This window comes from Pseudomonas sp. NY15181 (assembly GCF_048068055.1).
In the GTDB taxonomy this organism is placed as follows: domain Bacteria; phylum Pseudomonadota; class Gammaproteobacteria; order Pseudomonadales; family Pseudomonadaceae; genus Pseudomonas.
On sequence record NZ_JBLUPT010000012.1, the window covers coordinates 115077 to 165606 of the forward strand.

Here is a 50530-nt window from a genome sequence, read left to right on the forward strand (position 1 = left end):
CGCGCAATCGCCGCACAGGCTGCAGCCGGAATGGCTGAAATCCAGCTGCGGATAGCCGCCGTCGCCCACCCGCAGCACCTGCTCCGGGCAGGCGTCGACGCAGGCGTTGCAGCGGGTGCAGCCTTCAAGGAAATCGCTGGCAGTCCAGGGCGGGCGACGAACATCGGACGCACCACTCAGGCGCCGCAGCAGGGCTCGGCGGGCAAGCACGACGGCGCTCCTACGACGGAGGGCCGGGCGGCCCCGCCACCAGTTGGAACATCCACACGATGAAGCCGTAGCCGCCGACGATGGCCACGGAGAGCAAGGGGAACAGGCAGATCACGAGGAACAGGAACAGCCGGGTTTCCTTGCCTTTTTCCGCATCGGCTCCGGTCTTTTCGATCATGAGGGTCAGCCTCCCGCCAACAATTGGGAGTGAGACTAGTCCCTGGTTTGTGTGTGGGCAAAGTCGTACAGGCGCTGTTCTTTTTTCCTATAGCGCTTTTCGTTCAGCAAAGGTTCAGCAGTTGGACAGGTTGCGTTCAGTGGCCCGCCCTTAACCTGCTCCCCGTCAACCAACTACTGAAGTCCTGACGGGAGAATCCCCATGAAAACCATGAAGAAAATCGCCCTCGCCAGCGCCATCCTCGGTGCCGCTTTCGCCGCCACCGCGGCCAACGCAGCCGACACCTTCGTCGGCATGACCTGGGGCGAAACCAGCAACAACATCCAGAAATCCGATGCGCTGAACCGCAACCTCGGCAACCCGAAGTTCGACAGCGTGATCAACAACAGTGGCACCTGGGGCGTACGCGCCGGCCAACAGATGGAGCAGGGTCGCTACTACATCACCTATGAAAACGTCTCCGACACCGACAGCGGCCTGAAGCTGCGCCAGCAGAACCTGCTCGGCAGTTACGACGCCTTCCTGCCGATCAATGACAGCGGCACCAAGCTGTTCGGCGGTGGCACCCTCGGCCTGGTCAAGCTGGAGCAGGACTCCAAGGGCTACAGCCGCGACAGCGACGTCGGTTACGCCATCGGCGCCCAAGCCGGTATCCTCCAGGAGATCGGCAGGAATGCCTCCGTCGAAGGCGGCTACCGTTACCTGCGTACCAACGCCAGTACCGAGATGAGCCCGCATGGCGGTGGCAAGGTCGGATCGCTGGACCTGCACAGCAGCTCGCAGGTTTACCTGGGGGCCAACTACAAGTTCTGACCGATACTGCAACCGGGCCATGCTGGCCCGGTTGCCTGATTCAGGGAGCACGTGCATGAAATTGCTGGTGGTGGAAGACGAGGCGCTGCTGCGCCATCACCTGTATACCCGGCTCGGCGAACAGGGCCATGTGGTCGACGCCGTCGCCGATGCCGAAGAGGCGCTGTACCGCGCCAACGAATACCACCATGACCTGGCGATGATCGATCTCGGGCTGCCGGGCATGAGTGGCCTGGACCTGATCCGCGAGTTCCGCAGCCAGGGCAAGACCTTCCCCATCCTCATCCTTACCGCGCGCGGCAACTGGCAGGACAAGGTCGAAGGCCTGGCCGCCGGCGCCGACGACTACGTGGTCAAACCCTTCCAGTTCGAGGAGCTGGAAGCGCGCCTGAATGCACTGCTGCGCCGCTCCAGCGGCTTCTCCCAGTCGACCATCGAAGCCGGGCCGCTGGTGCTCGACACCAACCGCAAGCAGGCACTGGTCAGTGGCGAATCGCTGCAACTGACCGCCTTCGAGTACCGCATCCTCGAATACCTCATGCGTCATCACCAGCAGGTGGTGGCCAAGGAGCGGCTGATCGAACAGCTCTACCCGGATGACGAGGAGCGCGACCCGAACGTGATCGAAGTGCTGGTCGGCCGCCTGCGCCGCAAGTTGGAGGGCGCCGCCGGCTTCAAGCCCATCGATACGGTGCGCGGCCAGGGCTACATCTTCAACGAGTTGTGCAAATGATCCGCTCGCTGCGCCTGCGTCTGATGATCGGCGCGGCGACCCTGGCCATCCTGTTCATGGCGGCCTTGCTGCCGGCGTTGCAGCGGGCGTTCAGCATCGCCCTGGAAGACGCCATCCAGCAGCGCCTGGCGGCCGATGTGGCGACGCTGGTGTCGGCCGCGCGCATCGAGGGTGGACGCTTGAGCATGCCGGACCACCTGCCGGTGGAGGACTTCAACCTCCCCGAGTCCAAGCTCCTGGGCTACATCTTCGACCAGAAGGGCCAACTGGTCTGGCGCTCCACCTCGGCGCAGGACGAGAGCATTGATTATTCGCCCAAGTACGACGGCCTGGTCGACGAGTTCACGCGTATCCATGATCGCGTCGGCCAGGCATTCTTCGTCTACGACGTGGAGATCGACCTGCTCGGCGGCAAGCAGGCGGCCTACAGCATCGTCACCATGCAGCCGGAGAGCGACTTCCGCGAGCTGGTGCGGGGCTTCCGCGAACAGCTCTATGTGTGGCTGGGCGGGGCGCTGCTGATATTGCTGGGGATGCTCTGGCTCGGTCTGGGCTGGGGGTTTCGCTCCATGCGCGGGCTGCGCGCCGAACTCGACCAGATCGAGGCGGGCGAGCGCGAGCGGCTGAGCGACGAGCACCCGGACGAAATGCTGCGTCTGACCGGCTCGCTGAACCGTCTGCTCGACAGCGAACGCGCCCAGCGCGAGCGCTACCGCAATTCCCTGGGCGACCTCGCCCACAGCCTGAAGACTCCGCTGGCGGTGCTGCAGGGCGTCAGCGAAAACCTCGCCGCGCAGCCGCAGAACCGCGAACAGGTGCAGGTGCTGCAGACCCAGATCGAACGCATGAGCCAGCAGATCGGCTACCAGTTGCAGCGCGCCAGCCTGCGCAAGAGCGGCCTGATCCGCCACCGCACGGCGCTCGACCCGCTGCTGGACACCCTCGGCGGCGCGCTGGACAAGGTCTACCGCGACAAGCGCGTGCTGCTGGAGCGCGACCTGCCGCCGGGATTCGCCTTGCCGCTGGAGCGGGGCGCTCTGCTGGAAATGCTCGGCAACCTGCTGGAGAACGCCTACCGCCTGTGCCTGACGAAAGTGCGGGTCAGCGCCCGCAAGCAGGGGCGTTTCGTCGAACTCGTCGTCGAGGACGACGGCCCCGGGGTTCCGGCCAGCCAGCGCGAGCGCATCCTCAAGCGCGGCGAACGCCTGGACGCCCAGCATCCCGGCCAGGGCATCGGCACGGCGGTGGTGAAGGACATCATCGACAGCTACGACGGCGAGCTGGCGCTGGAGGATTCCGAGCTGGGCGGGGCGTGTTTCCGGATTCGGCTGCCGGGTTAATCCCTGCCTGCGCTTCCCCCTCACCCCAGCCCTCTCCCTCAGGGAGAGGGAGCCGTCCGTGCCGGCTGACACTACGGTTTCACCCTGCACCGAACAGTCCCCTCTCCCGCTTGCGGGAGAGGGTTAGGGTGAGGGGCCTTCGATCCTATCGAAGTTGGCAGGCACCAGCGGATTTTGTCCGCGATAAGTTTGCTGCGTGCCGGATGCCATCGCGGACTGAGTTCGCTCCTACAGGTTTGCACCGTGCGGCTCCCGTAGGAGCGGACCTTGTCCGCGAAGCTCTTGTGCGGAGGCGGAGGATTTCGCGGATAAGATCCGCTCCTATGAGAGCGTCGTTTGCTGTCCGGCATTGGCGGCGGCGTCTGCAATCGGAGCATCGGCGTATAACCGCGAACGGTTATACGCCCTACGTCATTCTCCCTGCTGCGCCCGGTATGCGCCGGGCGTCAGCCCCGTCCACTTCTTGAACGCCCGATGGAAGGCCGAGGGCTCGGAGAAGCCGAGTTGGTCGGCGATGTCCTGGATCGACAGCTCGGCGCGGCCCAGGTAGTAGATCGCCAGGTCGCGGCGCAGCTGGTCCTTCAATTCCTGGAAGTTCGGCCCTTCCTCGCGCAGATGACGGCGCAGGGTCTGCGGGCTCATGTGCAGTTGCGCGGCGACCTGCTCCAGGTCCGGCCAGTTGCGGCAGTCGCGGCCGAGCAGGCGGCGGATCTGGCTGGTCAGGCTGTCGCCGCCGTCGGGGCGGGCGAGCAGGTCGGCGGGGGAGTCCTTGAGGAAGTGCTTGAGGGTGCGTTCGTCCTGCAGCAGCGGCATGTCCAGGTAGCGCGCCGGCAGCAGCAGGCTGGTGCTGCCGGCGGCGAAGCGGCGCGGGCAGGGGAACAGCAGGTCGTACTCGGCCTGGTGCTCCGGCGCGGGGTAGCTGAAGGTGGCTTCTTCCAGGCGGATGCGCTGGCCGATCAGCCAGCTGGCCAGGCGGTGCCAGATCAGCAGCAGGCTCTCGGCGAGGAAGTGATCGGGGTCGCGCAGGTGGCTCTCGTCCAGGGTCAGGCGTGCCCGGTCGCCCTCGCGCAGCAGATGGATCGCCGGTGCCTCGGGAAACAAGCCGTAGAACAGCGTGCCCCGGCTCAGCGCCTTTTCCAGCGTGCGGCAATGGATGATGGCGTTGCACATCATGGCGAAGGTGCCGCGCTTGCTGGGGCTGCTGCCGAAGCCCATGTACTCGTCGTCCAGCGCCTCCCACAGGCGCTGCATCAGGTGCGTGAACTGGCCGGGGTCGATGCGCGCGCGAGGTTCGTCGAGCACCGCCGGGGCGATGCCGGCGTCGCGCAGCAGGGCGGTAACGTCCAACCCCTGACGCTGCGCGCCCTGCACGGCGGCGCGGACGAAATGGCTGGCGATGGTGCGTTCTCGCATGGGAAGTCCTTGTTGTTCCGTCCGCGCGTCGTTCGTGCGCGCGGTGTGTCCGGCGGCGTTGGGACGCCGGTGCCGGGGTCTACAATTTACGGTACGAAGGTCCTGGCGGATACCCGCCAGAGGGCGGGAAATCCGCCAGTCAGGAGGCGGGTTTCCGCCATTTTTGGCTGCCCATGTGCCTTTCCTTGTCGTGCAAGTTATTGAAATTAAAGGATTAAATTGATTTATAAAGGTCTGGCACAGCACTTGCCATAAGCGTTCAAGGCCTGCCTGTGGGCGAGCCCTGAAAACAAATTCTCCCAGTGCAGGGAGATAACGCGTTCGGTCTTGCGTCCCCTTGCGGATGCATGCCCGTGAGGACAGAGCTGCCATGACCAAGCAACCCTTCTACAAGAGCCTGTACGTGCAGGTACTGATCGCCATCGCCATCGGTATCGCGCTCGGCCACTTCTACCCCGATACCGCCAAACTGATGAAGCCGCTGGGCGATGGCTTCGTCAAACTGATCAAGATGGCCATTGCGCCGATCATCTTCTGCACCGTGGTCACCGGTATCGCCGGCATGCAGAACATGAAGGCCGTGGGCAAGACGGGCGGCATGGCGCTGCTGTACTTCGAAATCGTTTCCACCATTGCACTGATCATCGGCCTGGTCGTGGTCAACGTCGTGCAGCCGGGCGCCGGCATGCACGCCGATGTCGCCACCCTGACCGCCGAAATGAACAAGAACGCGGCGCTGACCGGGTTCATCGCGTCCGGCGAGAAGCAGAGCACCATCGACTTCTTCATGAACGTGATCCCAAGCACCGTGGTCGGCGCCTTCGCCAACGGCGACATCCTGCAGGTGCTGTTCTTCTCGGTGCTGTTCGGCTACGCGCTGCACCGCATGGGTGACTACGGCCGCCCGCTGTTCGAGTTCATCGAGCGCTTCACCCAGGTGATGTTCAACATCATCAACGTGATCATGAAGGTCGCCCCGATCGGTGCCTTCGGTGCCATGGCCTTCACCATCGGCGCCTACGGCCTGGGTTCGCTGGTGCAGCTCGGCCAGTTGATGCTGTGCTTCTACATCACCTGCATCCTCTTCGTGCTGGTGGTGCTCGGCAGCATTGCCCGCTTCCATGGCTTCAGCATCCTGCGCTTCATCTCCTACATCCGCGAGGAGCTGCTGATCGTGCTGGGCACCTCGTCGTCCGAGTCCGCCCTGCCGCGCATGATCGCCAAGATGGAGAAGCTGGGCGCCGAGAAGTCCGTGGTTGGCCTGGTGATTCCAACCGGTTACTCCTTCAACCTGGACGGCACCTCGATCTACCTGACCATGGCCGCCGTGTTCATCGCCCAGGCCACCGATACCCCGATGGACATCAGCCACCAGTTGACCCTGCTGGTGGTGCTGCTGATCGCCTCCAAGGGCGCCGCCGGCGTCACCGGCTCGGGCTTCATCGTGCTGGCCGCGACCCTGTCCGCCGTCGGCCACCTGCCGATCGCAGGCCTGGCGCTGATCCTGGGTATCGACCGCTTCATGTCCGAAGCCCGCGCCCTGACCAACCTGGTGGGTAACGGCGTGGCCACTATCGTGGTTGCCAAGTGGTGCAAGCAGCTCAACGAGAAGACCCTGCACGACGAGCTGGCCGCTGGCCCGAGTGGCTCGGCGGAAGTGCAGCCTTCCCACTGAGTTTGCCCGTGAAAGATTCGGCCCGGTGAACGTGAAGCATCGGAGCCTTTCCAGCCCGCTCTCTTGAGCGGGCTTTTTTATGGGCGGGTGGTTGGGGGCCTTGTAGGAGCGAGCTTGCTCGCGAACGGATTTCCCGGCCGCATTAATGTTGGGCGGTTCGCTACAGGTTCTGGCGTCATGCCGAGGTGTTTTTCCGGTGGGGACGTATTACGCCGCGATGGATTTCGCGGACAAGGTCCGCTCCTACGGGGGCCTCCCCATGCTCTGGCGTTAGTTCTTGAGGATTTCCAGAGAAACATCCGCGCGCGCCGGAGCGCCCCTTCAGGAGGCCGAGCGGAATCGTTGTGGAAGGGGGTGAGCGACATGGATGTTGCGAGAGCCGCGATGGGCCAGGGATGGCCCTTCGCGGCGGGCCCCTGGAGCAATGATGCAGGGAGGGAACCCCGGCGAAGCCGGGGCCGGATGCAGGGGCAAGACCTTTGGTTACTTTCTGTCGTTTGAGAAAGTAACTCGCCCGGGAGGGCGAAACAAAAAGTCCCGGCACACACCGGAGCGGCGCAGAAACGCCCAAACCTAGAAACGGCGGATAACGCCTTAGGCGTTATACGCCCTACGAAAAGAAAGAGCATCGCGGACGGAGTCCGCTCCTACGGGGAGAACGGCGCGGGACCACAAGGCTCAGAGAATGATCTTGTCCTTGAGCTTCTCGGCGGCCTGCTGCAGCGCCTCGATGACCCGCTCCTTGTCGTAGTTCTGCACGTTGTTGGTGTCCAGGTACATGGAGAAGCCCGGCACTTCGTGCTCGATGAAGCTGGGGTTGGAGCCCAGGTCGCGGCGGAAGTCGACCACCTGGTAGATCTGCACCGGTTTGCTGAAGCCCTTCACCGCGATCTGGCCCTTGTCGCGGCACATCAGGATGTCCTTCACCAGCGAGTAGGTCTCGTGGCTGATGAGGATTTCGCCGGCTTCGGCGGCGTTTTCCAGGCGGCTGGCGAGGTTCACTTCGCGGCCGATGATGGTGTAGTCCATGCGCGTGTCGGCGCCGAAGTTGCCCACGGTGCAGTAGCCGGTGTTCAGGCCCATGCGCACTTCCAGCGGCTTGGTGATGCCTTGGGCGCGCCACTGCTGGCGCATGACCTTCATGTGTTTGCGCATGGCGACCGCCATGGATACCGCGGCCGCGGCGTCCTTCCGCGCGCCCTGGGTGGAGGGGTCGCCGAAGAACACCATCACGCAGTCGCCGACGAACTTGTCGATGGTGCCGCCGTACTTGAGGGCGATCTTCGACATTTCGTTGAGGTAGTTGTTGAGCATGTCGGTGAGGGCTTCGGCTTCCAGCTCCTCGGACAGCTCGGTGAAGCCCTTGATGTCGGAGAAGAACACGGTGAGTTTCTTGCGCTGGGTTTCCAGGCGCACGCTCTTCTTGCCGCTGAAGATCGACTCCCACACCTGCGGCGACAGGTATTTGGCCAGGTTGCTGGCCAGCCGCGCGGCTTTCTCCTGTTCCCGGGTGATTTCCGCGCGGGCCACCGCCAGGCGCAGGCCCTGCTGGTGGACGAAGAAGGCGGTGATGCAGATGTACAGGGTGGAGAACAGCACGCTGACCAGCGCCACGAGGGTCGGGGTGGCGCCCTTGTAGGCCGGGGAGAGCAGCGCCGCGGTGAACACCGAGGCACTGAGCATGACCAGCAGGCCCAGGCCGAGGGAGCGCAGGCCGCCGATGATCAGCGAGGAGAAGGCCAGCACCAGCACCAGCATCAGGCTCGGCACTTCCGAGAAGCCCATCAGTGCCGTGGCGGCCCCGGCGTGCAGGGCATCGACGAACATCAGGACCAGGCGTGTGCGCTGCGGGTGGTCGTGCTTGAAGCGACGGTTCAGCTGCTGGGCGAGGTGCGGGTAGAGCAGGGCGTAGGGGACCATCCAGAGGATGTCGTAGCCGAAATACTGGCTGAAGGTGCCGGCGGTGATGGTCGCCGCCGTCGCGACATAGGCCAGCACGCGGGAATGGTATTCGCGCAGGGGGGCGGAGGAGAGCGGTCCGGCGGGGCGCTCGGTAACGATAGGCTTCATGCGCAGGAAAAGTCCCTGGTTAGTGTCGGCGCAATCCAGATTGGCGCCTCCCGCGCGATTGCGGGTGTAGGAATCTTATTCCATGCGCTGCCCGCTGGGCCAGCGGCGGCACGCGACGGCTCGTCGCGCAGCGCCGCTGCCGTATCAGGCCATGCTGCCGTCGGGCCTCTGGTAGATCGAGCGGCGCGGCTGGGCGAAAACCCGGCGCAGCATGGGCTCGAAGAACTCCAGGGGCAGCACTTCGCCGTCCGGATCGAAGGCGGCGGCGTCGTAGCGGGCGCAGAATTCGATGGTCCGGGCGTACTGCGGGTGGTCCTTGAACTGCTCGCGCAGGTGCCGGTCCAGGCCCAGGTGATGGAAGAAGTAGTAACCCTGGAAGATCGCGTGTTTCTCGACCATCCACAGGTTCTCCTCGCTGACGAAGGGCTTGAGGATGGCGGCGGCGATGTCGGCGTGGTTGAACGAGCCCAGGGTATCGCCGATGTCGTGGAGCAGGGCGCAGACCACGTACTCCTCGTCGCGACCGTCGCGGTGGGCCAGGGTGGCGGTCTGCAGCGAGTGGGTCAGGCGGTCCACCGGGAAGCCGCCGAAGTCGCCGTCGAGCAGGCGCAGATGGGCGATGATGCGGTCGGGCAGCAGGGCGGCGTAGTGGGCGAAGTCCTTGGCGATGATCGCCCAGTCTTCAGTGCTGCCGTCTTCCATGTGGGTGAAGCGGGCGCGTGCGTTCATCGGGCTGTGCTCGTGTGATGGTCGGGGAGTGGCACGGCCTTGAGTCTAGAGCCTGCGGGTGGTGGCGCTAGTGGCCGGACGCGCCAGCCGGGTGTCCCGGCAGCCCGCGAATGGCGCGCCATCAGCCGCGCCGATGGTGCCTCAGGGGTTCTCCGGATCGTGCCCCAGGGACTGCAGGAACAGCGAGAACAGCTCCGGCTGCGAGGAGATATCGAGCTTGTTGTACAGGTGGCGGCGGTGGACCTTGATGGTCTCCGGGGATATCGCCAGGCGCTCCGCCATGGCCTTGGAGGAGTAACCCCGCAGGATCAGCCGGGCAATCTCCAGTTCGCGTTCGGAGAGCACCCCGGCACCGAAGTGGCTCAGTGCGTCGCGCACCTGGGTCGCCACACCGTCGCTGGCAGCCGGCAGCAGGCGCTGGCTGCGCTGTTGCCAGTGCTGCTGCATCAGCGCCAGTACCCAGGGGCAGAGCATCGCCAGCAGGCCGGTCTGCTCGGCGTCGAACAGCCGGCGCATGCCCAGTGACAGCGACAGCGCGCCCTGGCCGGGCAACTGCAGGATGAGCTGCACCTCGTCTTCCAGCACGTTGTCGTGGAAGTAGCTGAGGAAGTATTCGCTCTGACGGAACTGGTCCGGGGCGATTTCCTCCAGCCGGTACAGCCCGCTGGGCACGCCCTCGCGGCAGGCCTGGTAGAACGGGTCGAGCTGGAACAGGCCGTCGAGGTAGATGGCCATGGCCGCCGGGCCGGCGTTGGGTTCGGCGTCGTATTCCTCCAGCGCCACCGGGATGCCGCTGGCCGGGTAGAACATCGCCAGGGCGTTATCGAACGGCAGCCACTGGTGCAGCAGCAGGATCAGCTGCTTCCAGAAGCGTGGCTGGCCGATCTGCTCGATGGCGCGGCCGAGGTTGGCGTGCATGCCGACCTCGCGGAACAGGGTGTACATCGGCGGGTTGTCTCCGGAAGGGCGGCGTGGATTCGGCCCACGGTTTCCTCCTTTTACCGGTTCGCCGTCAAGGGGCGTAACCCCAAATGGTGATTGGCCGCCGCTGCCGCCATGCCCAGACTGCACCCCATGCAGCGCCTCGGAGAGAGGGCGCGACAAGGTCTTCGTTCCTGCCTCAACCACCAATAACAACACGAGGAAACAACGATATGAGCGCTTCCCCTGCGCCAGAGAGCGCGCTCAAGCCCAGCCTGGGCGTGCTCGATGTGGTCGCCATCACCGTCTCGTCGGTCACCCCCGCCAGCTCCGTGTTCGTCATCGCGCCCTTCGCCATCCAGCAGGCCGGCAGTGGCGCCTTCATGGCCTTCATCATCGCCGGGTTCCTGGCCCTGATGTTCGCCTGGTGCTATGCCGAACTGGGCCGCGCCCACAGTTCCGCGGGCGGCGAGTACGTCTACGCCAAGCGCGTGTTCGGCGGCCTTGCCGGCTATGCGACCTTCCTCACCGTACTGGTCTCGCTGCTGTTCATTCCGCCGGTGCTGGCCACTGGCGCTGCGACCTACCTCAACAGCGCGCTGGGCACGAACCTCGATACCCAGACCGTGGCCCTGGTCATAGTCGCCGCCAGCTATGTATTGGGCATTCTCAATATCCGCATGAACGCCTGGATCACCGGTGTCTTCCTGCTCTGCGAAGTGGTGGCACTGCTGGTGATAGTCGTGCTCGGCTTCGGCCATGTCAGCCAGCCGATCAGCGTGCTGCTGCAGCCGCAGCACATCGATGGCGGCGTGTTGGCTGCCGCGCCCTGGGCGCTGGTGATCGGCTCCGTCGGCACGGCGCTGTTCTCCTACAACGGCTTCGGCGGCGCGGTGCTGCTGGCCGAGGACATGAAGTGCGGCGGACGCAACGTGCACCGTGCGGTGATCTGGTCGCTGGTGCTGGTGGTGGGTATCGAGATCGTGCCGCTGACCGCACTGCTGCTCGGCGCTCCCTCGTTGAAAGACATGATCGCCAGCCCCGACCCGGTCGGTTACCTGCTCACCGCCCACGGCAACGAGACGCTGTCGCGACTGGTCAGTGCCGGCATCTTCCTCTCGGTGTTCAACGCCATCGTCGCCATCGTCATCCAGGTCGGCCGGGTGATCTTCAGCAGCGGCCGCGACGAACTCTGGACGCCGCTGATGAACCGCGCCTTCACCCGCATCCACCCGCGCTGGGAGTCGCCCTGGATCGCCACGCTGTTCCTCGGGGTTCCTTCGGCGGCGCTGAGCTTCAGCTCGGGCCTGGAGGAGTTGACCTCCTTCACCGTCCTGCTGCTGGTCATGGTCTACCTGGTGGTGGCGCTCTGCGCGCTGTTCAGCCGCGTGTTGCGCCGCGACCGCGAGCACCCGTACCGCATGCCGCTGTGGCCGCTGCCGGCGATGCTGGCGGTGATCGGAGCCGGCTATCTGTTGCTCAACCTGTTACTGGACGCTTCCTCGCGGGACGTCATGATCATTGCCGGGATACTGGCCGTGTCGGTGATTCTCTACAGCACCTACGGCAAGTTGAGCCCGGCCTTCCAGAAACTTTGATTGCAAGGAGACAGCATGCGCGCTCGTCAACTCGGCATCACCCTTGGCCTGGGCACGCCCGGCCCGTTCAACGCCATCACCGATGTTCCCGGCATCCGGGTCGGCCACAGCACCCTTATCGAACAGCGCGACGGCCGTGCGGTGCGTACCGGGGTCACGGTGGTCCAGCCTCGCGAAGGCGCGGCACGGCGGCAACCCTGTTTCGCCGGCTGCCATGTGCTCAACGGCAACGGCGACGCCACGGGCCTGGAATGGATTCGCGAGTCGGGCTTGCTGACCACGCCGATTGCCATCACCAACACCCACAGCGTCGGCGTGGTGCGCGATGCGCTGATCGCCGCCGAACACGCCGAGCTGGCGGACCCTGCCATCTACTGGTGCATGCCGGTGGTGATGGAGACCTTCGACGGCTTGCTGAACGATATCTGGGGGCAGCACGTCGGCCCGGACCAGGTGCGCGAGGCCCTGGCCGCCGCCGAATCCGGCCCGGTGCGGGAAGGTCCGGTGGGCGGCGGTACGGGAATGATCTGCCATGAGTTCAAGGGCGGCATCGGTACCGCCTCACGTCGCTTGCCGGCGGAGCAGGGTGGCTGGACCGTGGGCGCCCTGGTGCAGGCCAACCACGGCCAGCGCCGCGAGCTGCGGGTGGACGGCTACCCGGTGGGCCGTCGCCTGGGTGATATCCCATCGCCGTTCGCCGACCAGGGCGAGCCGGGCATGGGCTCCATCGTGGTGATCCTCGCTACCGATGCGCCGCTGCTGCCACACCAGTGCCAGCGCCTGGCCCAGCGTGCCTCCGTCGGCATCGCCCGTACCGGCGGCGGCACCGAGGATTCCAGTGGCGACATCTTCCTCGCCTTCGCCACCGGCAACCGCGACCTGCCGGCGGCGGATTACGCGCGCAAGGACCTGCCGTTCGCCACGCCGCTGGCGATGGTCAACAACGACCACATTTCGCCGCTGTTCGCCGCCGCCGCCGAAGCGGTGGAGGAGGCCATCGTCAATGTGCTGCTGGCCGGCTGCGACATGCGCACCGACGATGGTGTGCTGGTGCCGGCACTCAGTGGTGAGCGTCTGCTGGATACCCTGAGGGAGATGGGCTGGCGGCCGCGCTGAGGCGCGTCAGCGCCAGCCGCGGCTGCGGCCGATGGCTTCGCTGAAACGCGATTGCCATTGGGCTGCGGTCGCGGCATCGATGCGCGGACGGAACTCGGTGCAGGTGTTGCGCGGCGGCCTGAGCTCGATGCCCAGGCCGCGTGCCGCCAAGGCCGCACAGCCGAAGGCGGTGAGCTCGTCGAAGCGTTGCGTGACGATATGGCGCTGCAGGATATCGGCGAGGAACTGCGCGAAATAGGGGCTCCGGGCCAGCCCGCCGTCGATGGAAAGCCTGTCGGTTACCGTGAGGAAGCCGTCCATGGCCCTGATCACTTCCGCGCTGCGCAGGGCGACCCCTTCGAGCAGCGCCTGGCACATGTCCTGCCGCGTCGTGGCAGCGTTCATCCCCAGCCACAAGGCGCCGGCGCTGCGGTCCCAGTGTGGGCAGGCGAGCCCGGACAGTGCAGGAACGAACGCCAGTCCGCGGCCGATGGCGGCCGCCTGGTCGAATCCCGCCAGTTCCGAGAAATCGCTGAACAGCCCCAGCCGGCCGGCCCATTCCACGGCGGCGCTGGCGTCGTATACGCCGCCGTCCATCGCATAGACGGGCTTGCCGTCGATCTGCCAGGCGATGGTGGCGAGCAGGCCATTCTCCGGCGAGCGGATGATGCGCTCGCCGCTGAGGGTCAGGGCAAAGGCGCCGGTACCGAAGGTGATCTTGGCATCGCCGGGCTGACGGCAGCCGTGCCCATAGAGCGAGGCTTGCTGATCGACTACCGAGGAGGTGACCGGGGTAACGCCGATCTCGCCAAAATGCCCGACGGTGTCACGGATCTCCGGCAGCGCCTCGATCGGGACACCGAACAGCGCGCAGAGCTGCGGGTCCCACTGGCCGGTGGAAAGGTTCATGAGTGAGGTGCGCGAGGCGGTGGTGACATCCGTGGAGTACACCCCGGTCAAGCGATCGAGGAACCAGGCATCGCTGGTTCCCAGGCGGAGCCGGCCGGCGCTCATTGCCTGGCGCGCTGCGGGCAGGTTGTCGATGATCCAGGCCAGTTTGCTGGCCGAGAAATAGGCATCCAGGGGCAAGCCCGCGCGCTCCAGGGTCAGGGCTTCGCCGCCCTGGGCGCGCAACTGCTCGATACGCTCGGCGGTGCGATTGTCCTGCCAGACGATCAGGGGGGACAGCGGCTCGCCGCTCCGGGCGTCCCAGGCCATGCAGCTTTCGCCCTGGTTGGCCAGGCCGATGGCGTCGACCGGCCCGGCGGCCTCCAGGCAGCTTTGCAGGTTGGCCAACAGCTCCAGTGGATCGTGCTCGACCCAGCCCGGATGCGGATGGTGCTGTCGATGGCGGAGGGAAAGATGGATGTCGGCGGAACCGTCCTGGCTGGTGACCAGGACGCGGGTGCTGGTGGTTCCCTGGTCGAGGGCTGCAATGTGCATGGGGCGCTCTCTTCGGCGGTGATCAGCGAGGGATGAAGGCAATGTCGAGACGCTGGGCGCCCGGGGTCAGCTGCAGCTCGCGCAGCGGTATCAGCAGGCGCCGCTCCGGCAGGCAGGAGAGCTGGCGGCTCCAGATCTCGCGGCCATCCAGGCTTACCCGCAATTGACCGCGGACGGCTTGTGCCACGCGCAATTGCAACTGCTCCATGCCGGCTGTGTCACTGCGCAGCAGCCGCTGAGGCACGCAGAGTTGCAGCGGTGCGGAGCACTTCACGACGATGGGGGCCTGGGGCGAAGGAAGCGAATGATCGAGGTCACTGGCGATCAGTTGGGCGATTCGCCTGCCTTCGCGATACGACCAGCCCGCCGTTTCGATCGGCCGCAGCAGGTTGCCCGCGGCAAAGTAGCTGGAGTCCGAGCAGCGACCGAACTGATCGATGCTCGGGCCGCCGCTGGCGGGGTCCAGGTGCAGGTGGCTGAGACGCACGAGGCTGGACTCCGGAGTGAAGCGTCCGGTCAGCAATACGCCGTCGCAGTCAATCCGTTCGATGCTCCCATCGGCCAGGCGTACGCGCGCGGCCTCGACGCGCCCGGTGCCATGGATGTCCAGCAATTCACAGCCAAAGTGCATTGGCACCCCGCACAACCGGGGGAAGAGGTTGAGTGGCCAGCGGGCGGTGGCGCGTTCGCGGGCCTCGATCATTGCCACCGGCCGGATGCCGGCACGCCGGCAACTCGCTACCGCCGACAGGCTGACCAGTTCGGTGCCGACGATCAGGGGCCGCTCGAAGGGCTTGAGGCCGTGCAGGTAAAGGTAGGATTGCAGCGCGCCGGTATTGATCACGCCCAGTGGACGGTCACCGCCGAGCAATCGCGCCGAGCGCGGGGTTTCCCGTGCGCCGGTGGCCAGCAGTACGCGCCTGGCATGGACCGTCAGTATGCCGTCCGGGGTCGCCATTTCGAGGTGCCCGAGCAGGCCCAATCTGACCACACTGTGGCGCAGCCGAATGTCCACGCCGGCACGCCTGGCGGTTTCCACGTTGAAGCGGGCGTAGGCGGGGCCGGTAAGCAGGCGGCCATGTTCGCGCAGGCCGAACGGTGGATGCCCGCAATGCCGGGGAACTCCGCCCGCTTCGCTGTCGCGCTCGAATACGCTGACCTGGGCGACACCCAGGCGCTTGAGTTCGATGGCGGCCGCCAGGCCCGCGGGGCCAGAGCCGATGATGGCGACGTCTGTAGTCTCAATGCGGCTCATGGCAGGCCCCGGTGGCGAGTGGAATGGCGAGGTGGCCGGCGCTCAGTTCGGCCACTCGGGCGCCGCAGTAGAAGCCTTGGCAGCGCCCCATGCAGGCCCGCGTGCGCCGCCTCAGGCCGCCGAAATCACCGGGTGGCAGCGGGCTGTTCAGTGCCTCGCGAATTTCCCGCTCGGTGACCATTTCGCAGTGGCAGATGATTTCCCCGTAGCCGGGCCGCTGCCAGTCTCGCGGAAGGTGTTCGGCGAGGTTGGGCATCTGCGGCCATTGGAGGTTTTCCAGCGGCGCATGCGCCTGTTGCGTGGCATACAGGCGGTGGACATGCCGGGCGATGCCCAGCGCGGCGGTCAGTCCGGTGGAGCGGATGCCGCCGACGGTGATCCAGTGACGCTCGGCCAGGTGGCGGATGCGGTACTCCTTCTTGTCGCCGGCCGGCCGCAGACCCGCGTAGGTTGCCGTGACCGGCATGTCGGCCAGCCCGGGGATGCGCGCTTGCGCGGCTTCCATCAGCTGCCGCAGCGTTTGTGTGTCGACCTCGGCGTGCACGCGATCGTCCTGCTCCTCGGCGGTAGGGCCGACCAGCAGGTTGCCGAAGATGGTGCGGGTGAAGACGATGCCTTTGGTGCGCTCGTTGGGAACCGGCAGGATGATGTGGCTGATCAGCTGCGAGGCGGCCTTGTCGTACACCACGAACTGGCCCTTGCGCGGGTGGATGCTGAAGCTGGCCTCGCCCAGCAGGCGTTCGTCGAGGATGTCACCGAAGAGGCCGGCGCAGTTGATTACGGTTCGTGCGCGCAGCGTGTTCGCGGGGGCGCGTAGCGTCCAATATTCGCCGTCGAACTCGCCCGCGACGATTTCCATGCCCAGCCGCACCTGGGCGCCGTGGGCGACAGCCTGGCGCAGGTAGGCCAGCGGTGCGGACCAGGGGTCGATGAGAAATTCGCCGGGGACACGGACGGCACCCAGCGCCGTGCGTGCCAGGGCTGGTTCGAGAGCCCCCAGCTCCGCGCGGTTTATCCGCGTGGTATCGAGTACGCCATTGGCGTGAGCCTGGGCGATTATCGCATCGAGCCGAGCGAGGTCCTCCTCGCTCCAGGCCACCACCAGCGCACCGGTTTCCAGCAGGGGCAGGTTCATCTGCCGGTGAATATCGAGGTATTCCCGATAGCCCTCCTGCATGCAGGACAGTTCCACACTGCCGGGTGGCGCATCGAACCCGGTGTGGAGTATCGCGCTATTGCCCTTGCTGGCGCCGGAAAGAATGTCGGCGCCGCGCTCCACCAGCACGACCCGGGCGCCTTCGAGCGTAAAGCGGCGTGCCATGGCGCATCCCACCACACCGCCGCCGATCACGGCGATGTCGAAGGGAGCGTCGCTCCTAGTCGCGGACTCGGTCATTTTCTTACTGTTTCCTGGGGTAACACTCCTGTATCGGAGTGTGAAGTTACCGTATGGTCAAAATTAGTGTTGAATTTTTGTTGTTTTAATGTGGCTTTTAATTTTGACTCAGTCAACAGCTGCTCGCGCGGCACTCGACGACAGGAAGGCTCAGACGATCGGATTGCGTGTCGGGGGGACGTGGATCTCCACCCCGGCTTCCTGCAGGGCCTCCAGCAGGGCGCCGGTGGGCGCGCGATCCACGACCAGGCGGTCGATCCGGCTGAGGGGGAACACCTTGAACAGTGCTCGGCGGCCCATTTTCGAGGAGTCGGCAATCACGGTCAGGCTGCGCACCTGGCCAATCATGGCGCGGGCGACTTCCGCTTCCTCGATGGAGAAGTCCATGGCGCCATCGCAATCCAGGGCGCCAATGGTGATCACCGCATGCTCGGCGTTGAACCGGCTGATCTGCTCCAGGGCCAGCGCGCCGACGTTCTGCTGCGACTCGGGGCGAAATTCGCCACCGATCATGAACACCCGATTGCCCGAGGCGCCGGCCTCGTTGGCGATCAACAGCGAGTTGGTGATCAGCGTCATGCGGTTGAGCCGCGCGAGTTCGCGTCCGAACAGCAGGGTGGTGGTGCCCGTATCGATGAAGATGCTGTCGCCCGGGGCGAACAGTCCGGCGGCGTAGCGTGCGATGGCACGTTTTTCCTGGGCGTGTTCGTTCAATCGGGTCTGGAACGCATTTTCGTGCTCGCCGCTGGGCGGCAGGGACGCTCCGCCATGGAACTTGGTGACGTGGCCACTGGCGGAAAGCTCGGAGAGGTCGCGGCGGATGGTTTCCTGGGAGGTAGCCAGCACCCGGGCCAATTCATCGACCGAGATGCGCTCACGTTGGCGGAGCAATTCGAGGATCTGTTGCCGTCTTTCATTGGGGCGCATGCGCCAATCTCCGGATCGTTGCCGTGCTACCTGCCTGGGCGGCGATTGTTACCAAGGCACACCTTCGGGGCGCATGGACAATCGCAATGCCTACAGAGCGAGGGAGTAGGGGGCTGTGTTCTGAACGAATGAAAAATCGATCCCACAACCGGGTAAGGCTTTTCCTGCTCATTCAAGGAATTGGCTGGCTGTGGTTTTCTTGCCAATTTAGGCAGTTTAAAACTGCAAATCAACATTAAAACCAAAAATTGGCACGCCCCGTGCGAGAGGGAACGCGCTGACGCAATGGCTGGAACGCTCAAGCGGGCCGTCGATCGATAAGCAGCGGCACTGCGCCGCCTACAAGACTGAATGAGGGGGACACGGCAAATGGCCGAGTTCGGAAACTTTGTGATTTACCTGATCATGCTCGGTGCGGTGATCGGGGCGCTTGCCTCGATTGTGCGGCCCGACAGCGGGCTGGGGCGCGAATTCGTCAACGGCATTCATTCCATCGGACCGGTATTCCTGGCGCAGGCCGGGATCATGGTGGCCATCCCGTATCTTTCGAAGGTGATTTCCCATGTGCTGGGGCCGTTCTTCCAGGCCATGGGGTCGGATGTCTCGATTGCAGCGTTATCGATCATCGCGGTGGACATGGGGGGCTACCAACTGGCCGACGCCCTGACGGCCAATCGTGATATGTGGATTACCGCAATGCTGGTGGGCTACACCTCGGGGGCCACCATCGTCTACCTCATTCCGGTGGGCCTGACGATGCTCGAGCGCAAGGACCACAAGTACCTGGCGCTGGGCGCGATGGCGGGACTGATCAGTATCCCGTTCGCAGTGCTGGCGGCGCTGTTGCTGATCACCGTGGGCCACCTGCCGGTGCGGGAGCTGGTCTCAACCTCGTCGCCTGCCACGCACTATCTCGCGCTGGACTTCGTCGACATGCTCAAGTTGCTGGCGCCACTGTTCATCTTCTGCTTCCTGCTGGCGGCCGGGCTGAAGTACCGGGCGACCATGATGGTCACGGGCTTCCTGGTGTTTGGAAAGGTCATGGATGCCTTCATCAAGATCATGCTGGCACTGTCCATCGTCGAACACTTCACCGGCCTGTTCAGCAAGGTCTTCGGAGGCTGGGGCTTCGACCCGATGTTCGCCGATCAGAAGGAATTGATCCGTGCCATCGAGATTGCCGGGTACATCGGCATCATGCTCGCCGGCACCTTCCCCATCTGCTACCTGTTCCAGCGCTATTGCCGGCGGCCGATGGAGCTGCTCGGCCGGCAACTGAACCTGACCCGCATCGGTGCTACCGGCTTCGTCATGGTGCTGGCCAACATCATCGCGACCTACCACCTGTTCAAGTACATGAATGCGCGCGACAAGGTGCTGTGCGTGGCGATGGGGGGCTGCGCCCAGGCCACCATCGGCGACCATCTGGCCTTCACCGCCAACTTCCAGCCCACGCTGATCCTGCCGATCCTGCTGGGCAAGCTGTTCGGTGGCCTGCTCGCGGTATTCATCGCCATCAAGATTTCCGTTCCCGCTGCCGAGCGCTTTGCCCTGCAGGAGCCGGAGCGAGAAGAACCGGCCGATAGCAGGCTGCCGGCCGTCTGAAACCCTTCTCCCCCGAGGCCCGTGCCGCACCGAGCGGTGCGGGCCCTTTTCATTGCACGAGGTTATTCATGCGCAAGATCTTTCTAGCCTGCCCTTACAGCCACGCGGATGCACAGGTCGTCGAGCAGCGCTTCTCCGCCTGCAACCAGGTGGCGGCGGATATCGTCAAGGCGGGCCACGCGGTCTACAGCCAGGTGTCCATGTCCCATCCGATCAATCGCTGCCTGCCGGAGCTCGATCGGGCGGCCATCGGGAAAATGTGGGGGCCGGTCGATGCCTTCTTCATGGAGGCGCTCGAAGAACTGGTGGTGCTGGACCTTGAGGGATGGGATCAGAGTGCGGGAATCCGTCGGGAGATCGAGTTCTTCGAGGCCCGTGGTCGGCGAGTGAGTCTGTGGAGCGAGGTGGTGAGCGAGTTCCGCTGATGCTGTACCGGGAGCGGCGTGCCGCTCCCGGTTTCGGTGCTTCAGTTCGGGGTATAGATCTGGTCGAACACGCCACCGTCGGCGAAGTGGGTCTTCTGCACGGTGCGCCAGTCGCCGAAGGTCTTCTCCACCGAGAAGAAGTCCACTTTCGGGAAGCGGTCGGAGAACTTGGCGAGGATGTCCGGGTTGCGCGGGCGCAGGTAGTTGTTCGCCGCAATGGTCTGGCCCTCGTCGGACCACAGGTACTTCAGGTAGGCCTCGGCCTCGGCTCGGGTGCCTTTCTTGTCGACCACCTTGTCGACCACGGTCACCGGCGGCTCGGCTTCGGCGGAGACGCTCGGGTAGACCACTTCGAAGCCGCCACGGCCGAACTCGCGGGCGATCATCTCGGCTTCGTTCTCGAAGGTCACCAGCACGTCGCCGATCTGGTTCTGCATGAAAGTGGTGGTCGCCGCGCGGCCACCGGTATCCAGCACCGGCACGTGCTTGAACAGCTGGCCGACGAATTCCTTGGCCTTGGCTTCATCGCCGCCATTCTTCAGGGTGTAGCCCCAGGCCGAGAGGTAGGTGTAGCGGCCGTTGCCCGAGGTTTTCGGGTTCGGCACCACCACCTGCACGCCATCCTTGAGTAGGTCCGGCCAGTCCTTCAGGCCCTTGGGGTTGCCCTTGCGCACGATGAACACCGTGGCGGAGGTGAAGGGTGCGCTGTTGTTGGGCAGGCGCGCGGCCCAATCCTTGGGCACCAGGCCGCCGTTGTCGGCCAGGGCGTCGATGTCGGTGGCCTGGTTCATGGTGATGACGTCGGCCGGCAGGCCGTCGATTACGGCGCGGGCCTGCTTGCTGGACCCGCCATGAGACATCTGGATGACGATGTTCTGGCCTTTCTCGGCCTGCCAGTGCTTCTGGAACGCGGCGTTGTAGTCCTTGTAGAAGTCGCGCATCACGTCGTACGAGACGTTGAGCAGGGGCTGGGCGGCCTGGGCTGCGGAGGCCAGGGCGAGGCCGGCGGCGAGCAGCGAGGCGCTGAACAGTCGTTTCACAATCCGATCCTTTTGGCAGTGTTGTTGGGGGTGGATTATGCCGTCGGGTTATATGGCCTTTAAATACTTAAAGGCTATTTGCTTATTCATCCGTGCACGCGGGCAGTCGGAAGTTGCAGCGTGATCGGCCTGCCGGATGGATTCGGATGTGGAGTGTTGGCGGGGAGGTCGCGGGACGGCGGGGTGGACCGCCGTCCCGGAGGAGGTCAGGCGCGTTCGCCGGCCTCGGCGCTGTCGACGCCGTCTTCGGCCAGGCAGGCCGCGGCGGTGAACAGCACGTCGGTGGAGGAGTTCAGTGCGGTTTCCGCCGAATCCTGGAGGATGCCGATGATGAAGCCGACCGCCACCACCTGCATCGCCACCTCGCTGGAGATGCCGAACAGGCCGCAGGCCAGCGGGATCAGCAGCAGCGAGCCGCCAGCCACACCGGAAGCGCCGCAGGCGCAGATCGAGGCGACCACGCTGAGCAGGATGGCGGTGGGCAGGTCCACGGCGATGCCCAGGGTGTGCACCGCCGCCAGGGTCAGCACGCTGATGGTGATGGCGGCGCCGGCCATGTTGATGGTCGCGCCCAGCGGGATGGACACGGAGTAGGTGTCCTCGTGCAGGCCCAGGCGTTCGCACAGCTGCAGGTTGACCGGGATGTTGGCCGCCGAGCTGCGGGTGAAGAAGGCGGTGATGCCGCTTTCGCGCAGGCAGGTGAACACCAGCGGGTAGGGGTTGCGGCGAATCTTGCTGAAGACGATCAGCGGGTTGACCACCAGCGCCACGAACAGCATGCAGCCCAGCAGCACGGCCAGCAGGTGCAGGTAGCCGACCAGGGCGTCGAAGCCGGATTCGGCGATGGTGCTGGCCACCAGGCCGAAGATGCCCAGCGGGGCGAAGGCGATCACTACGCGGACGATCAGGGTCACGCCATTGGCCATGTCATCCAGCAGGTCGCGGGTGGTCTGCCGCGCGTGGCGCAGGGCGATGCCCAAGCCGATGGCCCAGGCCAGGATGGCGATGAAATCGGCTTCCAGCAGTGCCTTCACCGGGTTGGTGGTGACGCTGAACAGCAGCGAACGCAGCACTTCGCCGATGCCGCCGGGCGGCGCGAGTTCGCTGGTGGGCGCGTGCAGCACCAGGGTGGAGGGGAAGACGAAGCTGGCCATCACCGCGACCACTGCCGCCGAGAAGGTGCCGATCAGGTACAGCAGCAGGATCGGGCGGATGTGGGTGCGCTGGCCCTGCTTGTGGTTGGCGATGGAGGACATCACCAGCACCAGTACCAGTACCGGGGCGACGGCCTTCAGGGCCGAGATGAACAGTTTGCCGAGCAGGCCGACCGCCAGCGCGCCCTGGGGCCAGAGCAGGGCGAGGGCGATGCCGCAGAGCATGCCGATGAAGATCCGCAGGACCAGGCTGGTGCGCTGGAGCCGCTGCAGGAGGGTGGGAGTTGGAAGCGTCATGACATCGTTCGCTGCATGGGAATGGGATCGCACCGGCGGGCCGGATGCGCAAGGGCGCGGATTATGCCGTCTGATTCCGGGAAATGCGCGGTTACCCGTCGATTGAGCGGTCAGGTTCCGCTTCGGCGGGTGTCAGGTCGCAGTCTGGACGGGCGCACGTTGACCGGCATTGATCCATGACGGTCACGGCGGGAATAAAGGCAGGGTTCAGCCGAGGTCGCTGAAGGATTCCGGGTCCAGATCGATGCCGGCGACCCGCTGCACCGCGCCACGCATGGTGACCTGGAAGTCGTGCGCGACGTGGATCTTCAATTGGCCGCCGGCCAGGTTCAGGTCGATGTGCTCCTCGCACACCCCCAGGCGACGTGCCACGGCGGCCGCCGCGCAGCTGCTGGTGCCAGAGGAGAGGGTGTAGCCGGCGCCGCGCTCCCAGATTTCCACGCGTAGGGCGTTGCAGCCCTGCCACTCCACGAACTGCACGTTGGTGCGCCGCGGGAACAGCGGATGGCGCTCCAGCAACGGGCCGAGGCGGCAGGCCAGTTCACGGCTGGTCCGTTCGACGAACACCACGCAATGCGGGTTGCCCATGGACACCGCATTGATCTTCAACGATTCGCCATCGATTTCCAGTGGGTAGCCCAGGGCCTCCGGCGCATCGATGAGCACCGGTATGGCTGCACAGGCGAACTCGGCGCGGCCCATGGAGACCTCCACGGTGCGGCCTTCGTCGAACACCTGGCTGGTGACGGTGCCGCCGGCGGTGAGGATGTCGAACGGCTGCTCGGCGACCAATCCACAGTCCCACAGGTAGCGGGAGAAGATGCGCAGACCGTTGCCGCTCTTTTCCGCCTCGGAACCGTCCGGGTTGATAATGCGCAGGCCGAAGGCGCTGTCCGTGTGCTGTGCCAGCAGGATGCCGTCGGAGCCGATGCCGTAGTGACGGTCGCAGACGCGGCCGATCTGCGCTGGCGTCAGCGCGAACGGCTCGGGGCCGGCATGGACCAGATAGTCGTTACCCAGAGCCTGGTATTTCACGAAGTGCATGGTGCGATCCGTCGCTGAAGGAAGTGCCCGACTGACTATAGACGCGGTCAGGCCTTTTCCGTGTGGAGGTTACGTAGCAGTACCGACAGCAAGCGCTGGCCCAGGATCACCAGCCAGCAGGCGAAGATGAACGGCGCGGTGAAGGCCGGCAGGCCGATCAACGCGAAGCAGGGTTGCAGCAACACGGCGAGCAGGATGCCGCACAGAGGCGCCAGCGCAGTACGGTAGCGCAGCGACAGGGCGATACCGGCCAGCGCGCCGTTCAGACCGAGCAGACCGGCTTGCGCCGAGGCTGCCGGCAGGCCGAACAGCTGCGCGATCAACAAGGCGCCGGCGGCACCGACCAGGGCCCAGAAGGCGGCGCGGCGATCGGCCAGCAGCAGGCCGAGGGCGATGGTCAGGCCAGCCAGCGGTTCGCCGAGGAAGATCACTTCGCCGAATCCCAGCGCTGTCGAGTCGAGAGAGTGGTTGATCAGGTTGCAGGACAGGCAGCCCAGGCCAGCCGCAGGCGCCAGCCCGACGGCCTTGCCCAGCTTCGCGCAGACCCAGCCCATCAGTACGAAGGCCAGCGTATAGGCCGGCAGGCCGAAGCGCAGGCGCGACTGGCGCAGCAGCCCGACCTGCAGTACCACGGAACTGAGAATGGCCGCGATGCAGAGCACCAGCATGGTCGGCGACCACTGAAACAGGAACGGTACCATCAGGCCGACGAGGACCGGGTTGTAGTCGTACAGGCCGGCGTCGACGTCCGCCTGCGGTACGCGCAGGAAGCGCGCGGCGAGGGCGCCGAGCAGGCTGCCGAGCAGCGCGCCGGGCAACAGCCGCGGTGCCGACCAGGCGATGCTGAGCAGCAGGATCAGGCCGAAGCGTGCGTCGGCCTGCAGGTAGATCTGGCCGAATCCGATCAGCCGGGTACGAACGAACTGAATGAGGGGCATGGTGCTACAGGGCAGTGGGAAACGTGGGCGGCGTCTCGGTGGGCGTGGCGCATCGAGGTGGCGCAGCGTAGTGCATCTTGTGACGCCGGCATACGGGGGCGCGCCACCTGATTGAAAAGAAAAGAGGCTGCCGACGGGATCGCCGCTGACAGCCTCGAAATTCCATGGCCAGCATGGGAGTTGCTCGTGGGGGGGCCATGGACCGACAAGCATTCGGTTAAGGTCAAACCCGGACGGACGGGGACGCGGCCCCGTATTCCCGGCCCCGTCCGTCCGGGAGTGACTCGGTGCGGAGGCACGCGCTTTGGCGCGGCTCCTGAACTCGGTGTTTCTCCTGACAGCCTGCTTCCCTCACCCCAGCCCTCTCCCGGAGGGAGAGGGGGCAGATCGGAGTGGCTGTCAGTTCATCGCTGTCCGGAATCATCCGTGCAACGAAAGCATTTCAATGAGCGCCTTACTGGCCATCGCTACGTACGGCCCCTCTCCCGAGGGAGAGGGCTGGGGTGAGGGCGCTCCTTTACCGCTTAGCCTTCCAACGCCGGCGCGACAGTCTCGATGCGCAGCATGTTGGTGCTGCCCGGCTGACCGAAGGGCACGCCGGCGGTGACCACCACCGTGTCGCCACGACGCGCCATGCGCTGGGCGAGGGCGATGTCCAGGGCGGTCGAGCAGATCTCGTCGACATGGGCGAGCTGCGCGTTGACCACCGAGTGCACGCCCCAGGCCACGGTCAGGCGGCGGGCGGACTTCAGTTGCGGCGTCAGGCTGAGGATCGGTGCCTTGGGACGCTCGCGGGAGGCGCGCAGGGTCGAGGCGCCGGACTCGGTGTAGTTCACCAGCACCGCCACTGGCAGGATGCGGCTGATCCGGCGGATGGCGCAGCTGATGGCGTCGGAGACAGTGGCGTCCGGTTCCGGGCGGTTGAGTTCGAGCTGGGCCTGGTAGTCCGGTTCGGCTTCGACCTGGCGGATGATCTTCGCCATCATTTCCACCGCTTCACGCGGGTATTGGCCCGAGGCGCTCTCGGCGCTGAGCATCACGCAGTCGGCGCCTTCGCTCACGGCGGTGGCCACGTCGGTCACCTCGGCGCGGGTCGGCGCCGGGGAGAAACGCATGGACTCCAGCATCTGGGTCGCCACCACCACCGGGCGGCCGAGCTGGCGGCAGACCTGGATGATGCGCTTCTGGATGCCCGGCACGCTTTCCGCCGGCATTTCCACGCCGAGGTCGCCACGGGCGACCATGATCGCGTCGGACAGGCGGGCGATGGCTTCGATGGACTGCACCGCCGAAGGCTTCTCGATCTTGGCCATGAGGAAGGCCTTGTCGCCGATCAGCGCGCGGGCTTCCTCGATGTCTTCGGGGCGCTGCACGAAGGACAGCGCGACCCAGTCCACGCCCAGTTCCAGGCCGAAGTCCAGGTCGCGACGGTCCTTGGCGGTCAGCGGGCTGAGCTTGAGTACGGCTTCGGGCACGTTGACGCCCTTGCGGTCGGACAGCTCGCCGCTGTTCATCACGCGGGTCTCGATGGCGTCGGCGTGGGCGTTGACCACCTGCAGGCGGATCTTGCCGTCGTCCAGCAGCAGGCTCATGCCCGGCTCCAGCGCCTGGATGATCTCCGGGTGGGGCAGGTTGACGCGCTTTTCATCGCCCGGAACGTCGCTGAGGTCCAGGGTGAAGCTCTGGCCTTTCTCCAGCTGTACCGCACCGTTGGCGAAACGGCCGACGCGCAGTTTCGGGCCTTGCAGGTCCATGAGGATGCCGATGGGGTAGTCCAGCTCGGCTTCCACTTCGCGGACCCAGGCAAAACGCTGGGCGTGATCGCCGTACTCGCCGTGGCTGAAGTTCAGGCGGAACAGGTTGGCGCCAGCCTCGACCAGGGCACGGATGTCGTCGCGGCTTTTGATCGCCGGGCCCAGGGTGGCGAGAATTTTTACTTTTTTATCAGGAGTCATTTGTCGTTCTCGAGGACCAGGATGGCGCGGAAGTCGTTGACGTTGGTACGGGTCGGCCGGGTGATCACCAGATCGCCCAGTTCGGCGAAGAAGCCATAGCCGTTGTTGTTGTCGAGTTCGTGCAGCGGGTTCAGGCCGGCCTTGAGGGCGCGGCGATAGCTGCACGGGGTCATCAGGGCGCCGGCGTTGTTTTCCATGCCGTCGATGCCGTCGGTGTCCCCCGCCAGGGCCCAGATGTTCGGTTCACCCTTGAGATCGGCGGTGAGGCTGAGGAGAAACTCGGCGTTGCGTCCGCCACGGCCGGTGCCGCGCACGGTCACGGTGGTCTCGCCGCCGGAGAGGATCAGGCAGGGCGCCTTCATGGGCTGGCCATGCTTGCGGATCTGCCGGGCGATGCCGGCGTGGACCTTGGCCACCTCGCGGGACTCGCCTTCCAGGTCACCCAGGATCAGCGTCGGTATGCCGGCGGCTTCGGCCTTGGCGGCCACTGCATCGAGGGCGTGCTGCGGTGTGGCGATCAGCTTGAAGTGGCTGCGCGACAGGCACTCGTCACCGGGTTTGACGGTTTCCGAGCGCGGGTCTTCCAGCCAGGCACGCACATTCGCCGGGACTTCGATGCCATAGCGCTTGAGGATGGCCAGGGCATCGGCGGAAGTGGTCGGGTCGCCCACGGTGGGGCCGGAGGCGATCACCGTGGCCTCGTCGCCGGGCACGTCGGATATCGCGTAGGTGTATACGCTGGCCGGCCAGCAGGCGCGGGCCAGGCGACCGCCCTTGATAGCGGAGAGGTGCTTGCGCACGCAGTTCATTTCGCTGATGGCGGCGCCGGATTTCAGCAGTGCCTTGTTCACGCTGCGCTTGTCGTCGAGGCTGATGCCTTCGGCCGGCAGGGCGAGCAGGGCGGAACCGCCACCGGAGAGCAGGAAGATCACGCGGTCATTCTCGGTCAGGCCGCTGATCAGCTCCAGCACGCGGCGCGCGACACGTTCACCGGCGTCGTCCGGCACCGGGTGCGAGGCTTCCACCACTTCGATGCTGCGGCACTCGGCACCGTAGCCATAAGGCGCCACGACCAGGCCCTGGACCTGGCCGTTCCAGTGCTTCTCGGCGACTTCGGCCATGGCTCCGGCGGCTTTGCCGGCGCCGATGACGATGGTGCGGCCGTCCTTGTCGGTGGGCAGATGCTCGGCCAGTACCTGGGCCGGATGCGCGGCGGCAATGGCGGTGTCGAACAGCTCGCGCAGGAAGGCGCGTGGGTCCAGGCTCATGACAGGCTCCCGTGATTCTTGTTGTGGTTTCCCATGGCTCAGGCTTCTGTCTCCAGAAGACTCAGCGATGGAATCGAACGCCCCGGCCGGCGAGGCCGTGATTCCCTACGGCCGGGTGTTCGACGCTGGTTTCCGGTCCCCCGCGTTCGCGGGGGAGACGTGCCCTGCAAGGTCCGGACATCACTCCCATAACGTCCGGCCCCGCACCGCTTTCGTCATCCCCGCGAAGGCGGGGATCCAATGGGCAACGCTCAGTCCTTGCGGATCGAGAAGTTGGCCATGTGCTCCAGGCCCTTGATCAGGCCGGAGTGGTCCCAGTTGCTGCCGCCGATGGCCGCGCAGGTGCTGAACACTTGCTGGGCGTTGGCGGTGTTGGGCAGGTTCAGGCCCAGTTCGCGAGCGCCGGCCAGGGCCAGGTTCAGGTCCTTCTGGTGCAGGCTGATGCGGAAGCCCGGATCGAAGGTGCCCTTGACCATGCGGTCGCCGTGCACTTCGAGGATGCGCGAGGAGGCGAAGCCGCCCATCAGCGCTTCACGTACCTTGGCCGGGTCGGCGCCGTTCTTGGCGGCGAACAGCAGGGCTTCGGCGACGGCCTGGATGTTCAGGGCGACGATGATCTGGTTGGCGACCTTGGCGGTCTGGCCGTCGCCATTGGCGCCGACGCGGGTGATGTTCTTGCCCATGGCCTGGAACAGCGGCAGGGCGCGCTCGAAGGTGTTCGGGCAGCCGCCGACCATGATGCTCAGGGTCGCGGCCTTGGCACCGACTTCACCGCCGGAAACCGGGGCGTCCAGGTACTGCGCGCCAGTGGCCTTGATCTTCTCGGCGAAGGTCTTGGTGGCGGTGGGGGAGATCGAGCTCATGTCGATCACGACTTTGTTCGGGCCCACGCCTTCGGCGATGCCGTCCTTGCGGAACAGCACGTCGTCGACCTGCGGGGTGTCCGGGACCATCACGATGATGAACTCGGCTTCCTGGGCGACTTCCTTGGGCGTGGCCAGGGCGATGGCGCCGGCTTCTACCAGGCTGGCGGGAGCCGCGTCGTGGTGGGTGGAGACGAAGATCTGGTGGCCGGCTTTCTGCAGGTTCTGCGCCATGGGCAGACCCATGATACCGGTGCCGATGAATCCGATTTTGGCCATGAGGAATTCTCCTGGTTGTTCTTGTTGGTTTATTGGGCCCCCGCGTTTGCGGGGGTGACGCTGGAAAGGTTCGGTTTCTCCGTCATTCCCGCGAAGGCGGGAACCCAGCAAAAAAACATCAGATGACGTTGTGGCTCTTCAGCCAGCCCAGGCCGGCTTCGGTGGTGGTCTTGGGCTTGTATTCGCAACCGATCCAGCCGCGGTAGCCGATGCGGTCCAGGTGCTCGAACAGGAAGCGGTAGTTGATCTCGCCGGTGCCCGGTTCATTGCGGCCGGGGTTGTCGGCCAGCTGGATGTGGTTGATGGCCGGGAGGTTCTTCTCCATGGTGCGGGCCAGGTCACCTTCCATGATCTGCATGTGGTAGATGTCGTACTGCAGGAACAGGTTGGCGCTGCCGACCTTCTCGCGAAGCTCCAGGGCCTGCTGGGTGTTCTTCAGGTAGAAGCCGGGAATGTCGATCGTGTTGATCATTTCCATGACCAGCTTGATGCCCGCGGCTTCGAGCTTGTCCGCCGCGTACTCCAGGTTGTTCAGGAAGGTGTTCTCGATGGTCGCGCAGTCATAGCCCTGCGGACGGATGCCGGCCAGGCAGTTGACCTGCTTGTTGCCCAGCACTTTGGCGTAGGCGATGGCCTTGTCCACGCCGGCGCGGAATTCCTCGACGCGATCCGGGTGGCAGGCAATACCACGCTCGCCCTTGGCCCAGTCGCCAGCGGGCAGGTTGAACAGCACTTGTTCGAGCTTGTTGGCGTCCAGGCGGGCCTTGATCACCTCGGCCTCGACGTCATAGGGGAAGAGGTACTCGACACCGGTGAAGCCGGCCTTGGCGGCGGCATCGAAGCGGTCGAGGAAGTCCACCTCGGTGAACAGCATGGACAGGTTGGCGCAGAAACGGGGCATTGTGTGACTCCTTGATGGCGTGTTGCTCGAACAGCCCCCTCTCGGCAAGGAGAGGGTCGGGGGAGAGGGCCTTGCGGCGCCTCTCCCGCGGGGGGATCAATCCAGCAGCGAGATGGCGGTCGGGGCGTCGGCACCCTTGAGCGCCAGTTCCTCGAACTCGTTCACCGCGTTGATCTCGGTACCCATGGAGATGTTGGTGACACGCTCCAGGATGACCTCCACGACTACCGGCACGCGGTGCTTCTGCATCAGCTCGCGAGCCTGGACGAAGGCGGCGCCGATCTGCTCCGGGTCGAATACGCGGATGGCCTTGCAGCCCAGACCTTCGACGACGGCGACGTGGTCCACGCCGTAGCCGTTGAGCTCCGGCGCGTTGACGTTGTCGAACGCCAGTTGCACGCAGTAGTCGATCTCGAAGCCGCGCTGTGCCTGACGGATCAGGCCCAGGTAGGAGTTGTTCACCAGCACGTGGATGTACGGCAGGTTGAACTGCGCACCGGCGGCCAGTTCTTCGATCATGAACTGGAAGTCATAGTCGCCCGACAGCGCGACGACCTGACGGCTCGGGTCGGCCTTGACCACGCCCAGGGCAGCCGGAATGGTCCAGCCCAGCGGGCCGGCCTGGCCGCAGTTGATCCAGTGGCGCGGCTTGTACACGTGCAGGAACTGGGCGCCGGCGATCTGCGACAGACCGATGGTGCTGACGTAGCAGGTGTCCTTGCCGAAGAACTCGTTCATCTCTTCGTAGACGCGCTGCGGCTTGACCGGCACGTTGTCGAAGTGGGTCTTGCGCTGCATGGTGCGCTTGCGCTCACGGCAGGATTCCACCCAGGCACTGCGGTCCTTCAGCTTGCCGGCGGCTTTCCACTCGCGGGCTACTTCCAGGAAGACTTCCAGTGCGGAGCCGGCGTCGGAAACGATGCCCAGGTCCGGGGTGAAGACGCGGCCGATCTGGGTCGGTTCGATGTCCACGTGGACGAACTTGCGGCCCGCGGTGTAGACGTCGACCGAACCGGTGTGGCGGTTGGCCCAGCGGTTGCCGATACCGAACACCATGTCAGATTCCAGAACGGTGGCGTTGCCGTAGCGGTGCGAGGTCTGCAGACCACACATGCCGGCCATCAGCGGGTGATCGTCCGGGATGGTGCCCCAGCCCATCAGGGTCGGGACTACCGGTACGCCGGTCAGCTCGGCGAATTCCACCAGCTTGTCGGAGGCATCGGCGTTGATGATGCCGCCGCCGGCGCAGATCAGCGGACGTTCGGCGTCATTGAGCAGGGCCAGGGCTTTTTCGGCCTGGGCGCGGGAGGCCTTCGGCTTGTTGACCGGCAGGGGCTCGTAGGCGTCGATGTCGAATTCGATTTCGGCCATCTGCACGTCGAACGGCAGGTCGATCAGCACGGGGCCCGGACGGCCGCTGCGCATTTCATAGAAGGCCTTCTGGAAGGCGTAGGGCACCTGGCCCGGCTCCAGAACGGTGGTTGCCCACTTGGTCACCGGCTTGACGATGCTGGTGATGTCCACGGCCTGGAAGTCTTCCTTGTGCATGCGCGCACGGGGAGCCTGGCCGGTGATGCAGAGAATCGGGATGGAGTCGGCGGAGGCCGAGTACAGGCCGGTGACCATGTCGGTGCCGGCAGGGCCGGAGGTGCCGATGCACACGCCGATGTTGCCGGCGGTGGTGCGGGTGTAGCCCTCGGCCATGTGCGACGCGCCTTCGACGTGGCGAGCCAGGACGTGGTCGATGCCACCGAGCTTCTTCATGGCCGCATACATGGGGTTGATGGCGGCGCCCGGCACGCCGAAGGCGGTATCGACACCTTCGCGGCGCATCACCAGTACGGCAGCCTCGATTGCTCTCATTCTGGCCATATTTTGTTCCTCGGTTCTTATACTGATTGTGTACAAAAGTTGAGGCGATTCTATGCAGGCTCCGGTGAGAAGGTCAAGACGGGTTGTATACGTCGGACTGAGTGGTCATTTTTCTTAGAAAGCCATTTAAATCAGTATCTTGTGCTAAAAGTTGATCTGCAGGTCAAACTATCGTTTGAAAAAATGTATACAAAAATAGGTGCTCATTGTCCTTTTGTGTTGCTTTGGTCGGGGCGTTCGGCTACTAGATTGCGTACAGATTTCTGATGCGGATGTGTGCAGGCGAATCGCCAGTGCCGTCCGCGCCCCTGACTTATCAACCTTGAAGAGGAAACCCCCATGACCACCATCAGTCTGGAAACCGCGCTGGACATCACCCGCCAGGCCCTGGCCGCCAGCCGCGAGCTGTCCACCGCGCCGCTGACCATCGCCGTGCTGGACGCCGGCGGACACCTGGTGACCCTGCAGCGGGAGGACGGCGCGAGCATGCTTCGTCCGCAGATCGCCATCGGCAAGGCCTGGGGCGCCGTGGCGCTGGGCAAGTCGTCGCGCGTGCTGGCGGCGGACGCGCAACAGCGCCCGTCCTTCATTGCGGCGGTGAACACCCTGGCGCAGGGCAATGTGGTCCCCGCACCGGGTGGCGTGCTGATCCGTAACTCGGCCAATGAGGTGATCGGCGCGATCGGCATCAGTGGCGACGCCTCTGATATCGACGAGCAGTGCGCGATCCGTGGTGTGCAGGCGCTCGGCCTGGTAGCCGACGCGGGCTGATAAGGCGGGAAGGGCGTGCGGTTCACCGCGCGCCCAGCGCTTTCCTTGTAGGAGCGAGCTTGCTCGCGAATCTTCGATTACGCCGGAAATTTCAGGCGTGAAGCGGGTTCGCGGGCAAGCTCGCTCCTGCGCGTTTGTGGGGCGTGGATTTCTGCAGTATGGGCGAAGAGCGATACAGATAGGCGGGAAGGGCGCGCGGTACTTCGCGCGCCGGACGTTCCTGCGTCGTTATGGCGTTCGTACGACGCGGTGCACTCAGATCGACAACGGCCGCAAACGCCCCTGGGGCTTGTGCTCGTTACCGTTGTCCGGCGCGGTGCCGCGCAGCACCAGGCGGGTGATGGTCTCGGTGGCGGCCTCGAAATCGGCATCGCTGAGGCTGGTCTTGCCGGTGACCATGGAAATCTGCCAGTCGAAATCGGCGTAGGTCTGGGTCGCCGCCCAGATGGTGAACAGCAGGTGATGCGGGTCCACCGGGGCGAGCAGGCCGCGGTCGATCCAGCTCTGCAGGCAGGCGATGTTGCGCTGGGCCTGGGCGTTCAGCTCGTCCAGGTACTCCTTCGGCAGATGCGGCGCGCCATGCATCAGTTCGCTGGCGAACACCTTGGAGGCATGTGGCAGCTCCTGGGAAATCCTGACCTTGGAACGGATGTAGGCTTTTAGCGCTTCACCCGGCTCGTCGTCCTCGCGGAACGGCGCGGACGCCTGGAGCAGGGGTTCGACGACGCTTTCCAGGACGCAGCGGTAGAGGTTTTCCTTGGTCTGGAAGTAGTAGTAGACGTTAGGCTTGGGCAGGCCGGCGCGAGCGGCGATGTCGCTGGTCTTGGTCGCCGCGAATCCCTTTTCGGCAAATTCCTCACTGGCTGCGCGCAGGATGAGGCGCCGGTTACGCTCGCGAATGCTGGTCATGGATGCTGGTCTTCTTGTGCTGCTGTTGTTGCCCAACTTAGCCGGGCATGGTAGCACCGGCCTTGTAGCCCTCTCAAGGCGAGGGTTTGCGGCAATTTCCTGACTTGTGGGTCGAATTCATGTATACATCGGTCCACAACTCCTGTATTCCTAGCGCACTTTCGTCTGGCCAGCCTGCCAACCGGAACCTGACTGCCCATGCCTGACTCCCAACTGGTCGATCCCTTCGGCCGCCGCATCACCTACCTGCGCCTGTCGGTCACCGACCGCTGCGACTTCCGCTGCACCTACTGCATGAGTGAAGACATGCAGTTCCTGCCGCGCGATCAGGTGCTGAGCCTGGAAGAGCTGGAAGCGGTAGCGGATGCCTTCATCGGCCTGGGCGTGCGCCGTATCCGCATCACCGGCGGCGAGCCGCTGGTGCGCAAGGGGCTGACCGGCCTGCTGGCGAAGCTGGGCGCGCGCCCGGAACTGGACGACCTGGCCATTACCACCAATGGCTCTCAGCTGCGCGAGCGCGCGGCTGAGTTGCGCGCCGCGGGAGTGCGCCGGCTGAACATCAGCCTCGACTCCCTGCGCCGCGAGCGCTTCGCCGCCTTCACCCGCGCCGACAAGCTGGAGCAAGTGCTCGATGGCATCGATGCCGCGCGGGACGCGGGCTTCGAGCGGATCAAGCTGAACACCGTGGTGCAGAAAGGGCGTAATGACGATGAGGTCTGCGACCTGGTGGCATTCGCCCTGGGCAAGGGCATCGACATCAGTTTCATCGAAGAGATGCCGCTGGGCGCCGTCAGCAGCCACGAACGCAAGCTCACCCTGTGCAGCAGCGACGAGGTGCGTGCGCACCTGGCCGAGCGCTGGCAGCTGCTGCCGACGCCTGAGCGCAGCGGCGGGCCTTCGCGTTATTATCGCATCGATGGTTACGACAGCCGCATCGGCTTCATTTCCCCGCATAGCAATAATTTCTGCGGCGACTGCAATCGCGTGCGGGTGACCGCCGAAGGCAAGCTGGTGCTGTGCCTGGGCCATGAAGGCGCGCTGGACCTGCGCCGGCTGCTGCGTGAGCACCCAGGCGATGTCGCGCGGTTGCGTGCCGCGCTGATGGAGGCGCTGCACCTGAAGCCCGAGCGTCACCACTTCGAAGCCGATCAGCAGGTGCAGGTGCTGCGGTTCATGAGCATGACCGGCGGCTGAGTCCGCCACGGCGGGTCGCCCGGTCCGCCCGACAGAACAACAACAATGTCACCAGGAGGGTACTTTGAAGCTCAAGGCTTTCTGCTGGGCGCTCGCCAGCATCGTTTCCACCGGGGCCATGGCGCAGACCTATGTGGTCGGCGTCGAGAACCTGCCATTTGCACCGCACTACGTCACTGATGCGCAGGGTCATTACCAGGGCTTTGCCCGCGACCTGCTCGACCTCTTCGCTACCACCACTGGCATCACCCTGGAGTACCGCCCGCTGCCGGTGGAAACGCTGCTGCCGGCGTTGCTCAAGGGCGAGGTCGATTTCAAATACCCGGACAACCCCGATTGGGCGCCGGAGCAGAAGGTCGCCAAGTCGCTGCGCTACAGCCAGTCGGTAACCCAGTACGTCGACGGCGTGCTGGTGGCGCCGGATCGCGTCGGCCAGGGCGTTGATGCGCTGAAGCGCCTCGCGCTGGTGGAAGGTTGGACCCCGCGCGGTTACGAACAAAAGGTGCAGTCCGGGCAGATCGGCATCGAGCCCAGCGCCGACCTGCGGCAGATGATCCATACCGCGCTGAAGAAGCAGGCCGACGGCGCCTATTTCAACGTGGTGGTCGCCACCTACTACCTGGACAACATCCGGGCGCGTCCCGGTGCGCTGGTGTTCGACCCGTCGCTGCCGCACACCCGCAGCTCCTTCCAGCTCTCCACGGTGAAGCACGGCGAGCTGATCGATCGCTTCGACCGCTTCCTCGTCGAGCACGCCAAGGAGGTCGCCGCACTCAAGACCAGGTACGGCGTCGAGGCAAACCTCGACTCCGAGCATCTGGGTGTCGAGCAGTGGAAGGTGGACTTCCTCGAACGCCAGAAAGCAAAACAGAAGGTGCCGGCCTCGCCCTGAGCCGTCATCTTCCCTAGAATCGCCGCTGCCGTTCGCGCGCCAGCCGTAGGGAGGATGAAGTGCGCCGCGCTTTGTTCATCTGCAGCCGCAATCGCCTGCGCAGCCCCACCGCCGAAACCGTCTTCGCCAGCTGGCCGGAGGTCGAGACCGACTCCGCTGGGCTGGCGCCGGACGCCGAGGTCCTGCTGAGCGCCGAGCAACTGGACTGGGCCGATCTGGTCTTCGTCATGGAGCGCCGCCAGCGGCAGACGTTGCTGCGCCGTTTCCCTGCGGCGATGCGCGGCAAGCGCCTGGTGTGCCTGGACATCCCCGACGACTACGCCTACCTGCAGCCGGAACTGGTGCTCCTGCTGGAGCGCAAGGCCGGTCCCTTCCTGCGGCGGGAGGGGGCATGAGCGAGATCCGCATTCCGCTGCGCGAGGGCGTGCTGGTCTGCCCCAGCTTCCGCATTCAGGCACAGCCCGAGCCTTCACTGGAAATCGACGGCGATCTGCTCTGGGCGCTGGAGCAGCCACAGTGGTGTGAGCTGGCCGTCCAGTTGGAGGAGCGCGACGGCGCCTGGTGGGTCATGCCCCTGCCGCTGGAGCTGCAAGCCGGCTTCGAGCCCCGGCGCGTGATCAACTGGCGCGACGAGCCGGTGCGCATCGAGCAGCCCGAAGGCATCGAGGATGCTGAGGCGGCGATCCACTGGTGGCGCGGCGGCGCGGTCGCCGATGTGCGCGGTCGCATCAGCCATCATCCCTGGGGGCGCCTGCTGCGCGTGGAGGGCGGCGGCTTCGGGGGCGAGCACATTCTCTTTCCCCGCGGCCATGCTTGCGTCTATCTGGGGCATCTCGACGCCGATTGGCGCGCATTACGTTTCGAACTCTTTTCCTGACCTAGCATCTTAATAGTTAGCGGCCCAGCGGTTGGCGCCGACATGGCGGAGCGTTGCGGCTTGCCGGCTTTTGCGCCGAGCGGCAGCACCTCGTGCCTTACGTGCAAGTAGTCAAAGATGAGGAAACCCAGAATGACCATAACAAAGCGGGTGAAGAGCCTTGCAGCCATGCTGGTGCTGGCGCAATTGGGCGTGGTGGCGGAGGTTCCGCTGGCACAGGCGAGCATGGTCGCTACCGGCGAGGTGCTGCAGGCGCAGCAACAGCAGGTTGACCGTGAACAATTGCTGAAGATGCTCGATGACCAGGGTGTGCAGAAAAAGCTGCAGTCCATGGGCGTTGAGCGCAGCAAGGTCGAGCAACGCATCAAGAGCCTCTCCAATGAGGAGCTGGCGCAATTCAACCAGCAACTGGACCAGGCACCCGCCGGCGGCATCATCGGCATCATCCTGCTGTTCCTGCTGATCTTCATCATCACTGACGTGCTCTGCATCACCCACATCTTCACCTTCGTCAGGTGCCAGCGTTGAGTCGCTGGGCCATGGCTGCCGCGTTGGCGGTGGCCGTGGCGCTGGGTGGCTGCGCGCAGGCACCGAAATTGCCGTCTTCTGTCGAGACGCTGCCCGAGCGGGTGGAGCTGCGCGATGTGCAGTTCTTCCCACAGCAGGAGTTCCAGTGCGGCCCCGCCGCACTGGCGACCATGCTCAACCAGCGCGGCGTGAGGGTTACGCCGCGGCAGTTGAAGGAGCGCGTGTTCCTTCCGCAACGCCAGGGCAGCTTGCAGGTGGAGCTGGTGGCGGCGGCGCGGGAGAAGGGCATGCTGGTGTATCCGCTGCGGCCGCGCCTGGAGGATGTGCTGAGCGAAGTGGCGGCGGGTAATCCGGTGCTGGTCTTGCAGAACCAGGGCCTGGATTGGCTGCCGGTGTGGCATTTCGCGGTGGTGGTCGGTTTCGATCGACAGCGCCACGAACTGATCCTGCGTTCCGGGATCACCGAACGGATGGTGATCGACTTCACCGCCTTCGATGTCACCTGGGCACGCAGCAAGCGTTGGGCGGTGCTGACCTTGCCGGCGGATCGCCTGCCGGCCACGGCGCAGCCCACTGCATGGCTGCGCGCTGCGCATGATCTGGAGGAGACCGGCCAGCCGGCCCTGGCGGAGCAGGCGTATCACAAGGCCACGCAAGCCTGGCCGCAGGATGCGCTGGGCTGGTTCGCCCTGGCCAATGCGCAGTATGCGGGTGGTCACCTGGCTGAGGCGGAATCCGCCTTGCGGCATAGCGTGGGCGCACGCCCCGATTTCGCCGCGGGCTGGTTCAACCTGGGCAATGTGCTGGGCGAGCGGGGCTGTCCGCAGCAGGCGCGGGAGGCGGGTAGCTGTGCGGCCCGTCTGGCGCCGGCGGATTCGCGCTTTTCGGTGGCGCCTGCTGGGACGGCAAATCCCTCGGCGCGCTGCGAGTCGCTTCCTGCGTGCCCGGGGAGCTGATTCGCTCTCCCGAAAAAGAAAACGGCGCCATAAGGCGCCGTTTTTCTTTAAGCGGAGCGTCAGACGCCCAGCTTGTCGCGCATGGTGTAGTACCAGGCGCCGATCGCGGAGAACGGAACCTGGAACATGCGGCCGCCCGGGAAGGGGTAGTGCGGCAGGGTGGCGAAGGCGTCGAAACGCTCGGCCTGGCCGCGCAGGACCTCGGCCAGCACCTTGCCCGCCAGGTGGGTGTAGGTGACGCCGTGGCCGGAACAGCCCTGGGAGTAGTAGATGTTGTCGCCAATACGGCCAACCTGCGGCAGACGCGATAGGGTCAGCAGGAAGTTGCCGGTCCAGGCGAAGTCGATCTTGACGTTCTTCAGTTGCGGGAAGACCTTGAGCATCTTCGGACGAATGATCGCCTCGATGTTCGACGGGTCGCGCGCACCGTAGACCACGCCGCCGCCGAAGATCAGGCGGTTGTCGCTGGTGAGGCGGTAGTAGTCGAGCAGGTAGTTGCAGTCCTCGACGCAGTAGTCCTGCGGCAGCAGGGACTTGGCCAGGTCGGCGCTCAGCGGCTCGGTGGTGATCACCTGGGTGCCGCACGGCATGGACTTGGATGCCAGCTCCGGCACCAGGCCGCCCAGGTAGGCGTTACCGGCAACCACCACGAACTTGGCCTTCACGCGGCCTTTCGGAGTGTGCACGACCGGGTTGGCGCCACGGTCGATCTTCACGGCAGGGGACTGCTCATGGATCACGCCGCCCAGGGATTCCACGGCTGCGGCTTCGCCCAGGGCGAGGTTCAGCGGGTGGATGTGGCCGCCGCTCATGTCGAGCATGCCGCCGACGTAGCTGTCGGTGGCCACGACTTCACGGATGCGCTTGGCGTCCATCAGTTCCAGCTGGGTATGGCCGAAGCGCTCCCACAGCTTCTTCTGGGACTCCAGGTGGCCCATCTGCTTGGCGCTGAGGGCTGCGAACACGCCGCCGTCCTTCAGGTCGCACTGGATGTTGTACTTGGCGATGCGCTCGCGAATGATGCGGCCGCCTTCGAAAGCCATCTGGCCCAGCAGTTGAGCCTGCTTGGCGCCGACACTGCGTTCGATGACGTCGATGTCGCGGCTGTAGCTGTTGACGATCTGGCCGCCGTTACGGCCCGAAGCGCCGAAGCCGACCTTGGCGGCTTCCAGTACGGTGACCTTGAAGCCGTTTTCCAGCAGGAACAGCGCGGTGGACAGGCCGGTGTAGCCTGCACCGATTACGCAGACATCGGTCTCCACCTCGCCCTGCAGTTCAGGGCGGGCCGGGACCGGGTTGGCCGAGGCTGCGTAATAGGAAGTGGGGTAGGGAGTGTGCGGCATAATGCACCTGTGTTTGTTATTTTTTACGAGATGGGTGGATGCTACCTGAGTCGAATCGGGCCGGCTAGTGCCCGTGCAAAATAATTTACGGACGGTCGAACATAAAAAAATTCACTTTTTCAGTGGCTTAGCGGAAAAAAGTGCTTGACGCTCCAAAACGATCGCGTAGAATGCGCCCCACACGACAGGCACATAGCTCAGTTGGTTAGAGCACCACCTTGACATGGTGGGGGTCGTTGGTTCGAGTCCAATTGTGCCTACCAAACATAGCCGCTCCGGCGGTTGCGAAAAGGGCGATCCGAAAGGATCGCCCTTTTCGTTTGTCCGCAGAAAAGTCGGTGCGCCTGTTATGGTGTCCTCTGGGGTGTGGTTGGAGGTGGTAATGAGCGGTCTACGATCCTGGTTGTTGCTCGGCGCGCTGCTGGCGTCGGCGCCGGCGCTGGCGGAGATGCAGGTGATCTGGCCGGAGGGCTGGAATGTCTCGCGCTCGCCGGAAGAAGTGGTGGCTGATGCTCCGCTGATTCGCCAGCGTGGTGTGCGCCTGGCTGAGGATGGCTCCCAGGAGCTGGTCATGGAAGTTACGCGCAGTCGTTTGGGGGGCGATTCCTCTATTAACGTAGAGAAGGTCATCGTCGAGATGCGCAAGGCGCTGCAGAAGGACTTTCTCCGCCAGGGTTTCCAGGCAGCGTGCAGCAAGCCCCGGGTGGTGCAGCTGGGTGGTCTGGATGGATTGGAGGTGCATTGCGGCATCAGTCGGAACGGCACTGAGGTGCTGAAGCAGACTCTGCAGGTGGCCTTGGGCGATGGCGCGGCCTACTCGCTGTCCTATGCGGCGCCGGCGGAGCGCTATACGGCGCTCGCGGGAGAGATTGAGTCGGTGAAGGCGGGGATCAGCCTGCGCTGACGCTCAGGCAGGTTGCTGCCTTATATAGAAGGCAGAAAGCAAAAAGCCCCGCTTCGGCGGGGCTTTTCATTTTCAGGCTCAGGCGGCGAGGGTGGCCTGCACGCGCTCGATGACCGCTTGCAGTGGCGCTTCGGCCTGGTACTGCTGGGGATAGAGGCGCTCGGTGTGCTTGGCGATGCCATGCTCGTTCACCAGCGTGAAGCTGAAGCCGTGCTTGCGCTTGGCCTGGATGACGCAGTTCAGAGGAGCGAAGGCCACCGAAAGGGTGCGAATCGCCTCCTGGATATGCGGGGAGGTTTTCATTGTCTTGTCTTTCCAAATAGGTAACGGTCCTATGACCGTCGAAATCGTAAAAAGCTCCGGGTGCAATCTGAGGATGCAGAAAGCGTGTGACCGGAATATGGCAGCGAATGGAAACTTGAGGGTCGGTTCGCGTCAGTCTGCAGGGTTGGGTAAAGGCAGTTGAACTGACGTAGGCGCTATCGCTCGGGCAAACTTTCCTGGCGCGGCTGACGTGCTCTGGAATCGATGCTGAGGAGGCGCTGGCCGTGGCCCTGTAGTGCCCAGCTTCAACCCTGGATCAAGGTAGGGGAGTGCTGGGAGGGGCGACCTTGGGTTTGGTACTCGCGTCCGGAATTATATGGATTTCTGTCGGCAATGGCCAGTTGATGTGCGGCCGTTGGTCAGAATCATTGCGAGTTGGTAAAGAAAAGCCGCAGGGCGGGAGCGCGCTGCGGCTTTTTTCTTACTTCTGCAGCCAGGATTCGACGGTTTCAGCGCCGAACTGTTGTTTCCAGGCTTTCAGGGTCTTGTGATTGCCGCCCTTGGTCTCGATGATTTCGCCGGAATTCGGGTTCTTGTAGGTCTTCAGCTGGCGGCTGCGGCGATGCTGGATCGGTGCCGGTTCGCCGGTAGTCTGCGGGTCAAGAATGTTGATGACATTACGCAGGTTCATGCCGTACTGGTCCATCAGGGCTTGCAGTTGGTCCTTGAACTCCAGCTCCTTTTTCAGGCTGCTGTCATTCTTGAGTTTTTCCAGCAGGGCCAGTTGTTCTTTAAGCTGGCGTTCGGCTTCGCGGAATTCCGCAAGTTTGGACATCATATGCTCCCGTCGGCAGGGGTGAATTGTGGGGGCGATTCTCTGTTCTTGTCGTTATCGCCGTCAACTATGGATATGAATTGTTGCGATTCGGACAATGCGTCTTAAATCCTTAGGCCTGTTATCCGGGGCGCAGATTAGTTGTTTCTTGAGGGATAATGCGTTGATTAAAGGGGTGGCACCTGCCAATCCCCTCTGAATACTGTGTGCTTTATTGTGGTGCGTTGAGTGCGAGTGCTGGATGAATAACGAGATTGTGCGGTATCGGGTCAATGATTATGAGCTCACGTGCCTGGCGGCGGGGCAGGGGGTGCCGCTTGTGCTGGTTCATGGGTCGCTCTGCGATTACCGCTATTGGCAGGGGCAGTTCGCCGCGTTGTCGGCTCACTATCGTGTGGTGGCGCCCAGTCTGCGCCACTATTTCCCTGAGCAGTGGGATGGAGAGGGTGCGGGGTTCACGACGGAGCAGCATGTGAGTGATCTGCTTGCGTTGCTGGATCAATTGCCGGGCCCTGTGCATCTGCTCGGCCATTCGCGTGGCGGCAACCTCTGTCTGCGAGTGGCATTGGCGGCGCCGCACAAGTTGCGCTCCCTGACGCTGGCCGATCCGGGTGGAGACTTTACGGAAGACGTATTTCGTATGGCGGGCCTGGTGTCGCCCATATCTCCGGTAGAGCGTAATCAGTTTCGCCAGCAGGCGCTGAGCATGATTCGCACGGGGCAAATTGGCGAAGGGTTGCAGCTATTCGTCGATACGGTAAGTGGCGCGGGTGTGTGGGAGCGTTCTTCACAGCAATTCCGCGAAATGGCCACCGCCAATGCCATGACCCTGGTCGGGCAGGTGGCGGATCATCCGCAGCCGATTTCCAATGCTCAACTTGATCAGCTGCAATTGCCGGTTCTGTTGATTGGTGGGGCGAAGAGTCCGGAGCCATTTCCGCGCATTATCCAGGCGCTGCAATCGGCGCTGATCGATGTCCGTACTTCGATGATTTCCGGTGCCTCCCACGGCATGAATGTGATTCGTCCGGCGTCCTTCAATCGCGCCGTGCTGGAATTTGTCGACCAATACTGAGCGAAGTCAGGGCTGCCGCTCGTCAGTCATCGAAAGTTGCAGTAACATCGCACGCCTTGCCCGCTATCGTTCGCGGGCGGGTTTTATCCGATTTCTTCCAGTGATCTCCGTCCGCGCGCGAAAGCGCAGGGTGCCGACAAGGCGCCTGCCACTGTGAGGCAGGCCTGCCCGGCGGGCGACGCTTACTGGCACATCCCAACCCATGTGGCCTTTCGTAGGGGTCACCACTAGGAGAGGAGGCGCCATGCCCATCATTACTCTTCCCGACGGTAGTCAGCGTTCCTTCGATCATCCGGTCAGCGTGACCGAGGTGGCGCAATCCATTGGCGCGGGCCTGGCGAAAGCCACCCTGGCCGGCAAGGTCAACGGCCGCCTGGTCGATGCCTGCGACATCATCGACAGCGACGCGACCCTGCAGATCATTACCCCGAAGGACGAGGACGGGCTGGAAATCATCCGCCACTCCTGCGCTCACCTGGTGGGCCATGCGGTCAAGCAACTGTACCCGACTGCGAAGATGGTCATCGGTCCGGTGATCGACGAAGGCTTCTATTACGACATTGCCTTCGAGCGCCCCTTTACCCCGGAAGACATGGCTGCCATCGAAAAGCGCATGGCCGAGCTGATCGAGAAGGACTACGACGTCATCAAGAAGATGACGCCGCGTGCCGAAGTCATCGAGACCTTCAGGGCCCGTGGTGAGGAGTACAAGCTGCGCCTCATCGACGACATGCCGGACGAGAAGGCCATGGGCCTGTACTTCCATGAGGAGTACGTGGACATGTGTCGCGGCCCGCACGTGCCGAACACTCGCTTCCTGAAAGCCTTCAAGCTGACCAAGATTTCCGGCGCCTACTGGCGCGGTGACTCGAAGAACGAGCAGCTGCAGCGCGTCTACGGTACCGCCTGGGCCGACAAGAAGCAGCTGGCCGCCTACATCCAGCGCATCGAGGAAGCCGAGAAGCGTGACCACCGCCGCATCGGCAAGCAGCTCGACCTCTTCCACCTCCAGGAAGAAGCGCCGGGTATGGTCTTCTGGCACCCGAACGGCTGGACCGTCTACCAGGTGCTCGAGCAGTACATGCGCAAGGTGCAGCGTGATCACGGTTACGTGGAGGTCCGCACCCCGCAGGTCGTTGACCGCATCCTCTGGGAGCGCTCGGGGCACTGGACCAACTACGCCGAGAACATGTTCACCACTTCGTCGGAAAGTCGCGACTTCGCGGTCAAGCCGATGAACTGCCCGTGCCACGTGCAGATCTTCAACCAGGGCCTGAAGTCCTACCGCGATCTGCCGCTGCGCCTCGCTGAATTCGGTGCCTGCCACCGCAACGAGCCGTCCGGTGCGCTGCATGGCATCATGCGCGTGCGTGGCTTCACCCAGGACGACGCCCACATCTTCTGCACCGAAGAGCAGGTAAAGAAGGAAGCGGCCGACTTCATCAAGCTGACCCTGCAGGTCTATTCGGACTTCGGCTTCACCGATGTTTCCATGAAGCTCTCCACTCGTCCGGCCAAGCGCGTCGGTTCCGAGGAGCTGTGGGATCGCGCCGAAAGCGCGCTGGCCGATGCCTTGAATGAATCCGGCCTGGAGTGGGAATACCAGCCGGGCGAGGGCGCCTTCTACGGTCCGAAGATCGAGTTCACCCTGAAGGATTGTCTCGGCCGTAACTGGCAGTGCGGCACCCTGCAGTACGACCCGAACCTGCCGGAGCGTCTGGATGCCAGCTATATCGCCGAAGATAACAGCCGTACCCGTCCGGTCATGCTGCACCGTGCGATCCTCGGCTCCTTCGAGCGCTTCATCGGCATGCTCATCGAGCACTACGCCGGCCTGTTCCCGGCCTGGCTCGCACCGACCCAGGCGGTGGTGATGAATATCACTGACAAGCAGGGCGAATGGGCTGAAGAAGTGGTGCGTCAGCTCGAGCAAAGCGGATTCCGTGCCAAGTCTGACTTGAGAAACGAGAAAATTGGCTTTAAAATCCGCGAGCATACTTTGCTCAAGGTTCCCTATCTGTTGGTTATCGGTGATAGGGAAGTTGAATCGCAGGCCGTCGCCGTACGTACGCGCGAAGGGGCAGACCTCGGCTCGATGCCGGTCGCCCAGTTCGCTGAGCTGCTGGCTCAGGCGGTTTCCCGGCGTGGTCGCCAAGACTCGGAGTAATCATTATTAAGCGTGAAATGAGACAGGATAAGCGGGCTCTCCCGAAACCGCCGATCAACGAGAACATCACCGCCCGTGAGGTTCGTCTGATTGGTGCTGACGGTCAGCAGATTGGCGTGGTCTCCCTCGACGAGGCCCTCCGTCAAGCCGACGAGGCCAAGCTGGACCTGGTGGAAATTTCTGCTGATGCGGTGCCCCCTGTCTGCCGCATCATGGACTACGGCAAGCACCTCTTCGAGAAGAAGAAGCAGGCTGCCGCTGCGAAGAAGAACCAGCACCAGCAACAGATCAAAGAAATCAAGTTTCGTCCAGGGACGGAAGAAGGGGATTACCAGGTAAAACTACGCAACCTGGTACGTTTCCTTAATGAAGGGGACAAGGCCAAGGTATCGCTTCGATTCCGTGGTCGTGAGATGGCCCACCAGGAGCTGGGCATGGAGCTGTTGAAGCGGGTCGAAACCGACCTCGCCGAATTCGGCACCGTGGAACAGCATCCCAAGCTGGAAGGACGCCAGCTGATGATGGTCATCGCTCCCAAGAAGCGTAAATAACCTCCCGGGCACTGGCAGGCCTGATGGTTATCAGTTGTTAACGAATGCGGAGTACTAAACATGCCAAAGATGAAAACCAAGAGTGGCGCCAAGAAGCGCTTCAAAGTGACTGCTGGTGGCATCAAGCACAAGCACGCTTTCAAGAGCCACATCCTGACCAAAATGACCACCAAGCGTAAGCGTCAGCTGCGCGGCACCTCGCTGCTCGCTGCTTCCGACGTTCGCCGTGTAGAACGCTCCCTGCGTCTGCGTTGATTTCTGGTAGAGGATAGATAAATGGCTCGTGTTAAGCGTGGCGTGATTGCCCGTCGTCGTCACAAGAAGATCCTGAAGCTCGCAAAAGGCTACTACGGCGCGCGTTCGCGCGTGTTCCGCGTTGCCAAGCAGGCGGTAATCAAGGCTGGCCAATACGCCTACCGTGACCGTCGTCAGCGCAAGCGTCAGTTCCGCGCCCTGTGGATCGCCCGTATCAACGCTGGTGCTCGTCAGAACGGTCTGTCCTACAGCCGTCTGATCGCTGGCCTGAAGAAGGCGGCCATCGAGATCGACCGTAAGGTACTGGCCGATCTGGCTGTGAACGAAAAAGCGGCGTTTACCGCAATTGTCGAGAAAGCGAAGGCCAGCCTGGCTTAAGCCCCACGACAGTTACCGGATCTCGGTCCGGACGTAACGTCACCGATAGGGGAAGAGCCTTACCGCTCTTCCCCTATTTTGTATCTGGAGTTGGTACATGGAAAACCTGGACGCGCTGGTTTCGCAGGCCCTGGATGCCGTGCGAAACACCGAAGACGTCAACGCCCTGGAGCAGATCCGGGTTCACTACCTCGGCAAGAAAGGCGAGTTGACCCAGGTCATGAAGACCCTGGGCGACCTGCCGGCCGAAGAGCGCCCCAAGGTCGGCGCGCTGATCAACGTCGCCAAGGAAAAGGTTCAGGATGTGCTGAACGCCCGCAAGGCTGAGCTTGAGGGCGCCGCCCTCGCCGCCAAGCTGGCAGCCGAGCGCATCGACGTGACCCTGCCGGGCCGTGGCCAGTCCTCCGGCGGCCTGCATCCGGTCACCCGCACCAAGGAACGCATCGAGCAGTGCTTCACCCGCATCGGCTATGAAGTGGCCGAGGGTCCGGAAGTCGAAGACGACTACCACAACTTCGAAGCGCTCAACATTCCGGGCCACCACCCGGCTCGTGCCATGCACGACACCTTCTACTTCAATGCGAACATGCTGCTGCGCACCCATACCTCGCCGGTACAGGTCCGCACCATGGAAAGCCAGAAGCCGCCGATTCGCATTGTATGCCCGGGCCGCGTCTACCGCTGCGACTCCGACCTGACGCACTCGCCCATGTTCCACCAGGTCGAAGGTCTGCTGGTCGATGAAGACGTCAGCTTCGCCGACCTCAAGGGCACCATCGAGGAATTCCTCCGTGCCTTCTTCGAGAAGGAATTCTCCGTCCGCTTCCGTCCGTCCTTCTTCCCCTTCACCGAACCTTCGGCGGAAGTCGACATCCAGTGCGTGCTCTGCAGTGGCAAGGGTTGCCGCGTCTGCAAGCAGACCGGCTGGCTGGAAGTCATGGGTTGCGGCATGGTCCACCCCGACGTGCTGCGCATGTCCGGCATCGACCCCGAGAAATACCAGGGCTTCGCCTTCGGCATGGGTATCGAGCGTCTGGCCATGCTGCGCTATGGCGTGAACGACTTGCGCCTGTTCTTCGACAACGATCTGCGGTTCCTCGGCCAGTTCCGCTAGCCCGCAAGACCGTCAACGCATTTAGGAGAGCAGGATGAAATTCAGTGAACAGTGGCTGCGGAGCTGGGTAAATCCGCAGGTATCCCGTGACGAGCTGGTGGCTCGTCTGTCCATGGCGGGCCTTGAGGTCGACGCCGTGATCCCGGTCGCCGGCCAGTTCAGCGGCGTGGTCGTGGGCGAAGTGCTGTCGACCGAACAGCACCCGGACGCCGACAAGCTGCGCGTCTGCCAGGTCAGCAATGGTTCGGAGACCTTCCAGGTCGTCTGTGGCGCGCCCAACGTGCGCCCGGGTCTGAAGATCCCCTTCGCCATGATTGGCGCCGAACTGCCGGGCGACTTCAAGATCAAGAAGGCCAAGCTGCGCGGCGTTGAATCCAACGGCATGCTCTGCTCGGCCAAAGAGCTGGAAATCAGCGAAGAGAACGCCGGCCTGATGGAGCTCGCCGCGGATGCGCCGGTAGGCGCCAACATCCGCGACTACCTCGAGCTGGACGACGCCTCCATCGAGATCGGCCTGACCCCGAACCGTGGCGACTGCCTCTCCCTGACCGGCCTTGCTCGCGAAGTCGGCGCGCTGTACAGCGCCGAGGTCAAGCCGGTGGTGGTCAACGCCGTTGCCCCGCAGATCGACGAAGTGCGCAGCGTTGAACTGATGGCGCCCAAGTCCTGCCCGCGCTACCTCGGCCGCGTCGTTCGTAACGTCGACCTGAGCAAGCCGACTCCCCTGTGGATGGTCGAGCGCCTGCGCCGTTCCGACATCCGCAGCATCGACGCCGCCGTCGACATTACCAACTACGTGATGATCGAACTGGGCCAGCCGATGCACGCCTTCGACCTCAACGAGATCAAGGGCGGTGTGCGCGTGCGCATGGCGGAGGAGGGCGAGAAGCTCGTCCTGCTCGACGGTCAGGAAGTCACCCTGCGTGCCGACACCCTGGTGATCGCCGACCACGAACGCGCCCTGGCCATCGCCGGCGTGATGGGTGGCGAGCACAGCGGCGTCAGCGCCAAAACCCGCGATCTGTTCCTCGAAAGCGCTTTCTTCGACAACATCGCCGTTGCCGGCAAAGCCCGCTCTTATGGCCTGCACACCGATGCGTCGCATCGCTTCGAGCGTGGTGTGGACTCGCAGCTGGCCCGTCGTGCCATGGAGCGCGCCACCGAACTGCTTCTGCAGATCGTAGGCGGCGAAGCCGGCCCGATCGTGGAGGCCGTCAGCGAAGCCGACCTGCCCAAGGTCGCTCCGGTCACCCTGCGCGCTGAGCGCGTCACCCAGATGCTGGGCATGACGCTGGAAAACGCCGAGATCGAGCGTCTGCTCACCGCCCTAGAATTCGATGTCCAGAAAGCCGGTGCTGATGCCTGGACCGTCGGCGTGCCGAGCCATCGCTTCGACGTCTCCATCGAAGTCGACCTGATCGAAGAGCTGGGCCGTCTGTACGGTTACAACCGTCTGCCGGTTCGCTACCCGCAGGCCCGCCTGGCGCCGAACACCAAGTCCGAGTCCCAGGCCGAACTGCCGGCGCTGCGCCGTCTGCTGGTCGCCCGCGACTACCAGGAAGCCATCACCTACAGCTTTATCGATCCCAAGCTGTTCCAGCTGTTCCATCCTGGGGTCGAGCCGCTGATGCTGGCCAACCCGATCTCCGCCGACATGGCCGCCATGCGCGCCTCGCTCTGGCCGGGTCTGGTGAAGTCCCTGCAGCACAACCTCAACCGCCAGCAGACCCGCGTGCGCCTGTTCGAAAGCGGCCTGCGCTTCGTCGGTCAGCTGGACGGGCTGGTGCAGGAAAACATGCTGGCCGGCGTCGTCTGCGGTGCCCGTCAACCGGAAGGTTGGGCCAACGGTCGTGAGAGCGTCGACTTCTTCGACGTGAAGGCCGATGTTGAAGCGCTGCTGGGTAATGCCGGCGCCATCGATGCCTTCACCTTCTCCCCGGCGGAGCATCCGGCGCTGCATCCGGGCCAGACCGCCAAGATCGACCGCGATGGCGTGCTGGTCGGCTACCTGGGCGCCCTGCACCCGGAGCTGGCCAAGGCGCTGGACCTGGATCGTCCGGTCTACGTCTTCGAGCTGGTACTGGCCGAAGTGGCCAGGGGGCGCCTGCCGAAATTCAGCGAACTGTCGCGCTTCCCCGAAGTGCGCCGTGACCTGGCCCTCATCGTCGATCTGGATACTCCGGCCGAGTTCGTCCTGGCCAATATCCGTGAAACGGCGGGCGAATGGCTGACGGATCTCAGGTTGTTTGACGTCTACCACGGTAAAGGCATTGATCCGCTTAGAAAAAGCTTGGCCGTTGGCTTGACCTGGCAGCATCCATCACGCACTCTTAATGATGACGAGGTGAACGCGACTACGCAGAATATCGTCGCCTCGCTGGAACAAAGGTTCAACGCCACGTTAAGGAAGTAGCGTATGGGGGCTCTGACGAAAGCTGAAATTGCTGAACGTCTGTACGAAGAGCTGGGCCTGAATAAGCGGGAAGCCAAGGAACTGGTGGAGCTCTTCTTCGAAGAGATCCGCCAAGCGCTGGAGCACAACGAACAGGTGAAGTTGTCGGGTTTCGGCAACTTCGACCTGCGCGACAAGCGCCAGCGTCCCGGACGCAACCCGAAGACGGGAGAGGAAATCCCGATCACAGCCCGGCGCGTCGTCACCTTTCGTCCAGGGCAGAAACTGAAGGCCAGGGTTGAGGCTTATGCTGGAACCAAGTCATAACGACGAGCTGCCCCCCATTCCGGGCAAACGCTACTTCACCATCGGTGAAGTAAGCGATCTTTGCGCGGTGAAGCCGCACGTGCTGCGGTACTGGGAACAGGAGTTCCCGCAACTCAACCCGGTCAAGCGAAGGGGTAACCGGCGCTACTACCAGCGCCAGGACGTGCTCATGATTCGCCAGATCCGCGCGCTGCTCTACGACCAGGGCTTCACCATCGGCGGCGCTCGCCAGCGTCTCACCGGCGACGAAGCACGCGAGGACGCCACCCAGTACAAGCAACTGATCCGGCAGATGATCGCCGAATTGGAGGACGTGCTGCACGTCCTGCGCAAGTAACTGAAAAAAATGAAAAAAGTACTTCTCCGAAGCAATCGCTTGGGGTATAGTGCGATCCGCTTCCAGGGCAACCTGGTCGCAACGTCGGGGCGTAGCGCAGCCTGGTAGCGCACTTGCATGGGGTGCAAGGGGTCGAGTGTTCGAATCACTCCGTCCCGACCAAATTTGAAAAGGCCGGTTCAGCAATGAACCGGCCTTTTTGCATTTCTCTTCCCGTAAAAATTCCCTATATCGACCGCTAGCTCGGCGCATCCCTCAGTGCTCAATCATCCTGAGCCGCCAAGAAGGTCGGTAGGTCCCGTCGCGCAATCCAGATTTCGCCTTGCCGCTTGATGACGCCGATGCGTTGGTCGGCCCAGGTCATGAAGGCGCGGTGGGGGCATGCTGGGAGTCGTGGCGGGTGGGGAGGACTTCGTCGCTGAGGTGTAAGATCGTGGGGAGCCTTCTCTATATAGAAGAGGCAGCTGAGAAGAGGGAGGTGGCGGCGTACCGGCTTGAGCCTGTCCGTCATCGGTGCTACTGGAGGTGCGCGGTCGCCGGAAGGGTTTGCTTCTATATAAGTCAGGGAAGGGAGATTTGTCATCTTTCTGCAAAAAGTCGTTGACGGGTCTTTTTAAGTCCCTATAATGCGCACCACTCGCAGCGACGAAGCGCTGAAAGAGCTTGAAAATCAGGCACTTACAGATGTTCGAAGTTGAGAGCGGTGGTCCGGCAGGTGAATCGCTTGCCACTTTTCCTTCGCTGCTCCGGCGGTGAGTCGAAAAGAAGATCGCCGAGGTGCTTGACAGTGATCCTGATCGCTGTAGAATGCGCCTCCCGCTGGTGGGAAGGCTTCCTTCTCCGAAGCGCAAGCGGTTGAGTAGAAAAGAAAATTTTCGAAAATAGCGCTTGACAAGATGAGGTGCTGCTGTAAAATGCGCGCCTCGGTTGAGACGAAAGAATCAACCAACTGCTCTTTAACAAGTCGAATCAAGCAATTCGTGTGGGTGCTTGTGATGTAAGACTGATGATCGACTGATTATCA

At 63.9% G+C, this 50530-nt stretch carries 48 protein-coding genes and 2 tRNA genes (1 of these 50 running past the window's edge); 27 read left to right on the forward strand and 23 right to left on the reverse strand.

The window, feature by feature from the left end; genetic code table 11:
• Together napF and napE are read right to left on the reverse strand one after the other, a co-directional pair.
• Positions 1-210, reverse strand: the beginning of a protein-coding gene (gene napF / locus ACNFBT_RS23940; protein WP_416753200.1) for a ferredoxin-type protein NapF. The gene continues 267 nt to the left of window position 1, outside the view; the window shows 210 of its 477 coding nt (coding positions 1-210); its start codon is at positions 208-210; its stop codon lies beyond the left edge, outside the window.
• 10 nt (positions 211-220) lie between these two features.
• Positions 221-388 carry a periplasmic nitrate reductase, NapE protein gene (gene napE, locus ACNFBT_RS23945; protein ID WP_416753201.1) on the reverse strand — a complete coding sequence of 56 codons (168 nt, stop codon included), beginning with the start codon at positions 386-388 and terminating at the stop codon, positions 221-223.
• 201 nt (positions 389-589) lie between these two features.
• Between napE and ACNFBT_RS23950 the strand changes: the two genes are divergently transcribed.
• Genes ACNFBT_RS23950 through ACNFBT_RS23960 form a run of 3 tightly spaced genes read left to right on the forward strand, consistent with a single transcriptional unit; the run spans position 590 to position 3274 of the window.
• Positions 590-1201 (forward strand): hypothetical protein, encoded by a 612-nt coding sequence (locus ACNFBT_RS23950; protein WP_416753202.1) that lies wholly within the window; start codon positions 590-592, stop codon positions 1199-1201.
• 55 nt (positions 1202-1256) lie between these two features.
• Positions 1257-1934 (forward strand): response regulator, encoded by a 678-nt coding sequence (locus ACNFBT_RS23955; RefSeq protein ID WP_416753203.1) that lies wholly within the window; start codon positions 1257-1259, stop codon positions 1932-1934.
• Positions 1931-3274, forward strand: a complete 1344-nt coding sequence (locus tag ACNFBT_RS23960) for an ATP-binding protein (RefSeq protein ID WP_416753204.1) — start codon at positions 1931-1933, stop codon at positions 3272-3274. Before ACNFBT_RS23955 ends, ACNFBT_RS23960 begins: the two co-directional genes overlap by 4 nt.
• A 411-nt stretch (positions 3275-3685) precedes the next feature.
• Here ACNFBT_RS23960 and ACNFBT_RS23965 read toward each other — a convergent pair whose 3' ends face one another.
• Entirely contained in the window at positions 3686-4687 is a 1002-nt protein-coding gene (locus tag ACNFBT_RS23965) for an AraC family transcriptional regulator (protein ID WP_416753205.1), read from the reverse strand.
• Between the two features lie 370 nt (positions 4688-5057).
• Between ACNFBT_RS23965 and ACNFBT_RS23970 the strand changes: the two genes are divergently transcribed.
• Entirely contained in the window at positions 5058-6362 is a 1305-nt protein-coding gene (locus ACNFBT_RS23970; protein ID WP_416753206.1) for a dicarboxylate/amino acid:cation symporter, read from the forward strand.
• A gap of 678 nt (positions 6363-7040) precedes the next feature.
• Here the strand turns inward: ACNFBT_RS23970 and ACNFBT_RS23975 are convergent.
• The 3 genes from ACNFBT_RS23975 to ACNFBT_RS23985 form a co-directional block, all read right to left on the reverse strand.
• Positions 7041-8432 carry an adenylate/guanylate cyclase domain-containing protein gene (locus ACNFBT_RS23975; protein ID WP_416753207.1) on the reverse strand — a complete coding sequence of 464 codons (1392 nt, stop codon included), beginning with the start codon at positions 8430-8432 and terminating at the stop codon, positions 7041-7043.
• Between the two features lie 144 nt (positions 8433-8576).
• Complete coding sequence (locus ACNFBT_RS23980) at positions 8577-9161, reverse strand: HD domain-containing protein (protein ID WP_416753208.1); 585 nt, start codon at positions 9159-9161, stop codon at positions 8577-8579.
• Between the two features lie 141 nt (positions 9162-9302).
• Positions 9303-10106: a helix-turn-helix transcriptional regulator gene (locus ACNFBT_RS23985; protein WP_416753209.1), complete on the reverse strand. Its 804-nt coding sequence runs from the start codon at positions 10104-10106 to the stop codon at positions 9303-9305.
• Positions 10107-10315: 209 nt separating this feature from the next.
• On the opposite strand from ACNFBT_RS23985, the gene ACNFBT_RS23990 reads away from it, so the two are divergent.
• Together ACNFBT_RS23990 and ACNFBT_RS23995 are read left to right on the forward strand one after the other, a co-directional pair.
• Positions 10316-11680: an APC family permease gene (locus ACNFBT_RS23990; protein WP_416753210.1), complete on the forward strand. Its 1365-nt coding sequence runs from the start codon at positions 10316-10318 to the stop codon at positions 11678-11680.
• A gap of 15 nt (positions 11681-11695) precedes the next feature.
• Entirely contained in the window at positions 11696-12796 is a 1101-nt protein-coding gene (locus tag ACNFBT_RS23995; protein WP_416753211.1) for a P1 family peptidase, read from the forward strand.
• A 6-nt stretch (positions 12797-12802) separates the two neighbouring features.
• Here the strand turns inward: ACNFBT_RS23995 and ACNFBT_RS24000 are convergent, their stop codons facing one another.
• From ACNFBT_RS24000 to ACNFBT_RS24015, 4 genes are all read right to left on the reverse strand, one after another.
• A complete protein-coding gene (locus ACNFBT_RS24000) occupies positions 12803-14218 on the reverse strand; it encodes an FGGY-family carbohydrate kinase (protein WP_416753212.1) in 1416 nt (471 codons plus the stop codon).
• Positions 14219-14240: 22 nt separating this feature from the next.
• Positions 14241-15473 (reverse strand): NAD(P)/FAD-dependent oxidoreductase, encoded by a 1233-nt coding sequence (locus ACNFBT_RS24005; protein ID WP_416753213.1) that lies wholly within the window; start codon positions 15471-15473, stop codon positions 14241-14243.
• The gene (locus ACNFBT_RS24010) at positions 15460-16869 is read right to left on the reverse strand and encodes an NAD(P)/FAD-dependent oxidoreductase (RefSeq protein WP_416753214.1); all 1410 of its coding nucleotides are present in this window, start codon (positions 16867-16869) and stop codon (positions 15460-15462) included. The genes ACNFBT_RS24005 and ACNFBT_RS24010 overlap by 14 nt, the downstream gene beginning before the upstream one ends.
• A gap of 150 nt (positions 16870-17019) precedes the next feature.
• Entirely contained in the window at positions 17020-17796 is a 777-nt protein-coding gene (locus tag ACNFBT_RS24015) for a DeoR/GlpR family DNA-binding transcription regulator (RefSeq protein ID WP_416753215.1), read from the reverse strand.
• Between the two features lie 369 nt (positions 17797-18165).
• Between ACNFBT_RS24015 and eutH the strand changes: the two genes are divergently transcribed.
• Both eutH and ACNFBT_RS24025 read left to right on the forward strand, forming a co-directional pair.
• A complete protein-coding gene (eutH, locus tag ACNFBT_RS24020) occupies positions 18166-19401 on the forward strand; it encodes an ethanolamine utilization protein EutH (protein ID WP_416753216.1) in 1236 nt (411 codons plus the stop codon).
• A 68-nt stretch (positions 19402-19469) separates the two neighbouring features.
• Positions 19470-19826 carry a DUF1937 family protein gene (locus ACNFBT_RS24025; RefSeq protein ID WP_416753217.1) on the forward strand — a complete coding sequence of 119 codons (357 nt, stop codon included), beginning with the start codon at positions 19470-19472 and terminating at the stop codon, positions 19824-19826.
• A gap of 41 nt (positions 19827-19867) precedes the next feature.
• Here the strand turns inward: ACNFBT_RS24025 and ACNFBT_RS24030 are convergent, their stop codons facing one another.
• From ACNFBT_RS24030 to gcl, 9 genes are all read right to left on the reverse strand, one after another.
• Positions 19868-20866 carry a sulfate ABC transporter substrate-binding protein gene (locus ACNFBT_RS24030; RefSeq protein ID WP_416753218.1) on the reverse strand — a complete coding sequence of 333 codons (999 nt, stop codon included), beginning with the start codon at positions 20864-20866 and terminating at the stop codon, positions 19868-19870.
• 206 nt (positions 20867-21072) lie between these two features.
• Positions 21073-22317, reverse strand: a complete 1245-nt coding sequence (gene sstT, locus ACNFBT_RS24035) for a serine/threonine transporter SstT (RefSeq protein ID WP_416753219.1) — start codon at positions 22315-22317, stop codon at positions 21073-21075.
• 207 nt (positions 22318-22524) lie between these two features.
• Entirely contained in the window at positions 22525-23361 is an 837-nt protein-coding gene (dapF, locus tag ACNFBT_RS24040; RefSeq protein WP_416753220.1) for a diaminopimelate epimerase, read from the reverse strand.
• A gap of 47 nt (positions 23362-23408) precedes the next feature.
• Positions 23409-24299 carry an urea transporter gene (locus tag ACNFBT_RS24045; protein ID WP_416753221.1) on the reverse strand — a complete coding sequence of 297 codons (891 nt, stop codon included), beginning with the start codon at positions 24297-24299 and terminating at the stop codon, positions 23409-23411.
• A 524-nt stretch (positions 24300-24823) separates the two neighbouring features.
• Complete coding sequence (pyk, locus tag ACNFBT_RS24050; RefSeq protein ID WP_416753222.1) at positions 24824-26254, reverse strand: pyruvate kinase; 1431 nt, start codon at positions 26252-26254, stop codon at positions 24824-24826.
• Positions 26251-27522 carry a glycerate kinase type-2 family protein gene (locus ACNFBT_RS24055; RefSeq protein ID WP_416753223.1) on the reverse strand — a complete coding sequence of 424 codons (1272 nt, stop codon included), beginning with the start codon at positions 27520-27522 and terminating at the stop codon, positions 26251-26253. The genes pyk and ACNFBT_RS24055 overlap by 4 nt, the downstream gene beginning before the upstream one ends.
• A 251-nt stretch (positions 27523-27773) precedes the next feature.
• Positions 27774-28664, reverse strand: coding sequence for a 2-hydroxy-3-oxopropionate reductase (locus ACNFBT_RS24060; protein ID WP_416753224.1), 891 nt, complete (start codon positions 28662-28664; stop codon positions 27774-27776).
• A gap of 118 nt (positions 28665-28782) precedes the next feature.
• A complete protein-coding gene (gene hyi, locus ACNFBT_RS24065; protein WP_275607849.1) occupies positions 28783-29565 on the reverse strand; it encodes a hydroxypyruvate isomerase in 783 nt (260 codons plus the stop codon).
• A gap of 96 nt (positions 29566-29661) precedes the next feature.
• Complete coding sequence (gene gcl, locus ACNFBT_RS24070) at positions 29662-31437, reverse strand: glyoxylate carboligase (RefSeq protein WP_416753225.1); 1776 nt, start codon at positions 31435-31437, stop codon at positions 29662-29664.
• 339 nt (positions 31438-31776) lie between these two features.
• Here gcl and ACNFBT_RS24075 point away from each other — a divergent pair, with 339 nt between their 5' ends.
• The gene (locus tag ACNFBT_RS24075; RefSeq protein ID WP_416753226.1) at positions 31777-32208 is read left to right on the forward strand and encodes a GlcG/HbpS family heme-binding protein; all 432 of its coding nucleotides are present in this window, start codon (positions 31777-31779) and stop codon (positions 32206-32208) included.
• 255 nt (positions 32209-32463) lie between these two features.
• On the opposite strand, the gene ACNFBT_RS24080 is transcribed toward ACNFBT_RS24075, so the two are convergent.
• Positions 32464-33117: a TetR/AcrR family transcriptional regulator gene (locus ACNFBT_RS24080; protein WP_416753227.1), complete on the reverse strand. Its 654-nt coding sequence runs from the start codon at positions 33115-33117 to the stop codon at positions 32464-32466.
• A 198-nt stretch (positions 33118-33315) separates the two neighbouring features.
• Here ACNFBT_RS24080 and moaA point away from each other — a divergent pair, with 198 nt between their 5' ends.
• The 6 genes from moaA (at position 33316) to ACNFBT_RS24110 (ending at position 37564) form a co-directional block, all read left to right on the forward strand.
• The gene (gene moaA, locus ACNFBT_RS24085) at positions 33316-34311 is read left to right on the forward strand and encodes a GTP 3',8-cyclase MoaA (RefSeq protein WP_416753228.1); all 996 of its coding nucleotides are present in this window, start codon (positions 33316-33318) and stop codon (positions 34309-34311) included.
• 64 nt (positions 34312-34375) lie between these two features.
• On the forward strand, positions 34376-35203 hold the full coding sequence (locus ACNFBT_RS24090) for a substrate-binding periplasmic protein (RefSeq protein WP_416753229.1): 828 nt from the start codon (positions 34376-34378) through the stop codon (positions 35201-35203).
• Positions 35204-35262: 59 nt separating this feature from the next.
• Positions 35263-35598, forward strand: coding sequence for a low molecular weight protein tyrosine phosphatase family protein (locus ACNFBT_RS24095; RefSeq protein WP_416753230.1), 336 nt, complete (start codon positions 35263-35265; stop codon positions 35596-35598).
• The gene (locus ACNFBT_RS24100) at positions 35595-36080 is read left to right on the forward strand and encodes a hypothetical protein (protein ID WP_416753231.1); all 486 of its coding nucleotides are present in this window, start codon (positions 35595-35597) and stop codon (positions 36078-36080) included. The genes ACNFBT_RS24095 and ACNFBT_RS24100 overlap by 4 nt, the downstream gene beginning before the upstream one ends.
• 168 nt (positions 36081-36248) lie before the next feature.
• Positions 36249-36608, forward strand: a complete 360-nt coding sequence (locus ACNFBT_RS24105; protein WP_416753240.1) for a PA2779 family protein — start codon at positions 36249-36251, stop codon at positions 36606-36608.
• Between the two features lie 11 nt (positions 36609-36619).
• Positions 36620-37564, forward strand: coding sequence for a PA2778 family cysteine peptidase (locus ACNFBT_RS24110; protein ID WP_416753241.1), 945 nt, complete (start codon positions 36620-36622; stop codon positions 37562-37564).
• A gap of 59 nt (positions 37565-37623) precedes the next feature.
• On the opposite strand, the gene ACNFBT_RS24115 is transcribed toward ACNFBT_RS24110, so the two are convergent.
• Positions 37624-38907 (reverse strand): NAD(P)/FAD-dependent oxidoreductase, encoded by a 1284-nt coding sequence (locus ACNFBT_RS24115; protein ID WP_416753232.1) that lies wholly within the window; start codon positions 38905-38907, stop codon positions 37624-37626.
• 186 nt (positions 38908-39093) lie between these two features.
• On the opposite strand from ACNFBT_RS24115, the gene ACNFBT_RS24120 reads away from it, so the two are divergent.
• Together ACNFBT_RS24120 and ACNFBT_RS24125 are read left to right on the forward strand one after the other, a co-directional pair.
• Positions 39094-39170 (forward strand) — tRNA-Val (locus ACNFBT_RS24120).
• Between the two features lie 119 nt (positions 39171-39289).
• A complete protein-coding gene (locus ACNFBT_RS24125) occupies positions 39290-39811 on the forward strand; it encodes a DUF4946 domain-containing protein (protein ID WP_416753233.1) in 522 nt (173 codons plus the stop codon).
• A gap of 78 nt (positions 39812-39889) precedes the next feature.
• Here ACNFBT_RS24125 and ACNFBT_RS24130 read toward each other — a convergent pair whose 3' ends face one another.
• Both ACNFBT_RS24130 and ACNFBT_RS24135 read right to left on the reverse strand, forming a co-directional pair.
• On the reverse strand, positions 39890-40114 hold the full coding sequence (locus tag ACNFBT_RS24130) for a hypothetical protein (RefSeq protein ID WP_275607839.1): 225 nt from the start codon (positions 40112-40114) through the stop codon (positions 39890-39892).
• 442 nt (positions 40115-40556) lie between these two features.
• Positions 40557-40910 (reverse strand): histone-like nucleoid-structuring protein, MvaT/MvaU family, encoded by a 354-nt coding sequence (locus tag ACNFBT_RS24135; protein ID WP_416753234.1) that lies wholly within the window; start codon positions 40908-40910, stop codon positions 40557-40559.
• A gap of 241 nt (positions 40911-41151) precedes the next feature.
• Here ACNFBT_RS24135 and ACNFBT_RS24140 point away from each other — a divergent pair, with 241 nt between their 5' ends.
• The 10 genes from ACNFBT_RS24140 to ACNFBT_RS24185 all read left to right on the forward strand — a co-directional run bounded on the left by ACNFBT_RS24140 (position 41152) and on the right by ACNFBT_RS24185 (position 49668).
• A complete protein-coding gene (locus ACNFBT_RS24140) occupies positions 41152-41985 on the forward strand; it encodes an alpha/beta fold hydrolase (protein WP_416753235.1) in 834 nt (277 codons plus the stop codon).
• A 244-nt stretch (positions 41986-42229) separates the two neighbouring features.
• Entirely contained in the window at positions 42230-44152 is a 1923-nt protein-coding gene (gene thrS / locus ACNFBT_RS24145) for a threonine--tRNA ligase (protein WP_416753236.1), read from the forward strand.
• Entirely contained in the window at positions 44152-44703 is a 552-nt protein-coding gene (infC, locus tag ACNFBT_RS24150; protein WP_207887006.1) for a translation initiation factor IF-3, read from the forward strand. Before thrS ends, infC begins: the two co-directional genes overlap by 1 nt.
• 60 nt (positions 44704-44763) lie before the next feature.
• The gene (gene rpmI, locus ACNFBT_RS24155) at positions 44764-44958 is read left to right on the forward strand and encodes a 50S ribosomal protein L35 (RefSeq protein ID WP_205334978.1); all 195 of its coding nucleotides are present in this window, start codon (positions 44764-44766) and stop codon (positions 44956-44958) included.
• Positions 44959-44979: 21 nt separating this feature from the next.
• Positions 44980-45336, forward strand: coding sequence for a 50S ribosomal protein L20 (gene rplT, locus ACNFBT_RS24160; protein WP_003099086.1), 357 nt, complete (start codon positions 44980-44982; stop codon positions 45334-45336).
• A 97-nt stretch (positions 45337-45433) separates the two neighbouring features.
• Positions 45434-46450: a phenylalanine--tRNA ligase subunit alpha gene (pheS, locus tag ACNFBT_RS24165; protein WP_017516492.1), complete on the forward strand. Its 1017-nt coding sequence runs from the start codon at positions 45434-45436 to the stop codon at positions 46448-46450.
• Positions 46451-46484: 34 nt separating this feature from the next.
• Positions 46485-48863, forward strand: a complete 2379-nt coding sequence (gene pheT / locus ACNFBT_RS24170) for a phenylalanine--tRNA ligase subunit beta (protein ID WP_416753237.1) — start codon at positions 46485-46487, stop codon at positions 48861-48863.
• A gap of 3 nt (positions 48864-48866) precedes the next feature.
• Complete coding sequence (gene ihfA / locus ACNFBT_RS24175; protein WP_003090661.1) at positions 48867-49169, forward strand: integration host factor subunit alpha; 303 nt, start codon at positions 48867-48869, stop codon at positions 49167-49169.
• Entirely contained in the window at positions 49150-49506 is a 357-nt protein-coding gene (locus ACNFBT_RS24180) for a MerR family transcriptional regulator (RefSeq protein WP_015476661.1), read from the forward strand. Before ihfA ends, ACNFBT_RS24180 begins: the two co-directional genes overlap by 20 nt.
• Before the next feature lie 85 nt (positions 49507-49591).
• A tRNA-Pro gene (locus tag ACNFBT_RS24185) sits at positions 49592-49668 on the forward strand.
• Positions 49669-50530 lie beyond the last annotated feature (862 nt).

Coding starts and splice junctions, on each gene's coding strand:
- napE (WP_416753201.1), bottom strand. CDS start 388: ATGATCGAAAAGACCGGAGCCGATGCGGAAAAAGGCAAGGAAACCCGG.
- ACNFBT_RS23950 (WP_416753202.1), top strand. CDS start 590: ATGAAAACCATGAAGAAAATCGCCCTCGCCAGCGCCATCCTCGGTGCC.
- ACNFBT_RS23955 (WP_416753203.1), top strand. CDS start 1,257: ATGAAATTGCTGGTGGTGGAAGACGAGGCGCTGCTGCGCCATCACCTG.
- ACNFBT_RS23960 (WP_416753204.1), top strand. CDS start 1,931: ATGATCCGCTCGCTGCGCCTGCGTCTGATGATCGGCGCGGCGACCCTG.
- ACNFBT_RS23965 (WP_416753205.1), bottom strand. CDS start 4,687: ATGCGAGAACGCACCATCGCCAGCCATTTCGTCCGCGCCGCCGTGCAG.
- ACNFBT_RS23970 (WP_416753206.1), top strand. CDS start 5,058: ATGACCAAGCAACCCTTCTACAAGAGCCTGTACGTGCAGGTACTGATC.
- ACNFBT_RS23975 (WP_416753207.1), bottom strand. CDS start 8,432: ATGAAGCCTATCGTTACCGAGCGCCCCGCCGGACCGCTCTCCTCCGCC.
- ACNFBT_RS23980 (WP_416753208.1), bottom strand. CDS start 9,161: ATGAACGCACGCGCCCGCTTCACCCACATGGAAGACGGCAGCACTGAA.
- ACNFBT_RS23985 (WP_416753209.1), bottom strand. CDS start 10,106: ATGTACACCCTGTTCCGCGAGGTCGGCATGCACGCCAACCTCGGCCGC.
- ACNFBT_RS23990 (WP_416753210.1), top strand. CDS start 10,316: ATGAGCGCTTCCCCTGCGCCAGAGAGCGCGCTCAAGCCCAGCCTGGGC.
- ACNFBT_RS23995 (WP_416753211.1), top strand. CDS start 11,696: ATGCGCGCTCGTCAACTCGGCATCACCCTTGGCCTGGGCACGCCCGGC.
- ACNFBT_RS24000 (WP_416753212.1), bottom strand. CDS start 14,218: ATGCACATTGCAGCCCTCGACCAGGGAACCACCAGCACCCGCGTCCTG.
- ACNFBT_RS24005 (WP_416753213.1), bottom strand. CDS start 15,473: ATGAGCCGCATTGAGACTACAGACGTCGCCATCATCGGCTCTGGCCCC.
- ACNFBT_RS24010 (WP_416753214.1), bottom strand. CDS start 16,869: ATGACCGAGTCCGCGACTAGGAGCGACGCTCCCTTCGACATCGCCGTG.
- ACNFBT_RS24015 (WP_416753215.1), bottom strand. CDS start 17,796: ATGCGCCCCAATGAAAGACGGCAACAGATCCTCGAATTGCTCCGCCAA.
- eutH (WP_416753216.1), top strand. CDS start 18,166: ATGGCCGAGTTCGGAAACTTTGTGATTTACCTGATCATGCTCGGTGCG.
- ACNFBT_RS24025 (WP_416753217.1), top strand. CDS start 19,470: ATGCGCAAGATCTTTCTAGCCTGCCCTTACAGCCACGCGGATGCACAG.
- sstT (WP_416753219.1), bottom strand. CDS start 22,317: ATGACGCTTCCAACTCCCACCCTCCTGCAGCGGCTCCAGCGCACCAGC.
- dapF (WP_416753220.1), bottom strand. CDS start 23,361: ATGCACTTCGTGAAATACCAGGCTCTGGGTAACGACTATCTGGTCCAT.
- ACNFBT_RS24045 (WP_416753221.1), bottom strand. CDS start 24,299: ATGCCCCTCATTCAGTTCGTTCGTACCCGGCTGATCGGATTCGGCCAG.
- pyk (WP_416753222.1), bottom strand. CDS start 26,254: ATGACTCCTGATAAAAAAGTAAAAATTCTCGCCACCCTGGGCCCGGCG.
- ACNFBT_RS24055 (WP_416753223.1), bottom strand. CDS start 27,522: ATGAGCCTGGACCCACGCGCCTTCCTGCGCGAGCTGTTCGACACCGCC.
- ACNFBT_RS24060 (WP_416753224.1), bottom strand. CDS start 28,664: ATGGCCAAAATCGGATTCATCGGCACCGGTATCATGGGTCTGCCCATG.
- hyi (WP_275607849.1), bottom strand. CDS start 29,565: ATGCCCCGTTTCTGCGCCAACCTGTCCATGCTGTTCACCGAGGTGGAC.
- gcl (WP_416753225.1), bottom strand. CDS start 31,437: ATGGCCAGAATGAGAGCAATCGAGGCTGCCGTACTGGTGATGCGCCGC.
- ACNFBT_RS24075 (WP_416753226.1), top strand. CDS start 31,777: ATGACCACCATCAGTCTGGAAACCGCGCTGGACATCACCCGCCAGGCC.
- ACNFBT_RS24080 (WP_416753227.1), bottom strand. CDS start 33,117: ATGACCAGCATTCGCGAGCGTAACCGGCGCCTCATCCTGCGCGCAGCC.
- moaA (WP_416753228.1), top strand. CDS start 33,316: ATGCCTGACTCCCAACTGGTCGATCCCTTCGGCCGCCGCATCACCTAC.
- ACNFBT_RS24100 (WP_416753231.1), top strand. CDS start 35,595: ATGAGCGAGATCCGCATTCCGCTGCGCGAGGGCGTGCTGGTCTGCCCC.
- ACNFBT_RS24105 (WP_416753240.1), top strand. CDS start 36,249: ATGCTGGTGCTGGCGCAATTGGGCGTGGTGGCGGAGGTTCCGCTGGCA.
- ACNFBT_RS24110 (WP_416753241.1), top strand. CDS start 36,620: ATGGCTGCCGCGTTGGCGGTGGCCGTGGCGCTGGGTGGCTGCGCGCAG.
- ACNFBT_RS24115 (WP_416753232.1), bottom strand. CDS start 38,907: ATGCCGCACACTCCCTACCCCACTTCCTATTACGCAGCCTCGGCCAAC.
- ACNFBT_RS24125 (WP_416753233.1), top strand. CDS start 39,290: ATGAGCGGTCTACGATCCTGGTTGTTGCTCGGCGCGCTGCTGGCGTCG.
- ACNFBT_RS24130 (WP_275607839.1), bottom strand. CDS start 40,114: ATGAAAACCTCCCCGCATATCCAGGAGGCGATTCGCACCCTTTCGGTG.
- ACNFBT_RS24135 (WP_416753234.1), bottom strand. CDS start 40,910: ATGTCCAAACTTGCGGAATTCCGCGAAGCCGAACGCCAGCTTAAAGAA.
- ACNFBT_RS24140 (WP_416753235.1), top strand. CDS start 41,152: ATGAATAACGAGATTGTGCGGTATCGGGTCAATGATTATGAGCTCACG.
- thrS (WP_416753236.1), top strand. CDS start 42,230: ATGCCCATCATTACTCTTCCCGACGGTAGTCAGCGTTCCTTCGATCAT.
- rpmI (WP_205334978.1), top strand. CDS start 44,764: ATGCCAAAGATGAAAACCAAGAGTGGCGCCAAGAAGCGCTTCAAAGTG.
- rplT (WP_003099086.1), top strand. CDS start 44,980: ATGGCTCGTGTTAAGCGTGGCGTGATTGCCCGTCGTCGTCACAAGAAG.
- pheS (WP_017516492.1), top strand. CDS start 45,434: ATGGAAAACCTGGACGCGCTGGTTTCGCAGGCCCTGGATGCCGTGCGA.
- pheT (WP_416753237.1), top strand. CDS start 46,485: ATGAAATTCAGTGAACAGTGGCTGCGGAGCTGGGTAAATCCGCAGGTA.
- ihfA (WP_003090661.1), top strand. CDS start 48,867: ATGGGGGCTCTGACGAAAGCTGAAATTGCTGAACGTCTGTACGAAGAG.
- ACNFBT_RS24180 (WP_015476661.1), top strand. CDS start 49,150: ATGCTGGAACCAAGTCATAACGACGAGCTGCCCCCCATTCCGGGCAAA.